Annotated in this window: 53 protein-coding genes (2 of these 53 running past the window's edge); 17 read left to right on the forward strand and 36 right to left on the reverse strand. The window is 65.1% G+C overall.

Features of this window, described 5'->3' with window-relative positions:
* Positions 1-138: the final stretch of a deoxyribodipyrimidine photo-lyase gene (locus CEY05_RS04100; RefSeq protein ID WP_088596079.1), read on the forward strand. It extends 1,407 nt beyond the left edge of the window; 138 of the gene's 1,545 nt are visible here — the last part of the coding sequence; its start codon lies beyond the left edge, outside the window; the stop codon is at positions 136-138.
* Between the two features lie 59 nt (positions 139-197).
* Here the strand turns inward: CEY05_RS04100 and CEY05_RS04105 are convergent, their stop codons facing one another.
* Positions 198-533, reverse strand: coding sequence for a tetratricopeptide repeat protein (locus CEY05_RS04105; protein ID WP_198952666.1), 336 nt, complete (start codon positions 531-533; stop codon positions 198-200).
* A 145-nt stretch (positions 534-678) separates the two neighbouring features.
* Here CEY05_RS04105 and CEY05_RS04110 point away from each other — a divergent pair, with 145 nt between their 5' ends.
* The 5 genes from CEY05_RS04110 (at position 679) to CEY05_RS04130 (ending at position 4,321) form a co-directional block, all read left to right on the forward strand.
* Complete coding sequence (locus CEY05_RS04110; RefSeq protein ID WP_088596080.1) at positions 679-1,164, forward strand: glutathione peroxidase; 486 nt, start codon at positions 679-681, stop codon at positions 1,162-1,164.
* 157 nt (positions 1,165-1,321) lie between these two features.
* Entirely contained in the window at positions 1,322-1,603 is a 282-nt protein-coding gene (locus CEY05_RS04115; protein ID WP_088596081.1) for a biotin--protein ligase, read from the forward strand.
* Positions 1,600-2,376, forward strand: a complete 777-nt coding sequence (locus CEY05_RS04120) for a biotin/lipoate A/B protein ligase family protein (RefSeq protein WP_088596082.1) — start codon at positions 1,600-1,602, stop codon at positions 2,374-2,376. Before CEY05_RS04115 ends, CEY05_RS04120 begins: the two co-directional genes overlap by 4 nt.
* 165 nt (positions 2,377-2,541) lie before the next feature.
* Positions 2,542-3,423: an RsiV family protein gene (locus CEY05_RS04125; RefSeq protein WP_088596083.1), complete on the forward strand. Its 882-nt coding sequence runs from the start codon at positions 2,542-2,544 to the stop codon at positions 3,421-3,423.
* 202 nt (positions 3,424-3,625) lie between these two features.
* Positions 3,626-4,321, forward strand: coding sequence for a DUF2239 family protein (locus CEY05_RS04130; protein WP_233161343.1), 696 nt, complete (start codon positions 3,626-3,628; stop codon positions 4,319-4,321).
* 72 nt (positions 4,322-4,393) lie between these two features.
* On the opposite strand, the gene CEY05_RS04135 is transcribed toward CEY05_RS04130, so the two are convergent.
* The 5 genes from CEY05_RS04135 to CEY05_RS04155 all read right to left on the reverse strand — a co-directional run bounded on the left by CEY05_RS04135 (position 4,394) and on the right by CEY05_RS04155 (position 8,082).
* A complete protein-coding gene (locus CEY05_RS04135; RefSeq protein WP_088596085.1) occupies positions 4,394-5,689 on the reverse strand; it encodes a hypothetical protein in 1,296 nt (431 codons plus the stop codon).
* Complete coding sequence (locus tag CEY05_RS04140) at positions 5,686-6,324, reverse strand: hypothetical protein (RefSeq protein ID WP_198952667.1); 639 nt, start codon at positions 6,322-6,324, stop codon at positions 5,686-5,688. Before CEY05_RS04140 ends, CEY05_RS04135 begins: the two co-directional genes overlap by 4 nt.
* Complete coding sequence (locus tag CEY05_RS04145) at positions 6,311-6,883, reverse strand: hypothetical protein (RefSeq protein WP_088596086.1); 573 nt, start codon at positions 6,881-6,883, stop codon at positions 6,311-6,313. The genes CEY05_RS04140 and CEY05_RS04145 overlap by 14 nt, the downstream gene beginning before the upstream one ends.
* Positions 6,880-7,473: a hypothetical protein gene (locus tag CEY05_RS04150; protein WP_198952668.1), complete on the reverse strand. Its 594-nt coding sequence runs from the start codon at positions 7,471-7,473 to the stop codon at positions 6,880-6,882. The genes CEY05_RS04145 and CEY05_RS04150 overlap by 4 nt, the downstream gene beginning before the upstream one ends.
* A 144-nt stretch (positions 7,474-7,617) precedes the next feature.
* Positions 7,618-8,082, reverse strand: a complete 465-nt coding sequence (locus tag CEY05_RS04155; protein ID WP_088596087.1) for a hypothetical protein — start codon at positions 8,080-8,082, stop codon at positions 7,618-7,620.
* Between the two features lie 190 nt (positions 8,083-8,272).
* On the opposite strand from CEY05_RS04155, the gene CEY05_RS04160 reads away from it, so the two are divergent.
* Positions 8,273-8,983 carry a hypothetical protein gene (locus CEY05_RS04160; protein WP_088596238.1) on the forward strand — a complete coding sequence of 237 codons (711 nt, stop codon included), beginning with the start codon at positions 8,273-8,275 and terminating at the stop codon, positions 8,981-8,983.
* Positions 8,984-9,220: 237 nt separating this feature from the next.
* Here CEY05_RS04160 and CEY05_RS04165 read toward each other — a convergent pair whose 3' ends face one another.
* The 4 genes from CEY05_RS04165 to CEY05_RS04185 all read right to left on the reverse strand — a co-directional run bounded on the left by CEY05_RS04165 (position 9,221) and on the right by CEY05_RS04185 (position 14,112).
* Positions 9,221-10,912: a caspase family protein gene (locus CEY05_RS04165; RefSeq protein WP_158219248.1), complete on the reverse strand. Its 1,692-nt coding sequence runs from the start codon at positions 10,910-10,912 to the stop codon at positions 9,221-9,223.
* 70 nt (positions 10,913-10,982) lie between these two features.
* Positions 10,983-11,570 carry a DUF1353 domain-containing protein gene (locus CEY05_RS04170; RefSeq protein ID WP_198952669.1) on the reverse strand — a complete coding sequence of 196 codons (588 nt, stop codon included), beginning with the start codon at positions 11,568-11,570 and terminating at the stop codon, positions 10,983-10,985.
* Between the two features lie 1,041 nt (positions 11,571-12,611).
* Positions 12,612-13,241, reverse strand: coding sequence for a class I SAM-dependent methyltransferase (locus tag CEY05_RS04180; protein ID WP_088596090.1), 630 nt, complete (start codon positions 13,239-13,241; stop codon positions 12,612-12,614).
* Positions 13,242-13,368: 127 nt separating this feature from the next.
* Positions 13,369-14,112, reverse strand: coding sequence for an SDR family oxidoreductase (locus CEY05_RS04185; RefSeq protein ID WP_088596240.1), 744 nt, complete (start codon positions 14,110-14,112; stop codon positions 13,369-13,371).
* A 100-nt stretch (positions 14,113-14,212) separates the two neighbouring features.
* Here CEY05_RS04185 and CEY05_RS04190 point away from each other — a divergent pair, with 100 nt between their 5' ends.
* Positions 14,213-14,614: a helix-turn-helix domain-containing protein gene (locus CEY05_RS04190; protein WP_088596091.1), complete on the forward strand. Its 402-nt coding sequence runs from the start codon at positions 14,213-14,215 to the stop codon at positions 14,612-14,614.
* A gap of 88 nt (positions 14,615-14,702) precedes the next feature.
* Here the strand turns inward: CEY05_RS04190 and CEY05_RS04195 are convergent, their stop codons facing one another.
* From CEY05_RS04195 to CEY05_RS04240, 10 genes are all read right to left on the reverse strand, one after another.
* Positions 14,703-15,197 (reverse strand): cupin domain-containing protein, encoded by a 495-nt coding sequence (locus CEY05_RS04195; RefSeq protein ID WP_088596092.1) that lies wholly within the window; start codon positions 15,195-15,197, stop codon positions 14,703-14,705.
* A gap of 38 nt (positions 15,198-15,235) precedes the next feature.
* On the reverse strand, positions 15,236-16,027 hold the full coding sequence (locus CEY05_RS04200) for an SDR family NAD(P)-dependent oxidoreductase (RefSeq protein ID WP_088596093.1): 792 nt from the start codon (positions 16,025-16,027) through the stop codon (positions 15,236-15,238).
* 214 nt (positions 16,028-16,241) lie between these two features.
* Positions 16,242-17,531: a Glu/Leu/Phe/Val dehydrogenase gene (locus CEY05_RS04205; protein WP_088596241.1), complete on the reverse strand. Its 1,290-nt coding sequence runs from the start codon at positions 17,529-17,531 to the stop codon at positions 16,242-16,244.
* A gap of 278 nt (positions 17,532-17,809) precedes the next feature.
* Positions 17,810-18,517: an ABC transporter ATP-binding protein gene (locus tag CEY05_RS04210; protein WP_088596094.1), complete on the reverse strand. Its 708-nt coding sequence runs from the start codon at positions 18,515-18,517 to the stop codon at positions 17,810-17,812.
* Positions 18,518-18,521: 4 nt separating this feature from the next.
* Positions 18,522-19,244, reverse strand: a complete 723-nt coding sequence (locus CEY05_RS04215) for an ABC transporter ATP-binding protein (RefSeq protein ID WP_088596095.1) — start codon at positions 19,242-19,244, stop codon at positions 18,522-18,524.
* Positions 19,231-20,229 (reverse strand): branched-chain amino acid ABC transporter permease, encoded by a 999-nt coding sequence (locus tag CEY05_RS04220; protein ID WP_088596096.1) that lies wholly within the window; start codon positions 20,227-20,229, stop codon positions 19,231-19,233. The genes CEY05_RS04215 and CEY05_RS04220 overlap by 14 nt, the downstream gene beginning before the upstream one ends.
* A 1-nt stretch (position 20,230) precedes the next feature.
* Positions 20,231-21,082, reverse strand: a complete 852-nt coding sequence (locus CEY05_RS04225; RefSeq protein ID WP_088596097.1) for a branched-chain amino acid ABC transporter permease — start codon at positions 21,080-21,082, stop codon at positions 20,231-20,233.
* A 107-nt stretch (positions 21,083-21,189) separates the two neighbouring features.
* Positions 21,190-22,440, reverse strand: a complete 1,251-nt coding sequence (locus tag CEY05_RS04230) for an ABC transporter substrate-binding protein (protein WP_088596098.1) — start codon at positions 22,438-22,440, stop codon at positions 21,190-21,192.
* Positions 22,441-22,776: 336 nt separating this feature from the next.
* Positions 22,777-23,586, reverse strand: a complete 810-nt coding sequence (locus tag CEY05_RS04235) for a putative hydro-lyase (protein WP_088596099.1) — start codon at positions 23,584-23,586, stop codon at positions 22,777-22,779.
* Positions 23,587-23,849: 263 nt separating this feature from the next.
* Positions 23,850-24,815: a LysR family transcriptional regulator gene (locus CEY05_RS04240; protein WP_088596100.1), complete on the reverse strand. Its 966-nt coding sequence runs from the start codon at positions 24,813-24,815 to the stop codon at positions 23,850-23,852.
* A 68-nt stretch (positions 24,816-24,883) separates the two neighbouring features.
* On the opposite strand from CEY05_RS04240, the gene CEY05_RS04245 reads away from it, so the two are divergent.
* Positions 24,884-25,846: a DMT family transporter gene (locus tag CEY05_RS04245; RefSeq protein WP_088596101.1), complete on the forward strand. Its 963-nt coding sequence runs from the start codon at positions 24,884-24,886 to the stop codon at positions 25,844-25,846.
* 10 nt (positions 25,847-25,856) lie between these two features.
* Here the strand turns inward: CEY05_RS04245 and CEY05_RS04250 are convergent, their stop codons facing one another.
* The gene (locus tag CEY05_RS04250; protein WP_233161344.1) at positions 25,857-26,534 is read right to left on the reverse strand and encodes an ABC transporter ATP-binding protein; all 678 of its coding nucleotides are present in this window, start codon (positions 26,532-26,534) and stop codon (positions 25,857-25,859) included.
* On the opposite strand from CEY05_RS04250, the gene CEY05_RS04255 reads away from it, so the two are divergent.
* On the forward strand, positions 26,533-27,225 hold the full coding sequence (locus CEY05_RS04255; protein ID WP_233161345.1) for an arylesterase: 693 nt from the start codon (positions 26,533-26,535) through the stop codon (positions 27,223-27,225). The genes CEY05_RS04250 and CEY05_RS04255 overlap by 2 nt on opposite strands.
* A gap of 117 nt (positions 27,226-27,342) precedes the next feature.
* Positions 27,343-28,239 (forward strand): LysR family transcriptional regulator, encoded by an 897-nt coding sequence (locus CEY05_RS04260; protein ID WP_088596102.1) that lies wholly within the window; start codon positions 27,343-27,345, stop codon positions 28,237-28,239.
* Positions 28,240-28,258: 19 nt separating this feature from the next.
* Here CEY05_RS04260 and CEY05_RS04265 read toward each other — a convergent pair whose 3' ends face one another.
* The 7 genes from CEY05_RS04265 to CEY05_RS04295 form a co-directional block, all read right to left on the reverse strand.
* Positions 28,259-29,812: a M81 family metallopeptidase gene (locus CEY05_RS04265; protein ID WP_088596103.1), complete on the reverse strand. Its 1,554-nt coding sequence runs from the start codon at positions 29,810-29,812 to the stop codon at positions 28,259-28,261.
* 15 nt (positions 29,813-29,827) lie between these two features.
* Positions 29,828-31,417, reverse strand: a complete 1,590-nt coding sequence (locus CEY05_RS04270) for an ABC transporter substrate-binding protein (protein ID WP_088596104.1) — start codon at positions 31,415-31,417, stop codon at positions 29,828-29,830.
* 28 nt (positions 31,418-31,445) lie between these two features.
* The gene (locus CEY05_RS04275) at positions 31,446-33,335 is read right to left on the reverse strand and encodes a dipeptide ABC transporter ATP-binding protein (RefSeq protein ID WP_233161400.1); all 1,890 of its coding nucleotides are present in this window, start codon (positions 33,333-33,335) and stop codon (positions 31,446-31,448) included.
* A gap of 113 nt (positions 33,336-33,448) precedes the next feature.
* Positions 33,449-34,282, reverse strand: coding sequence for an ABC transporter permease (locus CEY05_RS04280; RefSeq protein WP_088596105.1), 834 nt, complete (start codon positions 34,280-34,282; stop codon positions 33,449-33,451).
* Entirely contained in the window at positions 34,282-35,223 is a 942-nt protein-coding gene (locus tag CEY05_RS04285) for an ABC transporter permease (RefSeq protein WP_088596106.1), read from the reverse strand. The genes CEY05_RS04280 and CEY05_RS04285 overlap by 1 nt, the downstream gene beginning before the upstream one ends.
* Positions 35,224-35,478: 255 nt before the next feature.
* Entirely contained in the window at positions 35,479-37,035 is a 1,557-nt protein-coding gene (locus tag CEY05_RS04290) for an amidase (RefSeq protein ID WP_088596107.1), read from the reverse strand.
* Positions 37,036-37,210: 175 nt separating this feature from the next.
* Positions 37,211-39,178 carry a SurA N-terminal domain-containing protein gene (locus CEY05_RS04295; RefSeq protein ID WP_088596108.1) on the reverse strand — a complete coding sequence of 656 codons (1,968 nt, stop codon included), beginning with the start codon at positions 39,176-39,178 and terminating at the stop codon, positions 37,211-37,213.
* Positions 39,179-39,483: 305 nt separating this feature from the next.
* Here CEY05_RS04295 and ugpQ point away from each other — a divergent pair, with 305 nt between their 5' ends.
* Both ugpQ and CEY05_RS04305 read left to right on the forward strand, forming a co-directional pair.
* The gene (gene ugpQ, locus CEY05_RS04300) at positions 39,484-40,260 is read left to right on the forward strand and encodes a glycerophosphodiester phosphodiesterase (protein WP_088596109.1); all 777 of its coding nucleotides are present in this window, start codon (positions 39,484-39,486) and stop codon (positions 40,258-40,260) included.
* Positions 40,261-40,271: 11 nt separating this feature from the next.
* Complete coding sequence (locus tag CEY05_RS04305; protein ID WP_088596110.1) at positions 40,272-41,129, forward strand: 23S rRNA (adenine(2030)-N(6))-methyltransferase RlmJ; 858 nt, start codon at positions 40,272-40,274, stop codon at positions 41,127-41,129.
* Positions 41,130-41,321: 192 nt separating this feature from the next.
* Here the strand turns inward: CEY05_RS04305 and adeC are convergent, their stop codons facing one another.
* Genes adeC through CEY05_RS04320 form a run of 3 tightly spaced genes read right to left on the reverse strand, consistent with a single transcriptional unit; the run spans position 41,322 to position 47,298 of the window.
* Positions 41,322-42,854 (reverse strand): AdeC/AdeK/OprM family multidrug efflux complex outer membrane factor, encoded by a 1,533-nt coding sequence (gene adeC / locus CEY05_RS04310; protein ID WP_198952704.1) that lies wholly within the window; start codon positions 42,852-42,854, stop codon positions 41,322-41,324.
* A 26-nt stretch (positions 42,855-42,880) separates the two neighbouring features.
* Positions 42,881-46,081, reverse strand: a complete 3,201-nt coding sequence (locus CEY05_RS04315; protein ID WP_088596112.1) for an efflux RND transporter permease subunit — start codon at positions 46,079-46,081, stop codon at positions 42,881-42,883.
* Positions 46,082-46,092: 11 nt separating this feature from the next.
* Positions 46,093-47,298 (reverse strand): efflux RND transporter periplasmic adaptor subunit, encoded by a 1,206-nt coding sequence (locus tag CEY05_RS04320; RefSeq protein WP_088596113.1) that lies wholly within the window; start codon positions 47,296-47,298, stop codon positions 46,093-46,095.
* A gap of 253 nt (positions 47,299-47,551) precedes the next feature.
* Between CEY05_RS04320 and CEY05_RS04325 the strand changes: the two genes are divergently transcribed.
* The gene (locus tag CEY05_RS04325) at positions 47,552-48,445 is read left to right on the forward strand and encodes a LysR family transcriptional regulator (protein WP_088596114.1); all 894 of its coding nucleotides are present in this window, start codon (positions 47,552-47,554) and stop codon (positions 48,443-48,445) included.
* Between the two features lie 101 nt (positions 48,446-48,546).
* Here the strand turns inward: CEY05_RS04325 and CEY05_RS04330 are convergent, their stop codons facing one another.
* Positions 48,547-49,278, reverse strand: a complete 732-nt coding sequence (locus CEY05_RS04330) for a pseudouridine synthase (RefSeq protein ID WP_088596115.1) — start codon at positions 49,276-49,278, stop codon at positions 48,547-48,549.
* Positions 49,279-49,415: 137 nt separating this feature from the next.
* Here CEY05_RS04330 and CEY05_RS04335 point away from each other — a divergent pair, with 137 nt between their 5' ends.
* Complete coding sequence (locus CEY05_RS04335) at positions 49,416-50,072, forward strand: chorismate lyase (RefSeq protein ID WP_088596116.1); 657 nt, start codon at positions 49,416-49,418, stop codon at positions 50,070-50,072.
* Positions 50,073-50,088: 16 nt separating this feature from the next.
* Here the strand turns inward: CEY05_RS04335 and CEY05_RS04340 are convergent, their stop codons facing one another.
* Positions 50,089-50,628, reverse strand: a complete 540-nt coding sequence (locus tag CEY05_RS04340) for a YaeQ family protein (protein ID WP_088596117.1) — start codon at positions 50,626-50,628, stop codon at positions 50,089-50,091.
* A 137-nt stretch (positions 50,629-50,765) separates the two neighbouring features.
* Here CEY05_RS04340 and CEY05_RS30780 point away from each other — a divergent pair, with 137 nt between their 5' ends.
* Both CEY05_RS30780 and CEY05_RS04355 read left to right on the forward strand, forming a co-directional pair.
* The gene (locus CEY05_RS30780; protein ID WP_143220275.1) at positions 50,766-51,371 is read left to right on the forward strand and encodes a hypothetical protein; all 606 of its coding nucleotides are present in this window, start codon (positions 50,766-50,768) and stop codon (positions 51,369-51,371) included.
* Positions 51,372-51,631: 260 nt separating this feature from the next.
* Positions 51,632-52,696, forward strand: a complete 1,065-nt coding sequence (locus tag CEY05_RS04355; RefSeq protein WP_088596120.1) for a tripartite tricarboxylate transporter substrate binding protein — start codon at positions 51,632-51,634, stop codon at positions 52,694-52,696.
* Positions 52,697-52,860: 164 nt separating this feature from the next.
* Here CEY05_RS04355 and CEY05_RS04360 read toward each other — a convergent pair whose 3' ends face one another.
* The 3 genes in view from CEY05_RS04360 to CEY05_RS04370 are tightly spaced (at most 4 nt apart) and all read right to left on the reverse strand, a layout consistent with a single transcriptional unit that may run on beyond the window.
* Positions 52,861-54,807, reverse strand: a complete 1,947-nt coding sequence (locus CEY05_RS04360; protein ID WP_198952670.1) for a dipeptide ABC transporter ATP-binding protein — start codon at positions 54,805-54,807, stop codon at positions 52,861-52,863.
* A gap of 4 nt (positions 54,808-54,811) precedes the next feature.
* A complete protein-coding gene (locus tag CEY05_RS04365; protein ID WP_088596121.1) occupies positions 54,812-55,690 on the reverse strand; it encodes an ABC transporter permease in 879 nt (292 codons plus the stop codon).
* Positions 55,687-56,321, reverse strand: the 3' portion of a protein-coding gene (locus tag CEY05_RS04370; protein ID WP_088596122.1) for an ABC transporter permease. 310 nt of this gene lie beyond the right edge of the window; 635 of the gene's 945 nt are visible here — the last part of the coding sequence; the start codon falls outside the window, past its right edge — the gene reads right to left on this strand; the stop codon is at positions 55,687-55,689. Before CEY05_RS04370 ends, CEY05_RS04365 begins: the two co-directional genes overlap by 4 nt.

Here is a 56,321-nt window from a genome sequence, read left to right on the forward strand (position 1 = left end):
GCGCCCAGCAGCGCGCAACGGCGCGCCTGCGGTTATCCCGAACCGCTGTGCGACTTGAAGGAAACGCGGCTGCGCGCACTGGAGGCCTACGGCAACTTGCGCGGGCCTGCCCGTCCGCGGGAGGAATCAGTCCGCTGACCGGGCCCGATGGATCGGCCCCATGGATCGGCACGGCGACTGCGCCGGATCACTGCGCCTCATGAACCGGCCTCTTTATCCAGCCGCTTGATGAACACGCTCAACTCCTTGACTACTTGTGCATCGCCGCGTTCGCGCGCGGCGGCCAGCCCCTGGTCCCATGCCGCGCGCGCACCGGCGCGGTCATCGAGCCCCAACCTGGCCTTGCCCAACCATTTCCACGCTACGGAGTACTTGGGATCGAAGGCCAGCGCCGCGCGCAGATGCTCGGACGCCGCTTCGTAGTTTTCCTGCTCCGCGTAGGTCTTGCCCAAGGTATAGCGCAGCAGCATATTGTCCTTGCCCGTTGCCAGCATCGCCAGCAGCCGGTCCACCATTTGCGTCGCCTGCGTCATGTCGGTCTCCCTGTTCCGCCGGACTATACGCGCGCGCCTGGCCGCGCACCCCAGTACCTTGGTCGCGATGCAGGCTACTGGCGATGCAGGCTACTATGAACGGCGGCCGCCACCGGTGGCCGCGCCAGTAGACAGGAGCCCTGCCATGACCTCGATTTTTGATTTCTCCGCCCGCGACATCGACGGCGTCGAACGCCCCCTGCGCGATTACGCGGGCCAGGTGCTGCTGGTCGTCAACGTCGCTTCCAAGTGCGGGTTCACGCCGCAATACACCGGCTTGCAGGAACTCTACAAAACCCATCGCGAGGCGGGCTTCAGCGTCCTCGGCTTTCCCTGCGACCAGTTCGGCCACCAGGAACCGGGCGATGAAGCGGAAATCCGCAATTTCTGCACACTGAAGTACGACGTCGATTTCCCCCTGTTCGCCAAGATCGAGGTGAATGGCGACAAGGCCCACCCGCTGTATCAATGGCTCAAGCAGGAAAAGCCGGGCTTGCTGGGCACGCAAGGGATCAAATGGAATTTCACCAAGTTCCTCGTCGGCCGCGACGGCCAGGTGATCCGCCGCTATGCCCCTACCGACAAGCCGGAATCCCTGGCCGGTGCGGTGCAGGCAGCCTGCGCCGCGTAGATTCGCCACGGACAGGCAGGCCCGTTACTATTCGGCCTTATGCAGGCAGTCTTTCGAGCAACGTCTTTCAAACGCAGTCTTTCAAGCGCAGTCTCGCAGACGTGAGCGCAATCCTTCACATGCAATTTTTTACTATCCAGCCCGCACGGTGCAAGCAATGAACGGACACGGCGAATACAAGGTTCCGGGTGGCAAGCTGGTTGTCGCCGACATTGGCGTACAGGCCGGCCGCCTCGCGCAAGTGCAGATCAGCGGTGACTTCTTCCTGGAGCCGCCCGAAGCGCTGCGCAATATCGACAAGGCGCTGGTCGGCCAGCATGCCGATGCCAGCGAAACCGAACTGGCGCTGGCAGTGGCCGCGGCCCTGCCGCCCGAAGCGGAGATGTTCGGCTTCTCGCCCGAAGCGGTAGCCATCGCGGTGCGGAGGGCCTTGGGATGACACGCAGCACATGGCGCGACCACGATTGGCAGTTGATCCACGAAGGACCTCGCCTGCCCTTGCAGCATATGGCCCTGGACGCCGTCCTGTGCGACGAGGTCGGCGCCGGCCGCCGCCCGCCCACGCTGCGTTTCTGGGAATGGTCCGCGGGCGCGGTGGTGATCGGCCGCTTTCAGTCCGTGCGCAATGAAGTGGATCCCGAAGGCGCGCAACGCCATCACATCGAAGTGGTACGCCGCGTCAGCGGTGGCGGCGCGATGTTCGTCGAACCCGGCAATACCATTACGTATTCCATCTACGCGCCCCTGTCGCTGGTGGAGGGCATGAGCTTCCAGGAGTCCTACGCCTTCCTCGACCAATGGACGCTGGAGGCGCTGGAGTCGGTGGGGATCAAAGCCTGGTACCAGCCGCTCAACGACATCACGTCGGCGGCTGGCAAGATCGGCGGCGCTGCCCAGGCAAGGCGTGGACGCGCGGTGCTGCATCACGTGACCATGGCCTACGACATCGATGCCGACAAGATGGTGCAGGTGCTGCGTATCGGCCGCGAGAAACTTTCCGACAAGGGTACGACGAGCGCGAAGAAGCGGGTCGATCCCTTGTTGACGCAGACCGGGATGCCGCGCGACCAGATCATTGCCCGCATGATCGAGGTGTTCAAGGCGCGCCATGGCCTGACGGTGGGCGCGGTCAGCGCGGACGAGCTGGCGCAGGCCGACCAGCAGGCGCGCGAGCGCTTCGGGACCGAAGCGTGGCTGCAGCAGGTGCCCTGAAACGTAAGTCGTGAACCAGTGTTGCAAAACATTGGCATATAGAGATTATCGTCAAAGGCAGTGCCGGGACCGCGCCAGGTGCGCGCGGTGCAGCCGGCCGATTCCGATATCATCATGCGGCGCGGCGCCAAGCCGTCGTGTTCGCGCCAACCGCAGGAATGACCGATGTTGCCGCTTTTTTCTCTTCCCCTTCGTTCGCCTCCGCTTTCCCTTACTCCAGCGAGCTCGCGCTCGGCGACGCCGGCACGCCGCGGCAGGCGTGCGCTGCAGGCGGGCGGCGCCGCGCTATGCATCGCCCTGCTGGCCGCCTGCGGCAGCACCCCGCCGGAGACCATAAGCCTGCCGTCGCAGCAAGCGGGCCCCAGCGTAGTCAAGGGCGACGTCGAGGTGAAATCGATCGAGTGGAAACGCAGCAAGCCCGGCTGCAAGGGTGACGACTGCCCGCGCATCGAGGTCGACTCGGTGGCCTTCCCCGCCATCCCGCGGCTGACGCAATTGATCGACCACGTGCTGGCCTATATGACCGGCACCGACCAGCGCCTGCGTGGCCCCTACGAGACCCTGGACGAATATGCCGTCTGGTTCTGGAAAACGGCGCAGCCGCGCGACGCCACGTATTTCAAGGCCAACGTGAAGGACACGGTGGGCGACATCGTCGCGGTCGAACTGCATACCCAGCAGTACTTCGCCGGCGCGGCGCACGGTATTCCGGCCACCCAATACCTGAACTGGCAGCGTAGCTCCGGCCGCGTGCTGGCGCTGGACGAGGCCATCATTCCGGGCCGTCACGACCAGTTCACCGCCGCCCTGCGCAAGGTCTACGACAAGTGGCTGGCCGGCAACGACGACGCCAAGCGCGATCCCACCGCCTATGCCCGCACTTTCCCGTTCTCCGAAAGCGACAACTTCGCGTTGACGCGCGATGGCGTGGTGGTCAAGTACGACGCCTACAGCATCGCACCGTACTCGCATGGCGAACCGGAACTGACCATACCCTACGAGGCGCTGGTGGGCGTGTTCAAGCCGGAGTTCCTGCCGAAGAAGTAGTTCCTGCCGCCGAGGTGCCTGCCCGCGCGTATGCTCGGGCCGGTGCCGGTCACGCGCTGCGGCGTTACGCTGGCCGAACCCACATCGCCTGATGACAGGCCGACGGTCGAATGATCAAGCACGGTTTCCGAAAATAGGGACTGTACTTTTCATTTAAGAATGATTATCGTTTATGCCGTCGTCATTCTCGTCGAAGTGATCCGTGCCCCCGTCTGCCGCGCCCCCTTCCGCGCCTACCTTGCCGCAACCGCCCTCGTTCAGCAGCTTCGACGGCCATCGCCGCCTTGCCAGCGGCAGCATCGAGGCCGCGGCCACCGCGTTGAAGAACGCCCTCGACGATGGCGCGGCGGGTCCCCTGCTGCTGTTCGACGACAGTACGGGACGCACCGTGGATATCGACACGCGCGGCGACAGTACCGCGGTCATCGCGCGCCTTGCGCAGCATCCTGTGGTCGTCGCGCTGACGGCGGCGCAGGTGGCCGCGGCGGCGGCAGTCGCCCGCCACCAGGCCGACGCCGAGGCTGCCGCCCGGCCGCGCGGGCGTGGCCGGCCCAAGCTGGGCGTGGTCGCGCGTGAGATAACCTTGCTGCCCCGCCATTGGGAATGGCTGGCGACCCAGCCAGGCGGTGCGTCCATCGCGCTGCGCAAACTGGTGGAAGAAGCACGCCGGTCCGGCAAGGAAAAAGCCCGCATCCGGCAGGCGCGCGACGCGGCTTACCACTTCATGCAGGCGGTGGCCGGCGACCTGCCCGGGTTCGAGGAAGCAGCGCGTGCCCTCTTCGCCGACGACCGCGCCACGTTCACCGCCCAGATCGCCCGTTGGCCGGGCGACATCCGCGATCACGCCTTGCGCCTGGGCTTCGATGCCATCGCAGGCAGCGCGGCTGCAAAGGGCTGAAGCGCGCGGCGACGGTACTGGTGCTGAAGCGCGCCATCGAAGCACGCACCCCTACGCACTGGCGCGCCGTCATCATGCCAAGGCGCGCCAGGACCGCCCTGCGCGGAAGGACCGTTCCAGCGCCGCTGCCAGCAGGCAGATCTTCAAGGTCTGGGGCAGGATGCCATCGCCCGGAAAGCTGGGCGGGCCCAGCAGGATGGACACCTGATCGGCCAGCGCCGACCACACCACGAGGGGCCGCGGCCCGACCAGTTCGGTCACGCCCACCCACGCCCACGCGGACACCCAATCCAGCGCCCGGTACAGGACCACCAACAAGGCCAGCGGCGCGACACCGGTGGCCATCACCAGATACACGCTGTTGGCGGCCGCCCGATAGCGCGAAGCGGTCCCGGCCCAGAAGTGCCCGACGAAATTGCGCATCCACTTAGGCAGATTCTGCCAGCGGCCAAGTACGCTGTTGGCCCGGCGCGACCACACGCCAGACGCTTCCAGCTCTTTCGCGTGCACGTCGTAGCGATAGATCAAGGCGGCCAGCGCCAGCCAGACGATGGGCAGCAAGGCGGAAAAGAACAGCCGGCTCAGCGTATCGGTCAGGGCCGGTGGGGTATCCTCGACCGGGATGGGCAGCGCGGCGTGCGCGGTGCCTATCAGGTTGATCCCCTGGCTGATGGATCGCCACAGGTCACCGATGGAATGTCCGGCCAGCCAGCGGAAAATGCCGCCCCGCCATTCGGTGATGACGTACAGGCCGACGAACGTCCACCCCGCATCGCATAGCACGATCAGCACGTTGAAGATCGGATGCTGGCTGCGTTGCCTGAGCATCTTGGCGCTACGCCGGATCACCCACAACAGCAGCACCGCGGCAAACAGCCCCCAACCGCCGGACACGGTGAACAGTGAACCGCTGTACGTGTCGTCGAATGGGTTGAACTGGACCAGACCCTCGCGCGCATACTGGCGGATCGTGTCGCTGAGGAAGCCCCAGGCCGCGTAATACACGAAGAACGGCACGAGGGCCTGCGAGACAACGCCTGGAAGCTTTCTCCACTGGGGATCCGCCTGGACAGCGCTGTTCTCCCCCAGCGCCGCCTGCGACGCTTGCGTCATCGCCGGCAACGCCGGTTTCAGCGTTTCGAACATCAGCACGATGACGACCAGCTTGATTAGCACCACCAGCGTCAGCGACAGCAAGCCCGCCAGCCGGTTGTGATAACCGAGCCAGACGGCGCCCTGGACGAACAGCACGTTGAGCAAGGCGCCGGCCAAGGCGAGCGCCAGCAATTGGGGCAGGAACCTGAACCACAGGCCCAGACTGTCGGGAATGAGGCCCAGCGGCCCGGAGCGTAGGGATCGATCGCTCATTGTGCAGGACTCTTGGGAAACCGCAGATAGGCCGGCCGTCCATCCATGGTGCTCATGGTGACGTGCAGGTCATCGAGCACGCGGCGCGGCACCAGGTAATAGGCATCGATGACGACCTTGCTGCCTGGCTTGGCTTGCGTCACGGCCAGGCCTTTACAGCCCGTTCCTTCGGCTTCGCCAGGGCGCGCCAGGGTGCGTCGCACCAGGCGCGGTACCGGGTCGATGTCGGTCCAGGCACGGCCGGCGAAATCGACCACGCGGATGGTGCAATCCAGCCACTGGGTGTTCGGGTGCTGGGGCTCGACGACGAGGCGCGCCCGCAGGAACGTACGGTCCTCCGGCAAGCCCGGTTCGAATGGAATCGCCCGCAGCCCGACAAGCTCGATGCGCGCGTCGTTGTAGTTGGCACCGCCGTTGGCAGCCGCGTCGGCAGCCCCGTTGGCGGTCCCGTCGGCCGTGCCCGCGGCGGCCACGTCGATCGCCTGCAGCTCAAGCCCACGGCGCAATTCGCGCAGGTCACGCCAGCCCACCGCGGCCATCGTGCATGGCACCAGCACCAGCAAGGCGATGGCCGAGCGCCAGCGCATCCGCCGTTCCGGCAAGGCGGCACGCGGCAGGGTCTCAAGGCTTGGCATGTAGTTCGTCCAGATCCAGCACGGTTGCCGGCGTTTCCAGCGCCGTGGCCGGATATGGGATACGCGCTTGCGCGGTCAGGCGCGGGTATCTGTCCTCCGATAGCAGCAACGTGCCGCCAGGCGGCGCGCCGGCTGGCAGCTCGAACACCAGCAGGTCGCGCCGCTGCAAGCCGGGCTGCAGGGTCTTCACGGGCGACAGCACGGCGTCGGCGCTGGCAACACGGCTGCTGGCCGTATAACGGCGCCCATCGGCGGTCTCCCAAACGGCGCCCTGCACGCGCGCCGTCATGCGTTCGGCCTGCGAGCGCACCGGCACCACCAGCCACACCCCGCCGCTGTCACGCGTTTCGACTTTGCCGTTGGCCTTGAAGCGCAAGGTGCGCGCAAGGCGCGGGCTGCCGGTCTCGATCACGAGATTGCCGGCAGGCACCGCCTTGGCCGGGGCGCCGGCGGCAGCGATGGGTCCTGTGATGCGCACATAGCTCGGTGTGGTCGCGCGCAGTGCGGCGAGCGCGGCAAACATGAGAACGAGGACGGCGATTCCGGCGAGACGGCTCATGTATGACCCGCGCTCTCGGTCGACGGCACGGGCAGGTCGACCACACCGACCTCGCGCGGGTTGGACCACAGGGGTTGCGCGTACAGATTGTCGACGGCCTTGTAGCGCAAGGCTTCGATCTTGAAGCGTACCGTTGCCGGCACCTGGGCATCGGCGGGAAAGCTCCACACCAATGCCATGTCTTCCGGCAAGGCGGGTTGCAGATCGGCCAGGATGGCGTGGTCACGCATCAGATAAGCCGTGGGCCTGGCATCCGCGCCCGCGATGGGCGTGTCCAGCTTGACCGCCTGCATGAAGGAATTGCTGGTCTCGGCGGTACGGTTGCTGGCCTGCAGATACAGCACGATGACCTTGCGCCCCGCAAGCCAGGCGCGGGTAGTACCAGGCACGCGGTCGCTGACATCCACCCGGTCCAGGCGCAGTGTCCACTGGCCCGCCTCGACGGGCTGGCCAACGGCGAGCGTCGGTTGCACGGGCACGGTGCGGGTTTCGAACAAGCCGATGCCCCAGCTCACCACGATGGCAGCAAGGCCGCCGATGCCGGCCGTGATGCGCGATGCCCGTTCACTCAAGGAAAACCAGCCCGCCAATACGTCAGCTCCTGTTAGTGCGTTGAACGTGCGTTGATGGTGCGTGCCGTTGCCTTGCCGCCGCCAGGAACCGCGGCGGCGCACCCAATCATCACGTAGCAAACAGAAATAAATTCTCTGTCAAAACGCTACGCGGGGAATCGATCACCGCACTTTGACGCGCACCGCGGCGCCGGGGCGCGGCTCGAACGCGGGAACGGTGCGGTTCTTGAGTACCTGGCCCTTGGCGTCCCACACCAGCGTGTCATTGGGGAAGCTTTCGTCGCGCGTCATCTTGTCGATCTGCGCGGCCACGAGCTTGCCGGCGCCGTCCACTTCGGGGTTCCAGGTGTAGACGCCCCATTGGCCGTACCAGACCGCGGGCGCGTCGGCGTCCAGGCGACGGTCGGGGCACATCACCAAGCCCTTGTCCAACAGCACGCGCAGGCCGCCCACGGGCACCAGCTTGACGGTCGGCGTGGTGCGGTCCTTGCTGTGCCCGGGGCACACGTTGGCACTGCGCGCGACGGTGGTCTCGACGACTTGGACATCGGACTGGGCGTATGCGGTGGATGCAGCGCACAGAGCGAATACGGCGGCAGTGCTGGCGAGCGTGCTACGGCGGGTCATGCGAGGGCCTCCTGGTCCAGGATCGGACATTGGTGTTGAGGATCAGCGGGAAAACGCGAGATTTTTGAGTGCGCTGATCGTATCAGCGAGAAAGTTGCACCGACCGTTACAGGTGCGACAGGACGAATCGTTAAACTACGCCGCCGGGGTATCCACTAGCAGCGGCTCGAATACCGCTCGTCGCATGCACATGTATTACTGGAACAAGGACAATTTCGAGGGACTGCTTCAGATCGCGCAGCAGCTTGAGGCTGACGAGCATCTCAAGCCGCTTGCCGCGTATTGCCGCTTTCGCGAGCAGGGCTTGAGACGAGAGGCGTTCCGGGCGCTGGACCTTTACCTTGAAGCTTCACGTTCTTTCGATAGCGCGACGGCAAGGCTTGCGGCGACACAAATCCTTGAGGCCAATGCGCTGGCGCCGAGCGTGCATCATTTCCTGGCCCAACCGCTCATCAAGCGTTTCCTGTTGCCGACGCTGCAAGCGTGGATGCAGGAAGACGCCGGCACGAACGTGCCTGTCCGATGGCTGGGTATTCTCAATCGCGACCGTGAATTACTGGCGCGGGCACTGTCCCTGTGCCCGGACGACGTCCCCGTGCGCAAGCAATTGATCGACTTCGCGCTCGGCGATGTCGACTTCGCAACGCATCATCTCGACGAGTCGCATTTCATCGGCTCGGTCGAGGTGGCGGCGGCGGCGCTCGAGCTTGCCCGAACCCTCATCGCGAACGCCCCGGATCCAGAGATGTTTGCACGGTATTCTGCTGACGCGCGGCATCTGGATTGCCTGCTCGAAGATTGGCGAGCGTATTCGAAGAACCCGGTCGGCACCTTCCCTGAATGGTGTGCCGCCCGAGGCCACGACTACAACTACCCTGTCAAGGTCTACTACGCCCCCTAGCCACCGGCCGCTCCGAACGACCCTACCCCGTGGTAAATACCTCCGGCGCGGAAATCAGGAACCGCGCTGGCACGTTCCGAGGCAATTGCGCCGCCAACGTGTCGTCTCCTGCCTGACATCTAGCCACCAACTCAGACAGAGCATCCCCTATCGGACTGCATATGCGGTGGATGCAGCGCACACAGCGAATATGGTGGCGGCGTTTGCTAGCGAGTGCTGCCCCTTTTCCCGATATCACTACTCCTTGGCCTGCCTATCACCCGCCACCCGGCTTGGGGCAAGGTATGGCGTGGAGTACATATGCGATTTCGAATCACCCAAATCAAAGGTAAGTACTACCTGTACGCCAGCAAGTCTGGTCGCAGGAATGAGTTCAATCGAACATTGGAAGCTCTTGGCCTTGACCGGCTTGAAAATATCGGAACCTTTTGCAGAACCGTTATCGAAAGGAACCTCGCAAGCGCGCTTGTGCTTTTTTTGCCAAGGTCCGCCATCCGGGGGGCGATAGTAGACGCCAACGGTGATCTTCTTCACCTGCTCCACGTTTTTCCCGCCCACCCAACCGTCAGTGAAAGAAAGTTCGAGGGCATCACCGCGTCGCTGCGCAATGACAACCCATTGTCCGTTGACAGTGTGGAATGTGGTGGGGCCCACTATCAGTTTTCGTGTAAATGTGTCCGTATCTTCATAGGCTGCCGCGCCACGGGCCGATGCTTTCGCAAGCGCAGCCTCCTGCCCTAGTGTGCGATATGCCGCGATCTCGCACTTTACCAACGAGTAGTCATCACCAGTCCATTTGTCCGATAGGGATCGCAACAATTCGAGGTCAGTAGCATAAGCCTGGCAGCCTTTCAATGCGGCCATTCTGGCTGGGTAATACCAGTGGGGCAATCGGCTGGCAATATTGGAGAATCGTTGGCTTGCCTCCTTTGCATTAAAAGCCGCTTTGCTCAAATCCAGTTCATTCCGTAGCGTATCCAGGTCATTTATGAGCGCGCTTGTTGCGACTGCGTCGGTCGCCCGGGGCAGATTTCCTGCGGGCATGACGGGATTTGCAGGTACATCGCTGAAAGCCCGTGGAATTGCGACCTGAAAGACCATGTCCCCAAGGTTACTCCCGAGGACATCAGAGAGCGGAAGTTGGTTGCGGCTCTGATTGGTTACTTGCTCACTCACGAAAAGCCCGAGCTCCTTCCCGGTGACGTATCCATCGTGCCCGCGCGAGGCCGCGCCCGCCAACCCTTCGAGCAGGGCCCTCGCAAAAATGCTGGTTGCTGGCAACAACTCATCCGGCCCACCGGCTGAGATGAACTGGCGCACGGGTGTCTTGGCGTTTCGATCCAGGTACCTCCAACGGTCTATAGTCGTATTGCCACGCTCTGCCGGATAGTTTGCCGCCGGCGCGGACCGAAATATCATGCCGGAATAGCAGTTATCGAAAATAAAGAGGCCGTGCTTGGCATGCATTCGCATGACTTTGGATCGGAAGTCTTCCAATGCAAGGGCCGTAATGTAGAAGTTGGATCCCACCGTCGTGGGCGAACCTGCATCACGAGGTACGAAATATGCCGTGTTATTCGATCGTTCGACGTACCCATGGCCTGAGAAAACGATGACGATACGCGTATTCTCAAGACGGCCGTACACGCCAACAAACCGAGATATTTCCCGCTCCAATTCGTCGCCGGTAGGATCCTTTAAACGAGTGACCTGGAATCCATGCTTGCGCAACGCCAAAGAAAGGTCATCAATTTCCTTCGTCGTACTTGGTAGGTCCCGCCAGTTTTTCTTATCGTCGTAAGAGGCAACGCTAATCGTCAACGCAAAGCTAGCTTCGTACAGCGAAATGGACCGTTCCTGCGGCGACATAACCGAAGGCTGAGGTCCCAACGGGGTCAATACGGTCGTTGCGGAAATTGCTCTGTCCATGCTCACCATTGCTATAAGACAGGCAAGAAGCAACGGATATGCTCTCTCCATATACCGCACCGCAAATCAGCTACGTTGCAAAGACATCATTCCGCGCCTTCCATTGTTCCCAGGTTGTCCGTGCATCCGGTGGGAATTTCCGAAGAATCCGCCGCTCTCCACGAGATCTGGCCAGCGCGTTCTCACGCCATGCTGAGTGCCCGAGTCGGGCAACAGCGTAGTAGAGCGTCGCAACTGTCGTCTTGCTCAGTTGAAAGTCTTCCATGCTCATCTTGAATATGAGATCTGCCCGATCTTTGGGTATGACCTGCTGCCAGTAGAGGAAATCATGGATGATCGCCGCATAAGCGTAATCCGCATCGGGCCGCAACGCGACCCAGAAGACGCGCGGTATTGAGGCAAGGTCAGTGACGAAGCCGCGCGGCGCAACGACTGCTGAAAAATCCGTTTGATCTCTGTTTGGCGTCCAAGCGATGGCACTCGAAAGGACATAGACTGGATCCGCAAACCGTTGCAGCCGCAACGGTGAGTCTGACGCCCGCGTGGTCAGGGCTTCATCCATCCATCGGCCAGCCGCTACAGCGTCGGGCTTGTCGTCCTCAGCTGAAGCGGATACGGAACGGATACCTATCAACGGAATGCCGATGATTGCACGCAAAATAGACCTCCGGACGCGTCTACTCATCGCCAAGCCTCCGAAAACAAGCATTCAGCGGGGCCGCACACTTCCGCGACGGGTCCGCCGGTGGAATCGAGCAATGCCGATGTGAGTGTCGCGCTATAGCTGATGAGACACAAGCAATTGCGGGCGCTCTTTGCCGTGGCCTTTTGCATTAGTTCGGCACGTCTTAATGCATTCACGTCCAATCCCAGCGCGTTCAACCGATGTGGCGTCTGGGTGTTCGTATTCGCCTCTATGGATACCTACTTTTGACTGATAGCGAGCTGCACGAGATCGCAGCCTGCTTTCCCTTGATGTAAACCGAGTTCGTCCTGTCGGACGACCATCCACTCTGTGAGACTCGCCGAACTGAATAGTTTGACGTCGCTCCAACAGACGCAGATTCTCGGGGTGTATCAATGCAAGGAGCTTTTCGATCGTGTCGAGCTTTTCGCGGAGATGCCCCAACGCATCCGCCTCGGTTTGAACGCGGTAGCGCTTCCAGGCAGGTTCATGATGGAAGAGCCGGTTGCGGAATTCGCGGATGGTCATCACTTGCTCACGAGCTTGCTCCAGGACCAGACTCGCCCGAGATGTCGACCAAGATCCACGAAATGCCACCGACAAATGTTTCGGCTGCGCGCCCCGGAAAGCGCTTTGCGGGTTGCATTGACGAAGCACAGCTTCCCGTAGCCACCCGGCTTAACGCGTCAGGGAGCTCGTGGGCCACTGAAAAGGCAAAGTGGTTCCTCGCAGATTGAAGTCACCGCGTGTCGGCCCACTCATTGCCCAGCACGATGAAACGCGCGGCCCGATCAGTATCGAGACCGAGGAGACGGTCATCAATGCGCCACGGGCGCCAATCTCACAGTCGGGGGCGAAAATCGATTGGATCCTGCTCCCGCACAAGGCGCCGAGAGCCTCTAGTGATGCCTTGTCCAGATTCGCGCTGCGGAGTGGACCGAACACGCGCTGACCCGATGCATTGCGCGAGATGTTTGCTTCCACCCCGTCCGAAAAGATGGCGAAGCTTCCCGTCTAGCGCGCCGCGCGCCACACACTCGCCAGCCAGGATTGCTGCTCTCTCGGCAGCCCCGCCGGACGGTAGTAATGCATGATTTCCGTGAAGCCGGCGCGTTCGACATACGCTCGCCACGTATCCATGTCGTGATACGCGCCATAACGGCCACGATTCCAACCCTCCTCGTTGGCGCCACGCGGGTTGGAAGTGAAAAGGACCCCATCCGCTTTCAGGGCGGCACGCAGATCGGCGAGCACGCGCGGCAGTTCCTGGCTCGGTACATGGAACAGCGAGGCATTGGCGTAGATGCCATCGAACGAGGCAGGCGGAAGATCGAGCGCCAGGAAGTCCTGCTGCCAGACCTCGCAGCCGGACGCCTGGCGTGCCATCTCCACGAACCGGCTCGTTCCATCCAATCCAACAGCGTGATGGCCGAGCGCGGTGAAAGCACGCAGGTCCCGTCCCGGGCCGCAACCCAGATCGAGGATGCGATACGGTGCCTCGCCCTGGATATTGTCGAGCAGCGCAGCGATGTTCTGGCTGACGTCATGATCGAGGGTGCCGAGGCGAAACTCCTCGGCGCGATCTTCGTAATGGTGCAGCGTCTGCTGCGAGATCAGTTTCAGGTCTTCGGCGTCGAGCGGCATGCGGGACTCACGGATACAAGGGGCTTAGGCCGATTGTGGCACGGTACCGTGCAGACGCCATCCCGCCCTCGGCCCCGCGGCAGTGAAGAACGCGTGCAATCCGCGCCCCCACCACCTGCGCACCCCATCAGTGTGAGTTCACTGCCTTCAGCGCTTCAGCGTAGCGATTCTCCTGCTCGGCGAAACGCAGGAAGCCGACGCGCTTGACGAGCACTTCCGCAGGCGTGGGTTGCGTATTCAGCAAGGACACTACTTCGTCGGCGAACTCCGTCAGCGGCTGGTAGCCTTCGCGGCTCTCCTGGCCCGGGGTCAGGGTGGTCTGGACCGCGGGCGGGGCAAGTTCGATCACCTCGATCCTGCCCTTGAGGACTTCGCGCAGCGAAACCGTATACGAGTGGATGGCCGCCTTGGTCGCCGAATACGTCGGTGTATGGATCAGCGGCACGAATGCCAGACCCGACGAGTTATTGATGATGGTGGCGTCGGGCTGGCTGGCCAGATGGTCGACCAGTGCGTTGATCAGGCGGATGGGCCCCAGCAGATTGGTCGTGATGGTCGCCTCTGCATCCGACAGATCGCGGCGCTGGTCGAGTTTCTCCGCCCGCATGATGCCGGCGTTGTTGATCAGGACATTCAGCGTCGGATGGTCGGCAACGATGCGCCGGGCGAACGCCTCGATCTTCTCCGGACTGTCGATATCCAGCTCCACGGGCACGATGTTCTGGCGGCCTGCCGCGGCCTTCTTCAATGCGTCCAGGCGCCGGCCGGCGATCAAGACCTTGTTGCCTTGGTCGTGCAGGCGATGGGCAAGCGCTTCGCCGATACCAGAACCGCCGCCAGTAATCAGGATGGTGTTGCCTTTTGTCTTCATGATGCGCTCCATTCAGGGGTGTAGGCGTGATACTTTCACGATCACGATCTTTTGGGAAGAAGGCACCAAAAAGATCGGTACTTACCAAAAAGAGAGTGATATGAGCAAACCCACCGCCCATCGCGAAAAACCCTGGCCGCAATCCGATCCCGCCGTCGACATGCTCGTCATGGACATCATCGGGAAAGTCGCGGACAAGTGGACGATGCTGATCCTGGAAGTCCTCGCCGAGCATAGCGTGCTTCGGTTCACGGAGGTCAGCAAGCTGATCCCGGCGATAAGCCAGAAAATGCTGACACAGACGCTACGGCAAATGGAGCGCGACGGCCTGGTCGAGCGCACGGTGCATCCGGTCATCCCGCCCAAGGTGGAATACCGGTTGAGCGACCTGGGCCTGAGCCTGGGCGCCGCTTTCTGTGGCGTGTGGCTTTGGGCGGAGGGCAATTTCAGCCGCATCGAGGCGGCGCGCACGGCCTTCGACGCCCGCCAGGGAACCGGCTGAACCCGCGCCCGGCCAAGCAACACATTCAGCCCGTCAGAAACGCCAGCTCACATTCAGGCTGCCGGTCCGTTCCAGCCCGTTGGCATACTCATGCCAAGCGTTCAATCAGCGCTCTGTGCCGTGGCCAATCTCTCAGAAGAACGTCTGCCTGGGCGATCTCGAACTCTTCGAATTCGAAGCCAGGAGCCACGGTGCAGCCAACCAGGCTGTAGCCGTCTGCGACCGAGCACGCCGCGGCGAACCAGGCGCCTGCAGGAACTAACGCTTGAAAATCCGCTCCTTGGTGTTCCAAGGGATTGCCCAGGCACAAAACCTTCACCTCGTCCTCCGGCAGAAGGACATACACATTCAACGGCGCACCATCGTAGAAGTGCCACATCTCATCCGATTTGATTCGGTGCCATGTCGACCTCTCCTCTCCGCGAAGCAGGTAATAGATGGCAGTGGCGGCCGAACGTGTCGACTCACCATGCGACCGCTTGACCCGCTCCTGGCTACGATAGGTTTCCCTGAAGTGCCCTCCTTCCGGGTGCGGTTGCAGTGCCAGGCGCGAGATCAGTTCTTCCGAGCTTGATTTGAGCATCGTAGGTGGGATAGAAGAATGTCGGTGCGAGGGCTGGTTCACAAACTATCCACCACACCGCCGTCGACCCGCAGCGCCGCGCCGCTGGTGGCGCTGGCTTGTGGCGAGCAGGCGTAGACGATCAGGTTGGCGACCTCTTCCACCGTCGCCAGGCGCTGGATCAGCGAAGTTGGGCGATGGGCCATGACGAAGGCCTTGCCCACTTCTTCCAGGGACTTGCCGGTCTTGCTCACTTCGTCCTTGAGCATGTCGGCGACGCCCTCGGAAAGCGTCGGCCCTGGCAGTACCGAATTCACCGTGACGCCGGTGCCGGCCAGGCGTTTGGCCAAGCCGCGCGCGATGGCCGTGCAGGCAGTCTTGGTCATGCCGTAATGGATCATGTCCGCCGGAATGTTGAAGCCCGATTCGGACGACAGGAAAATCACCCGCCCCCAGCCCTTGGCCTGCATGCCAGGCGCATAGGCACGCGACAGCCGCACACCCGACATGACGTTGACTTCGAAGAACCGCGTCCATTCGCTGTCGGGAATCTCGAAGAAGTCTTGCGGCCCGAAGATGCCGACGTTGTTGACGAGCACGTCGCAGGCGGGATAGGCCGCGAGCAACGCATCGCACCCTTCCGCCGTGCCCAGGTCGCCCGCAAAACCAAGCACCTCGGCACCAGGCGCCGCCGCTTTCACTTCCGCGATCGCGGCATCGACATCCAGCTGGCCACGGCCATTGACAACCACGGTTGCGCCACTGTCCGCCAGGCCCTTCGCCGTCGCCAGGCCTATGCCCTTGGTCGATCCCGTAACGATGGCCGTCTTGCCGATCAGGTCGATTTTCATGGTATTCGCTCCTTGAGTGGTTCAGCCGCCAGCAGGGGCAAGCCGCAAAGGTGAGTGTTGGCCCGTTGATTGCGCCGTGATGCGTAGCTTGCCGTTCCAGTGGCCGCGACGCAACAACAAAAAACCCGCGCCATCGGGACGCGGGTTCCTTGCGAGCACCTGGCGTGCCAGCCGCTACGAATGCGCGGCTGGCGCGTCGACGTTCAGCTTGCCATCACGGATACAGGCCACGCACCTGGCGGGCTTGCAGGATGCGGGTGCAAGCCATGATGAACGCGGCGGTGCGCAGCGTGACCTTCTGGTCGCGCGCCATCTGCGATATCGACGCATACGCTTCACGCATGATGCGCTCCAGGCGCTGGTTGATTTCCTCTTCCGTCCAGAAGAAGCTGGAAAAGTCCTGCACCCACTCGAAGTAGCTGACCGTCACGCCGCCCGCATTGGCCAGCACGTCCGGCACCACCAGCGTGCCGTTTTCGAACAGGATATCGTCGGCCGCCGGCGTGGTCGGGCCGTTGGCGCCTTCCACCACGATCTTGGCGCGGATGTTCGGCGCGTTCTCGGCCGTGATCTGCGACTCCAGCGCGGCCGGGATCAGGAACTCGGTTTCCAGCGTCCAGAAATCCTTGGGATCCAGGGCTTCCGCCTTCTTGAAGCCGCCCACGCCACCATGCTGCGCCACATGCACCAGCAATTCCGGCACGTCCAGGCCCGCGGGATTGTGAATGGTGCCCGTGTGATCCTGCACCGCGATGATCTTGGCGCCAACGCCGCTGAACAAACGCGCCGCCGTGCCGCCCACGTTGCCGAAGCCCTGCACCACCACGCGCGCACCTTCCACCGCAACGCCGGCGTCACGCGCCGCTTCGCAAGCGACCACGAACACGCCGCGGCCAGTGGCTTCGACACGGCCCAGGCTGCCGCCCAGCGTGATCGGCTTGCCGGTCACCACGCCGGTGGCGGTGGCCCCCTCGTTCATCGAATACGTGTCCATCATCCACGCCATGATCTGGGCGTTGGTATTGACGTCCGGCGCGGGAATGTCCTTCGAGGGCCCGATGATGACGCCGATCTCGCTGGTGTAGCGGCGCGTGATCTTTTCCAACTCATTCTGCGACAGCGTGCGCGGATCCACCCGGATACCGCCCTTGGCACCGCCATAAGGCAGGTTCACCGCGGCATTCTTGATCGACATCCAGGCCGACAGCGCCATCACTTCCGACAGCGTCACATCCTGGTGAAAACGTACGCCGCCCTTGCCCGGGCCGCGCGACGTGTTGTGTTGGACGCGATAGCCCTCGAAGTGGGCGATGCGGCCGTTATCCAGTTCCACCGGCACGTCGACGATGAGCGCGCGCTTCGGGCGCTTCAGCGTTTCCACCCAGCGGCCCAGGGAGCCCAGGTACGGGGTGACACGGTCAACCTGTTGCAGGTAGACGCCCCAAGGGCCCAGATGCTCCGGGTCCAGATACGAGGGCAAGGCGTGGGTAGGCGTTTGCGACATGAACAATGGCTCCATAGGAAGGATGCCGCCATTTTGCCAGAGATTTTTGTCGCGTCCCTAATACTTTTTTGACAACGCTAATTAGGGACACAACACAGGACCTCTGCTTTGCGGCATTTGCGCGACGTTCGTGACGGGAAGCCCTGGGGGATTCCCTGTAGTCCATCCAAGTTACACAAACAGCACACAGCTAAAGAAAAACCGGCGAAGAGTTTCACAACTCAACCGCCGGTTTGTCAGCATAGCTTGAACGCAGGCTGAACGGGTCACATCCCGGGTCACATACCCAAGTAAGCCCGCCGCACCTCATCGGACGCCGCCAGCTCCGTGGCATTGCCCGACAGCGCGATGGCCCCGCTCTGCATCACATAAGCCTGCGCGGCCACTTCCAGCGCCGCCGCCATATTCTGCTCGACCAGCAGCACCGACAGCTTCTCCTCGCGATTCAGGGCAGCCAGCGCATCGAACACCTGCTCCACCAGCAGCGGCGACAGCCCCAGGCTGGGCTCGTCGATCAACAGCAGCCGCGGCCCGCTCATCAGCGCGCGACCGATGGCCAGCATCTGCCGTTCGCCCCCGGACATCGTGCCGGCAAGCTGCTCGCGCCGCTCGCGCAGCCGCGGGAACAGCGTATACACGTGTTCCAGGCGCCGCTTGAAGACCGCCTCGTCGCGCACCGTGTACGCGCCCAGACGCAGGTTCTGCTCCACCGGCTGGCGCGCGAACACCCGCGCGCCTTCCGGAATCAGGGCAATGCCGCGCGTGACCAGCTTCTCCGGCGGCGTACCGGTGATGTCCTGCCCTTCGAAGATGACGCGGCCCCCGGCCGGCTTGACCCGGCCGATGACGGCCGCCAGGGTGCTGGACTTGCCGGCGCCATTGGCGCCCAGCAAGGCGGTGATCTCGCCCGGCCGCACTTCCAGGGAAATATTGCGCACGGCCTGCACGCCGCCGTATGCGACGCTCAGATTCTCGACTTTCAACATCGCATCAGGCACGGTGCTTTCTCCCCAGATAGGCTTCGATGACGGTGGGATTACGCACAATGTCCTGCGGCGGACCTTCGGCGATCATCTGGCCGAAGTTCAGCACCATGACGCGCTGGGCCAGCCGCATCACCACCTCCAGCACGTGCTCGACGATCACCAGGGTGACGCCGGACTGGTGGATGCCGCGCAGGATCTCCGCCAGGGCGATGGCCTCGGTGGGATTCAAGCCGCCCGCCACTTCATCCAGCAACAGCATTTTCGGTTCGGTGGCCAGCGCGCGCGCCAGCTCCACGCGCTTCTGCCCCGCCACGTTCAGGCCGGCCGCCTTGACGTCGGCCCGGTCGGCCAGGCCCACCAGCTGCAGCACCTGGCGCGCCGCTTCGCGCGCATCGCCCAGGCGGGGATGGCGCAGCAAGGCGCCCACCATGGCGTTCTCGAGCACCGTCATCTGGCCGAAGTTGCGCGGGATCTGGTAGGTACGCACCAGCCCCATCGCGGCCACCTGCTCCGGCTTCAAGCCCAGCATGGACTTGCCATCGAAAGTGACGGTACCCGATGTCGGCTCGTGATAACCCACCAGGCCGTTGAACAGCGTGCTCTTGCCGGCGCCGTTGGGGCCGATGACGGCGATGATCTCGCCCGCGCCCACCGACAGGTTGATGTCCTTGTTGGCGACCAGGCCGCCGAAGCGCTTGGTCAGTTCCTTCACTTCAAGCAGAGCCACGGCGCCCCCTCAACGTCACCAGGCCGCCCGGCAGGAACATCGTCACCAGCAGGATAGCCAGACCGAACACCAGCAGGTCCAGGCCCAGGCCCGAACTGCCCCACATCACACGCGTACCCTCGGACAAGGGCAGCAGCAAGGCCGCGCCCAGCCACGGACCGATCAGGCTGCCCACGCCGCCCAGGATGGCCACCAGCACCATCTGCACGGACATGGTCAGGCTGAACATCGAATCCGGATCGATGAAGCCGATGTACATCGCGAAGAAGCCGCCCCAGGCACCGGTCAGCGCGGCCGACAGCACGAAAGCCAGCATCTTGTAGCGATCGGCCGGCACGCCCAGGCTGCGGGCGGCCGCCTCGTCGCCGTTGATGGCGCGCCAGTAGAAACCGATGCGCGAGTGCACCAGGAAATAGGTCACCAGGAAAGTCACCAGCCCCATTCCGACCGCGATCCAGTAGTACGGCACCTTGCCGCGGAACTGCAGCATCCAGGGCGCGTCGCCGATGGGCGATTCGAGCCCGACGGCACCGCCGGCCCAATCCCAGTTGATCATCAGCAGCAGGCCGATCTGCAGCAGCGCGATGGTGGCCATGGCGAAGTAATGGCCCGACAGGCGCAGCGTGGGACCGCCCACGACATAGGCCAGCAGCGCGGAAATCAGCGCGCCGGCCGGAATGCCGATCAAGGGCGTGAGCTTCAGGTGCTGCAACAGCAGGATGGTGGTGTAGGCGCCCACGCCGACGAATACACCGTGGCCGAAGGAGACGCGGCCGAGAAAGCCGCCCACCAGGTTCCAGGCGGCGCCCAGCGCACCGAACAGGATGATCTGCAGCAGCACCTGGATGGTGAACTGGTCCTTGATGAACAAGGGCGCCAGCGCGAACAGCGCGGCCAGGACCACCGCCACCGCGATCGGCGCGCGCGAATGGGTTGCCTTGGCTGGCGAGACCGCCACCGGATCGAGTTTGTTTTCTATCGTCATATCACCACCGCCCGAACAGGCCGCGCGGCCGGTACCAGAGAACCAGGATGAAAAGAATGAAGATGCTGACCGTCTTCAGCGCCGGGGCCACGAAGTAGCCCGTCATCGCTTCGATGATGCCGATCAGGATCCCCGCGATGAAGGCGCCCGGCAGCGAACCGAAGCCGCCCATGCACACCGCCACGAAAGCCAGCAGGCCGAACACCAGGCCCACCGACGGGAACACATAGAAGAACGTCGTCAGCAGCGCACCCGCCAGGCCCACGGCGGCGCTGCCCAGCATCCATACCTGGGCATTGACGCGGTCCGGCGAGATGCCCACCAGCGCGGCCACGTCGCGGTCCTCGGCGACGGCCTGCAGGGCGTGGCCCCAGCGCGTGCGGTAGACCAGCCAGAACAGCGCGATCACGATCACCAGCGCCACCAGTCCCGTCACCACCTGGGGACGGCCGATGGACATGCCCAGCAGGCTGACGCTGCCTGACACCATGGTGTCGGGCAGGCTGCGATAGTCCGGGGTGAAAGCGATGAAGGCGACCTGGCGCAGGACGATGCCCAGCCCGAAGGTGGCCAGGATGACCGCCATGGGCGGGCCTTTCTGCAGGCGCTTGATGACCAGCGCGTACGTCAGGAATCCCACGAAACCCAGCAGGATGGCGACCAGCGGCGCCGACATGGTGGGGTCGATGTGGCCCAGGGTGAAGAGCCAGTAGGCGGCGTACATCGCCAGCATCAGGAATTCGCCATGGGCGAAGTTGATGACGTCGGTAATGCCCCAGATCAGGGCCAGGCCGACGGCGACGGCCGCGTAGATCAAGCCGTTGAACAGACCGGCGGTTAGTGCTTCGAGCATGCGGTACTCCCACGGCGGATGCACGTGGATCCGCCGGCTGTTGCAATGTGGGGCGCGGCCACCGATCGCCAGGCTGCGTGGCGCGCGCCCCGGGGGTCACCCGGCGATTATTTCCAGGCGAACGGCAGGGTCGGCAACGACTGGTCGGTACGGTACGTGTCCGGCCACACGGGCACGTAGCCGGCACCCTTCAGTTCCAGGATCAGGCCGGCGCCCAGCTGGTTCTGGCCCTTTTCGTCGAACTTCACGCCCTGCCACGGCATGGCGATCTGCGTCGCGTTCAGGTCGGTGGCGGCGAGCGCCTTGCGGATGGCTTCCGGATCGGTCGAGCCGGCACGGTTGATGGCATCGGCCAGCACCAGCACGCCCTGCATCGAACGGGCGTTGTTGCCGTTCAGATCCTTGCCGGTCTTGGCCTTGTACATGTCGTTGATCTTCTTCAGGCCGGCCTTGGCGGCGGCGACGTCATTGCTCCAGACGTCGCGCGTCAGCACGCCCTGCACTTGCGGGCCCACTTCCTGCACGAAGCGCGAATCGATGAAGCCGGCGTCGTTGGCCAGCAGCACCGGCGGCGCGTACTTGCTTTCACGCATGGTGCGCACGAACAGCATGGCGTCCGAGGTGTAGCTGGCGAACAGCGCGACGTCGGGCTTGGCGGCGGCCAGCTTCTGCACTTCGGCGGTCACCGACGGCGAACCGGCGGCATAGGCGATGTTGGCGACGATCTCGCGGTTGTACTTCTTGGCGTAGCGCTCCACGGCCTTGTAGGTGTTGACGCCGAAGTCGGTGTTTTCGTACACGACGGCGATCTTCTTGGTCGGCACCTTCTTCACGCCGTCCAGGAACTGCATCATGTTTTCGACGAAAGTGTCATCGGTGGGCGACGTGCGGAAGAACCACTTGTAGCCGCGATCGGTCAGGTCGGGGCTGCTCGATTCGCCGTTCAGGTAGGGAATGCCGCTTTGCTCGGCCACGCGGCTGGCGGTCTTCGTCACGGCGGATTGGTAGGCGCCGGTCAGGGCCACCACTTTTTCCTGCTGGATCAGGCGCTGCGCATCGGCCAGGCCCACTTCGGGCTTGCCTTGCGAATCGCCGAACACCACTTCGATCTTGGCCCCGCCCAGCTTGGGCAGGCCCGCACCGGCGGCCAGAGGCAGGCCTTCCAGTTCCGGATGGGGATTGTTGATGATGTCGACAGCCAGTTCAATCGCGGCCTTGATTTCCGCGCCGGTGGACGCCAGGGCGCCGCTCAGCGGATAGATCGCGCCGATGCGAACGGTTTTTTCCTGCGCGGAGGCGGGCTGACCAAGGGTCAGTGCCAGGCATGCCGCGACTCCGGCAATCAGCTTCATCTTCATTACGTGCTCCTGGGAGAACTTCAAGTACTTGGAGGATTAACAGCAAAAGTTACGAGACATTGCACTTCGCGCACTAACTTACTCGCACCTGAGGCGTGATGGCGACGGTAGAAACCCTGATCACGCTGGTGTCATGCGGAAAGCGGTTCAACTACGGCACAGCCGCCTTGCGCGATGCGACAGACGCCGGTTGCGGTGGTCCGGGCGCCCCGGCACGAATGGGTGAATGCAGGAATGCATGAATGCACGCAGGCACCAAGCACCCAAGCACGCAGACACGTATCCGCCACCCCGCGCGAAGCGCATCGCCCGCGGCCGCGCCGGCGCCCTTCTGGTTTAGAACGCCGCGACGCGACTGTTGATCAGATCCGTGACCAACATATGGCCCGGCGCATGGGTGATGCAGAATTCCGGCTTGACCGTGGCAACCACCGATTGCGGCGTCACGCCGCAGGCCCAGAACACGGGCACCTCACCGGGACGGATCTCCACCGCATCGCCGTAGTCGGGGCGGTCGAGGTCCTGGATGCCGATCGCGGCGGGATCGCCGAAGTGCACGGGCGCACCGTGCACCGACGGGAAGCGCGAGGTGACCTGGATGGCGCGAATCGCGTCGGCGGGCTTGAGCGGACGCATCGACACCACCAGCGGTCCGTGGAAACGACCGGCCGATTGCGTCGGCACATTGGTGCGATACATCGGCACATTGCGGCCCTGTTCGATGTGGCGCACCGGCAGGCCGTTGTCCAGCATCGCTTCCTCGAAGGAAAAGGAGCAGCCGATCAGGAAGGAGACCAGGTCGTCGCGCCATACGCTGCGCACGTCCACCGGCTGATCGACCAGCACACCGTCTTTCCACACGCAATAACGCGGAATGTCGCTGCGGATGTCGATGTCCATGCCCAGTTCCGGCAGGCTGGGATCACCCGGCTCGGACACGGCCAGGATGGGGCACGGCTTGGGATTGCGCAGGCAGAAGCGCAGGAACTCGTCGGCCATGGCCTTGGGCAGGATGGCCAGGTTGGCTTGCACATAGCCCGGCGCGACATTCGCGGTGGGGCCGGTGGCCACGCCATTGCGGGCGTCCAGCCGCGCCTGGTACGACGCCGGATGGGTGGTGTTGCTGACCGGAGCTGGCGACAACATGGAATGCTCCCCTTGAGCTTGATGTGAGCCTGGGCTTGAACCTGTGCGGAATCTGAAGCCAGAACGATTCTTTTCGATGCGTCATTGCATCGCATCATGGAGAGGGGTGTCCAATCACATGTTGCGATGAAAGGTGATAAGAATTTCTTATCGCAGTGATAAAGAAAATATAGGGGTTATTACTGATGGGGTTAGTACCAATCTCCGCTCGCCCCCGCCGCGCGGGCGGCCTGGCCGCCCGCTTCATCCTGATGCGTCGAGCCCTATTCCTCCGCGGCCGACGCCGTTTCGGCGGCGGGCGGCATGTCCGCGGGGACCGGGGATCCTGGAATCCCCGCGCCCGCCTGGTCCCGGGCGATGTACTGCGCGGCCTGGGCGATGGTGCGGGCCACGTGGCTGTCCGGACCCTGCATCCAGCTGGCGGTAAAACTCAAGGGCGGCAGCGCGGGCGCGCGGACATTGAGCACGCGCAGTTCGCCGCGGGTCAGTTCGCGATCGAGGAACACGGGAGCGATGGCGGCCGTACCGATGCCGTCCATCGCCATGCGCACGATCACGCTCAGGGCCGAGCTGCCATACATGCGGGGATTTTCCACGCCGGCCTCGACCAGCATGCGGCGCACGGTGCGATGCGGTTCGGTGTTGGACGAGTAAGTCAGCACCGGCCACTGGCCCAGGCGCTTCAGGGGTATTGGCTCGCGGCCCACCTTCAGGCGCGGGCTGGCCAGCCAGGCCAGCGGATAGCGGCACAAATGGATGTTCTCCACGCGCGGTTCGTCCACCGGCCCCAGCAGGAAAGCCAGGTCGATCTGGTGCGAGGTCAGCAGGCCCTTGAGCGCGGGCGTGGTATCGACCTGGATCTCCACCGTCAGCGCGGGATAGGCCTCGTGCATGTACTCCATCAGACGCGACAGCCAGGTGTGCACGATGGTCTCGGCCACGCCCAGGCGCAGGGTACCGCTCATGACGTTCTGCGCGCGGGCGGCCTGCTGCATGTCGGTACGCATCTGCAGCATGCGTTCGGCGTGGGACAGCAGTTCCTGGCCCTTGGCGGTCAGCTTGATGCCGCGCGCATCGCGTTCGAACAGCCGCACGCCCAGGCCGGATTCCAGCGAGGCGATGCGTTGCGAGATCGCCGGCTGGGTGGCGTTGAGCTTTTCCGCGGCGGCGCGAAAGCCGCCCAGGCGGGCAACCCAGAAGAAGGTCTCGATATTGCGCAGATCGATCATGCGGGGGAGCGTATCATGACGCCCGAAAAGAACTACGGCCAACAGCAATGACTACGAGGAGACACACCATGACGCGGGCCCAGGCCATCGCGCGGACCGCTGAAGCCGCGCCGCCTCGTGCCAAGCCTGCGACAGCCACGCCCAGCCCCTTCGCGGGCATCGTGCTGCTGTTGCTGTCCATGTGCTTCCTGTCCACGTTGGACGCGACGGGCAAATGGGTGATGGCAGGCGGGGTGTCGCTGCTGATCCTTTGCTGGGTGCGCTATGCGGCGCATCTGCTGCTGGCCCTGGTGCTGATAGTGCCCCTGCGTGGCTGGGGCATCCTGCGCAGCCGGCGTCCGCGCGAGCAGGTCTTGCGCGGCACGGCCATGCTGTGCGCCACGCTGATGTTCTTCACCACGCTGCATTTCCTGCCCCAGGCCGAAGCCACCGCCATCAACTTCATGGCCCCGCTGATCGTGCTGGCATCGGCACCGTGGGTGCTTGGCGAAGCGCCGCGCCTGTCGCGCTGGATCGCCGCGGCCATCGCCTTCGGCGGCGTGGTGGTCATCATCCGTCCAGGCGGCGGCCTGGACACCACGGGCGTGGTCTGCGGCCTGCTGGGCGCCTGCTGTTTCGCCGCGCAATACATTGCCACGCGGCGCGTGGCCGGCGACGATCCCTTGACCTCCGTGATCTGGAGCGGCGGCATGGGCGCCATCGCCTTGACCGTCGCCCTGCCCTTCGCTTTGCCGGCCGCGCTGCCGGTACTGCATGCCCTGGACCTGAAGCACTGGCTGGTCCTGGTCTCCACCGGTTTCACCGGCTGCATGGGCCATCTGCTGCAGATCGGTGCCTACCGCAACGCGTCCGCGTCCACCCTGGCACCCTTCGCCTACCTGCAGATCGTCACTTCCACCACCACCGGATGGCTGATCTGGGGCCACTTCCCGGACGCCATCACCTGGCTGGGCATCGCCATCATCTGCAGCAGCGGCATCGGCATCGCCTTGCTGGAATGGCACGGCGCCCGCTCCGCCGCCTCTGCCTGAGCCACGGTAGTCAGTTCGAACTGACTACGCGGCCGGCGGCCAGCACCAGCTGGCGCTCACAGCGTGACGCCAGAGCTGCATCGTGTGTCACCAGCACCAGCGTGGCGCCCTGCTCGCGTTGCAGGGCGAACATCAGGTCGATGACGCGGTCCCCGGTGGCAGCGTCCAGGCTGCCGGTGGGTTCATCGGCGAACAACAGCGCCGGCTTGACGACGAAAGCGCGGGCCAGCGACACCCGCTGCTGCTCGCCGCCCGACAAGGTGCGTGGATAGTGATGCAGGCGCTGCCCCAGGCCGACACGCTCCAGGATGGCCTCGGCCGCCGCGCGCGCCGGCAGGCCGGCCAGCTCCAGCGGCAACATGACGTTTTCGAGTGCAGTCAGATTGGGCAGCAGCTGGAAGGACTGGAACACGAAGCCCACATGGTTGGCCCGCAGACGGGCGCGGCCGTCCTCGTCCAGGGCGAACAGATCGTGCCCCGCCAGATGCACACTGCCGGATGAGGGAACATCCAGGCCCGCCAGCAGTCCCAACAAGGTCGACTTGCCCGAGCCCGAGCTGCCCGTGATGGCCAGGGCCGCGCCAGCGCGCACCGTAAAAGCGATATCCTCCAGGATGGCCAACCGGCCTCCCGCGTCGGCAACGTGCTTGCCCAGATCCTTGACCTCTATCGAGTTGCCTGTGTCCATGCGCCTGTTTTTCCGTTCCTTGTATCGCCGTTTCGGGTTCGCGGCCATCGCCGCCGCAGCCACCGCCATCCTGGCGACGGCCCCTGCCTTCGCCCAGGCGCCAGCCAGTCAGACCGCGCCCGCCGCGCCAGGTTCCGCCGCAACGCGCATCATACTGGTCCTGGGTGACAGCCTTTCCGCAGAATACGGCGTGGAGCGCGGCAGCGGCTGGGTGCCGCTGCTGCAAAAACGCCTGGATGAAAAGAAACCCGGCTACAAGGTCATCAACGCCAGCATCAGCGGCGACACCACCAGCGGCGGCGTCACGCGCCTGCCCCCCTTGCTGGCCCAGCACCATCCCGCCATCGTCATCATCGAACTGGGTTCGAACGATGCCCTGCGTGGCCTGCAACTGAACATGACCGAACAGAACCTGCGCACCCTGGCGCAGAAAGCGCGAGCGGCCGGCGCCCAGGTGATCATGGTCGGCATGCAGATCCCGCCCAATTACGGGCGCGACTACACCACCCGCTTCGCCGCCCTCTTCCCCAAGATCGCCCAGGAAAACCAGGCCAGCCTGGTGCCCTTCCTGCTCGACGGCATCGCCACCAACCGCGAACTGTTCCAGGCCGACGGCATGCATCCCAACGAAGCCGGCCAGCCGCATCTGCTGGACAATGTCTGGCCGGTGCTGGAACCGCTGCTGAAGTAGCGGGGCTGGTGCGCGCGCCATGGGCACGCGCTGGACGGGCCTGGGGTAGCGCCTGATGGCGGCGCCGGCGCTTTTGCGCGATAGTGGCCACGCTGCCGCGCAAAACCCACCCCCTCCATGCTCAATACCGCCCTGAAATACTTCCTGGAAGTCGTCAACCACGGCTCGCTGACGACGGCCGCGCAGACGCTGCACGTGGCGCCTTCCGCCGTCAGCCGCATGATCCGCAAGCTGGAAGACGAGTACGCCACGGTGCTGTTCGACCGCAGCGCGCGCGGCATGGTGCTGACGGAATCCGGCCAGCTGATGGCGGCCTACGCCCGCCGCGCCCACCTGGACGCCGAGCGGGCCCGGTCGGATGTGCGCGACCTGGGCCACGTGGGCCAGCGCCTGGTGAAGATATCGGCCAACCAGGCCTTCGGCGGTGAATTGCTGCCACGCCTGATCGGCGACTTCCGCAAGAAGGAACCCAGTGTCCGCTTCCAGCTGGAGATCCGGCAGTCGGAGGACATCAACCGCCGCGTGCGCGAAGGCAAGGACGATATCGGCGTGGGCTACAGCCTGTCCGCGCCCGAGGGCGTGCAGATCCAGCATGTGGGTGTGCTGCCGGTGTACGCGGTGATGCGGCCGGACCATCCGCTGGCGGACCGCAAGCGGATCTCGATGCAGGAAGTCGCCGCCTATCCGGTGGCGCTCATGGGCCAGGGCAGCACCATCCGCTTCATCGTGGACCTGTGCTGCATGCACGAAAGCATCGCGCTGAACGTGGTGATGACCAGCAACAACATCGGGACGCTGCAAACCCTCAGCAGCCAGTACGGCCCCATCATCTTCGCCGGCAAGCTGACGGTGCTGGCCGCCGTCCTGCGCGGCGAACTGGTCGCCCTGCCCCTGACCAACGAAGACATGCACAAACGGCACTTCCACATCCAGACCATGCTGGGCCGGGAATTGCCGCCCAGTGTCATGCGCATCGTGCAGGAGATGATACGCAGGGTCACCGAAGCGGCCTGACGGAAAGCGTCCCCAGGCCTCAGGCGGGGTCCGCGTCGATCTCCGCCGCCCAGTCCGGCTCGCGCCAGGCCACGTCCGTATCGATGGGCCAGACCGGCCGCGGCAGGTGCTGGAAGCCGACACGCCCCAGGTTCGGCGTGGTCAGGCCTGGACTGTCCACGTCGTGGATGCGGTCGGGCGTGAAGTACTCGTCGAAGCCGGCGCGGTAATGCCCGCGGCTCTTGACGATCAGGTTCCTGACGCTGGCGATGTCGATGCCGTGCATCTCCACGATGCGCGGCTCGGCCAGTTGCCGCCGCAGGCTGCCCACGATGACGCGCACGCCCGATTCCTCCAGTTCCAGGAGCGCGGTTGGCCCCAGGGAGAACTTGCGGTCGCGCACGACGCCGCGGCGGCCCACCCCTTCGCCGTCCGTCAGGCACACGATCCTGGCACGCGCCTCGAAGCGTTTCGAGAAAGCCGACTCCTCGCGGTTGAACACGGCGTCGAAGACGGCGCCCTCGCCCAGCGCATGGGCCTCGGCGGCCAGTGCCGGATCGACGAATACCCCCAGCACCGTGCCCGGCACGCGCGCCAGGTGGAACGCCGCCAGCAGCCACGACGTATTGCCCCGCCCGCCGCCACCCGGATTGTCGGCGACGTCGGCGAACAGCAGCGGTACGGTCGATGCGCTGGCGATCGCCACGGCGCGCTCGACCTCGATCATGTCCGGCACGTAGCGGTGGCGGTCGTCCCAGGCCGCGCGCGCCAGCGCCAGCGCCGTGCGCCGCGCCGCGCGCAGGTCGCCGCGCGCCGTCACGGTGATGGTCAGCCCGCATTTGGGCAGGTCGGCGAAGACGAAGCCGCCCAGCGCGGAAACATTGGCGATCGGCCCCTGCCCCGCCGGCGACATATGCGTGACGCCCAGCGCGATGAGATCGGCATAGGGTCCCGCGGCGGTCAGCAGCGTGACCGAGGGCGGCGTCAGCGGCAGGCGGATGTAGGCCGTGGCGGTCTTCATGCCCCCCAGCATCTCGTGCAACAGGTCGGCGGCCTCGGCCGCGCGCTCGCGCTGGTCGACGTGGGGATTGGTCCGATAGCCGATCAACGCATCCAGGGCGTCGACCGTGCGTTCGGACACATTGGCATGCAGGTCGTGGGTCATGATGATGGGCACGTCCGGGCCCACCATCGCGCGCAGCATTCCAGCCAGCACCGCCTCGGTATCGTCCTCGCCTTGCGCTGCCGAGGCGCCGTGGTTGGCGATGTAGATGGCATCGACGGGCAACACCGCCTGCAGGCGCTCGCGCGCCTGTTTCACGAACTCCGTCCACACCGCCGTGCTGGCCGGGCCGCCCGGCGGCGCGCCGATGACGATCAGCGGCAAGGGCTGCCAGGGCCCTAGCGCGTCCATGCGCTCGTAGAAGCCAGGCAGCTCGCTGGGCAGATGGCTCATCTGCCGCGCCAGGGTGGTGATGCGGTCGCCCTCCTCCCAGCATTGCGCGCGGAAGTCCGCCTCGACCGACAGCGGCGCGAAGGCGTTGGACTCCAGGTGAAAACCGAGGACGGCGACGCGTGGTCCGCTTGCATTCATGGCGACCTCCTGCTGTCAGGCTTTGTGGGCCGTGTAGAACAAGGGCAGTTGCGGCTGGAAATCCTTCCACTCCGAGCCATAGGCGCTGACCTGGTAGCTGGCGCCCAGCGGGATGTAGGGCACGTCCTCGATGACCTGTAACTGGATCTGCTCGCAGATCTTCTTCTGCGCGGCCAGGTCGGGAGCCTTGAACCAATCCTGCCGCAGTTGCTCCAGCTTGGCGCTCTCCGGCCAGCCCCACCAGGCCGCCTTGCCGTTGCCGCGCAAGGCCAGGTGCCCGGCCGGGTCCAGGTTGTTGGGCCCCGTCAGGCCGGTGAACGCTACGTTCCAGCCGCCTTTGGAAGGCAGATCCTGGTTGTTGCGCCGCTGCACCGCCGTGCCCCAGTCCATGGTCTGCACGTCCACCTTCAGGCCGATGCGCTTGAAGAGATCCGCGGTGACCAGCGCGGCGGCATGGTAGTCGGGGAAGTCGGCGGGATCGAGCAGGACGATGGTCTCGCCCTTGTAGCCGGAAGCCTTGACGTCCGCGCGTACCTTGTCCAGGTCGCGCTTGCCCGTCAGCTTGTCCATGCCGGCTTCGCTGGCCATCGGCGTGCCCACCACGAAGACGCCCATGCGGTCGGTCCAGTACTCCTTGAAGTCGGAACCGTTGATGGCGGTCATGTAGTCGGTCTGGTTGACCGCGCCCAGCACGGCCCGGCGCAGCAGCACATTGTCGAATGGCGGCTGCAGATGGTTGAAGCGCATGATCGCGACAGTGGGCAGGCTGCGCTTGAGCAAGGTGATGGAGGGATCGGCCTTGAGTACACCGATGAAATCCTTGTCGACGGCCTCCACGCCGTCCACCTCGTGGGCCTGCAGCGCCGCGATGGCCGTGGCCCGATCGGGCACCACGTTCCAGCGCACCTCGTCCATATGCGCAACCTTGGGTCCTGCGCTGAACTGCGGCGGGAAGCTGTCCTTGCGCGGCACATAGCCGGGGAACTTCTCGTACACCACGCGCGAACCCGATACCCATTGTTCGCGGACGAAGCGCCAGGGACCGCTGCCCACCATTTCCGTGACGGGCTTGTCCGACGGGCCGGTGGCCAACCGCTCCGGCATGATGGCCGCCATGCTGCCGGTCTGCCGCGCCAGCGCCGACAGCAGCATCGGAAACGGCTGCTTCAGCTTGAATTGCAGCTGCTTGTCGTTGAGTGCCGTCAATTCCGCGGTGGCGTCCATCAGCGACTTGCCCATCAGGTCGCGCTGGGCCCAGCGGCGCAGGCTGGCCACGGCATCCTGCGCCCGCACGGGAGAACCGTCGTGGAAGACCAGCTGGTCGCGCAGCGTGATCACCCAGCGCAGGCCGTCGGCATCGGTTTCATGGCCGGCCGCCATCTGCGGGTGCGGCTGGTAGTCGTTGTCCATGCCGTACAGCGTGTCGAACACCAGCTGTGCGTGGTTCTGCGTGATCGTCGCGGTGGTGAAAGTGGGATCCAGCAAGGTAAGGTCGGTCTGCGGGATCCAGCGGAACTCCACGCGCGGCGCGGCCCTCACGTAGCCCGGCAGGGCCAGCGTCGCCATGCCGGCGGAAGTGGTCATCAGGAATTGCCTACGGTCCATGTTCTCGTCCTTGGTGAAGGAAAATCGCTCAATACAATCCGCCTACCTGGTGGCGGGCCACGAAATGGCCGGGCCCCACCGGTTCCAGGGGCGGCACGTCCGCCACATAGTCCAGCGGGCGCACAGGGCTGGGCAGGTCCGCGCTGTCGACGCGGACCTCGCGCCGGCGTCCCGGATCCGGCACCGGTACCGCCTCCATCAACTTGCGCGTGTAAGGGTGTTGCGGATTTTCGAAGATGGCCTGGCGCGGGCCGATCTCAACGATCTGGCCCAGGTACATCACCGCCACGCGATGGCTGATGCGCTCGACCACCGCCATGTCATGCGAGATGAAGAGATAGGACACGCCCATCTCGCGCTGGAGATCGATCAGCAGATTGACCACCTGTGCCTGGATCGACACGTCCAGCGCCGACACCGACTCGTCGGCGATCAGCACCCGCGGATTGACCGAAAGCGCCCGCGCGATGCAGATGCGCTGGCGCTGGCCGCCGGAGAACTGGTGCGGCCAGCGGCTCGCCGTCGCGGGATCCAGCCCCACGCGTTCCATCAGCGAGGCCACGCGCCGGTCCGCTTCGGCGCCCGACGCGGTACCGTGGATCAGCATGGGCTCCTTGATCGAATCGCCGACGCGCATGCGCGGATTCAGCGAGGCGAACGGATCCTGGAACACGAACTGCATGCCGCGGCGCAGCGTGCGCAGCGACAGCGGATCGTCCGCGCGCACCTGCCGACCGTCGAATTCGACGCTTCCCGATGTCAGCGGCGTCAGTTGCAGGATGGACCGGCCGGTGGTGGTCTTGCCGCAGCCGGACTCGCCTACCAGGGACAGCGTTTCACCGGCCTGCAGGTCGAAGCTGACCTTCTCCACCGCGTGCACGCGGCGCTTGACGCGCGCCAGGATGCCGCCACGCACGTCGAAGCGGGTCACCAGATCGCGCACCCGCAGGATGGGATGCCTTGTGGGGACCTCGCCGGGCGGCGCCGGCGTGGGCGCCTGGGCGGACGGTGCCTGCGCCAGCGTTGCGGTTGCCGCCATTGCCGCTGCGGCTGCGGTTGCGGTTGCAGGTGCCGTTGCCAAGCTCCGCGGCGGCGGGTTCTCGCCTTCCAGCAGGTCGAAGCAGGCTGGCACCGACGTCCCGCGCATGGCGCCCAGCTTGGGCGCCGCCGCCATGAGGGCACGCGTGTAGGGTTCGCGCGGATGGGCGAAGAGCGCGGCCGCGCCATTGGTTTCGATGGCGCGGCCGCGCCGCATGACCATGACGCGGTCGGCCACCTCGGCGACCACGCCCATGTCGTGCGTGATGAAGATCACACCCATGTCCAGGTCGCGCTGCAGTTCACGGATCAATTGCAGGATCTGCGCCTGTATGGTCACGTCCAGCGCGGTGGTCGGCTCGTCGGCGATCAGCAGTGCCGGCTTGCAGGACAAGGCCATGGCGATCATCACGCGCTGCCGCATGCCGCCCGACAACTCGTGCGGAAACCGCCGCATGGCCGCGGCCGCGCCGGGGATGCGCACACGGTCCAGGATGCGGCGGGCTTCGGCATCGGCGGCGCTCCCACCTATGGGTTGATGCAGGCGGATGGCCTCGACGATCTGCGCGCCCACGGTCATCACGGGATTCAGCGAGGTCATCGGCTCCTGGAACACCATGCCCAGGTCGGCGCCGCGCATGGCGCGCATCTGCTCGTGGCCGGCCGCGGCCAGGTCCACGCGCGTGCCGTCGCGGCGATGGAAGGTCATCGCCCCCTTGGAAATGTGGCCGCCGCCGAATTCCACCAGCCGCATGATGGACAGCGAGGTCACGGACTTGCCCGAGCCGGACTCGCCGACGATGGCCAGGGTTTCACCGCGGTCCACGTGCAGGCTGAGATCCTCGACCGCCCGCATGGCCTGCGGGCCCTTGCCGAACATGACGGACAGGCCGGTCACGTCCAGGACGCGCAGGCCCGTGCCTGAGCCGGGATGGAGTCCAATGACGCCACGGCCTTGATCGGGATCACCCGTATTCGACATCGATGTCATGCTCAGCCCCTCTTCGCCATGCGCGGGTCGATGGCATCGCGCAGGCCGTCGCCCAGCATGTTGACGGCCAATATGGTGATCGACAGGAAGATCGCCGGAAAGGCTATCAGGTAAGGCCGGATCTGCCACAACGCGCGGCCCTCGGCCATGATGTTGCCCCAGGACGGGATGGCCGGCGGCACGCCCGCGCCGATGAAGGACAGGCCGGCCTCGGCCAGGATGGCGACGCCGCAGATGTAGGTGGCCTGCACCGTCAACGGCGCGATCGTATTGGGCAGGATGTGGCGCAACACCACGCGCAGCCGGCCGGCCCCCGCGGCCACCGCCGATTCCACGAAGGGCTGTTCGCGCAGCGACAGCACCACGCCGCGCACCAGCCGCACCACGCGCGGAATCTCCGCGATGGTGATGGCAACGATGACGTTGTGCAGCGAGGCCCGGCTGAGCGAGATCAGCGCGATCGCCAACAGGATGGTGGGGATGGACATCAGTCCGTCCATGATGCGCATCACCACGGCGTCCACCCAGCGCACGAAACCCGCCGCCAGGCCGATGGCCACGCCGACAAGCGTCGACAGCACGGCCACCGTGAAGCCGACGATCAGCGAGACCCGCGCGCCGTAGATCACCCGCGAATACACGTCGCGTCCCAGCAGGTCGGTGCCGAACCAGAACTTGTCGCTGGGCGGCCGCGTGCGGTTCACGGGCGACAGCGCCGTCGGATCGACGGTATGCAGCCATGGCGCCAGCAAGGCCATCAGCGCCAGCAGCAGAAGTAGCAGCCCACCCACGGCAATGGTGGGATGCGCTCGCAGCGTCTTGAGGAATGCGCGCATCAGTATTTGATCCTCGGATCGAAGACGCGATAGAGCAGGTCCACCGCCAGGTTGACCAGCACGTACATGAAGCTGAAAAGCAGGATGACGCCCTGGATCACTGGATAATCGCGGCGCAGGATGGCGTCCACCGTCAGGCGGCCCAGCCCCGGGATGGAGAAGACGGTTTCCGTGATCACCGTGCCGCTGATCAACAGCGCCACGCCGCTGCCTATCACCGTCAATATCGGCACGGCGGCGTTTTGCAAGGCATGGCGGAACAATAGCGTGCGGTCATGCACGCCCTTGGCGCGCGCCGTGCGCACATAATCCTGCGACAGCGTCTCCAGCATCGTCGCCCGCGTGATGCGCGTGATCAGCGCGATGTACACGCTACCCAGCGCCAGCGCAGGCAGCACCAGGCTGTACAGCGACGCCCCCAGGCCGCGCGACAGCGGCACGTAGCCCTGCACGGGAAACCAGCGCAATTGCAGTCCCAGGTACCAGGCCAGCAGGTAGCCGATCACGAAGGAAGGCACGGAGAAACCCAGCACGGCACCCAACATGATGCCGCGATCCTGCCAGGCGTTGTGGCGCCAGGCAGCCAGCGCGCCCAGCGGCACGGACACGGCCACCGACAGGACCAGCGTCATGATCATGAGCGTGAAGGTCGGCGCCAGGCGCTGCCCTATCATGTAGGAGACGGGCTGGCTGGTGAACAGCGACGTGCCCAGGTCGCCGTGCAGCACTGCCCATATCCAGTGGCCGAAGCGCAGCGCGAAAGGCTGGTCCAGTCCCAGTGTCGCGCGGATGCGGGCAATGTCCTGGGCGGTGGCATCCTCGCCGGCCAGCAGCGCCGCGGGATCGCCCGGCGCCAGATCGAGCATTGCGAAAACGAATAGCGCGACGAACAGCATCACGGGCAGCGTGGCAAGCAGACGCCTCAGGATGTAGGAAAACATCGGACCTCATCGGAGATCGGGAAGCGTCGCGGCAATGCCGCTTTCCCGGCCGTTACTCGGAGTTTTGCGCGGTGCAAAAAATTCTATGGGCGGCCGGGGTGTGCATCAATTTCAAATTTCGCCAGCAACCGTTGCTGAAATTAGAACGGCCCGGAAAGCCAGTGCTGGCGCGGGTTTCCGGGCTATACGTAATCGCCCTGACGGGGATTTCCCCAGGAACGGGGGCGCCCGGGCCAGGGCTGATCCCAGGGCAGCCTAGACGGCCACGTCGAACGAACCGCCGGCGCGCGCGGCGGCGGCCGACCCGTGCACCAGGGCCGCATCCGGCGGCGCGGTGACGATACCGGTACGGAAATCCGGCGCCGCTTGCGCGCGCAGGCGGTCCAGGTCGGGCAGCGGACGCGCCAGGTCCGGATGGCGGGCCCAGGCCCATTCCAGCGACTTGCAGATTTCCAGCAGGCCCAGGTCCTGGCGGAAGCCGCCGACCACCTGCATGCCGAAAGGCATACCCGCATGGTCGCGCCCGCAGGGCATGGACAGCGAGGGGTTGGTCATGAGGGTCGTCACGTAGGTCAGCGCCAGCCAGCGGTAGTAGTTCTCCTGGGGACGGCCATTGATGCGGTCCAGCGCCAGCTGCGTCCAGGGGAAAGGCGTCACCGGCGTGGTCGGTGCCAGGATCACGTCATAGTCCTGGTACAGGGCCTGGAAGGCCTTGAACATGCGGGTCTGGTCCAGGTGCGCCCCCGTGTAGTCCGCCAGGGTCATGGAGGCGCCCATCTCGTAGTTGGCGCGGGGGTTGGGCCCCAGGTTGGCGGGGTCGGCCTCGTAGGCGTCACGATAGCGGGCCACGTAGTTGGCGGCGCGGATCACGTCGAAGCAGCGATGCGCCTGCGCCAGGTCGGGCCGTACCTCGTCGCAAGACTTGAACAGATGGTGCATGGCCTGGATCTTGGCAAGGAAGACGCGCCGGATGTCGTCGTCCACGTCGCAGACGCCCAAATCCACCGTGTAGCCCACCCGCAGGCTGCCCAGGTCGCGCGGACGCAGGCTGGCGAAGGCGGCGGCGTCGACGTCGTAGGACAAGGGATCGCAGTCGGCGCGGCCGGCGATGGCCGACAGGTGCAGGCCGACGTCATCCATCGAGCGGCCCATGGGCCCGACCACGGAGATCGGCGTCCAGCCCAGCGCGCGGCGTTCCACCGGCACCAATCCCGGCGAGGGCCGGAAACCGATCACGCCGCATTTGGCCGCGGGGATGCGCAGCGAGCCGCCCGTGTCGGACCCCGTGCACAGCGGCAGCATGTCCGTGGCCAGCGCCACGGCCGAACCGCCGGAGGAACCGCCGCAGTTCAGGCGCGGGTCGAAAGGATTGCCGGTGGCGCCCCAGACCGGATTGCGGGTGTTGGCGCCCGCGCCCAGTTCCGGCACATTGGTCTTGCCGACCACGATGGCACCGGCGGCACGCATGCGCCCCACCATCAGGTTGTCGGCGGCGGGCACGTGGCCGCGGTACATGGGGGAACCGAAGGTGGTGAGCAGGCCTTCGGTTTCCTCCAGGTCCTTCACGCCCAGGGGCAGGCCGTGCAGCGGGCCCAGGGGCAGTCCGCGCAGCACGGCTTCCTCGGCCGCCTTGGCTTCCTGCCTGGCCCGATCGTAGCAAGTTGCCGTGATCGCGTTCAGGTGGGGATTCAGGGACTCGATGCGCGCCAGGCAGGCTTGCAGCAGCTCGACGGGTGAAATCGTCTTGTCGCCGATGGCGCGGCGCAGATCGACGGTGGACCAGGAAACGAGGGAATCGACGGATGCGGGCATGGAGAGGTTCCGGAAGGAAGGTTGGCGGGTCGATTCTGGACACCGCCCGCCCCGCCTGTCCATTACAGATTTTCGCAATGGACATTCTCCAAATTCGAACCGTGCGCGGAGATCCACAAAAGCGAAGGCCCGGCATCAGCCGGGCCTTGCGCCTGCAGATTGCAACGCTTACGCGTCAGCTCGCATCCGTCTGGATATCGTCGCCCTTCAGGACCTTCGCCGCTTCCGGCGCGATCTGCACCTTGTACTGCTCGCGCAGCACCTTCAGCACGGCGGCGTCTTCGGCCTGGCCCCAGGCAGAGGACAACTGCTGGCTCAAGGCGGTGGTGACGGCGGGATCGTTCTTGCCGGCTTCGATCTTCTCGATACGGGCAATCACATAGTCGCTCGCTTCACGCGCGCCGACAAACGCCGGCAGCGGCTTGGCGGGCACCCGCATGACGGCGTCCAGCACCGGACGCGACAGGTTCTGCGGATTGTCGCGCGAAATATCGACGGCGGCGGCGAAGCCATCCAGCGGCGCGGCCGGATCCTTGCGCAGCGCTTCCAGCGCCTGCTCGCCCGCCTTGGCGGCCGCATCGGCGGCGCGCTCGTCGACCAGCTTGGCGCGGATCTTGTCCTTCAACTGGTCCAGCGGCGGCACATGGGCCGGCGTCATGCTGGCCACGCGCACCGCCAGCATGGTGTCGGGCGACAGTTCGATCACGCCGGAATTCTGCTTGTCGCGCAGCACTTCAGGCGAGAACAGCACCTGGCGCACTTTCGGGCTGTCCAGCAGGGCCGAATCCGGGCTGCCGGCGGCTGAGCCCGCACCCGCCTGCTCCGGCGCCAGCAATTCCGTGCGGCCGATACCACCGGCTTCGCGCAGCTTCAGGCCCAGCGCATCCGCGGCGGGCTGCAGGCTGTCGCGCTGGTCATACACCAGCGACGTCAGCTTGGTGGCCATGTCGGAGAAGCGCGAGGCGGCGATCTGCTTACGGATCTCGTCGACGATCTGCGCCTTGACGTCGGCCAGGGGTTTGAACTGCGCGGGCTGCAGGTCGGTCAGCTTGATGATGTGCAGGCCGTACGGGCTTTGCACCACGCCAGACACCTGATCCTTCTTCAGTCCGTCGATGGCCTTTTCCAGCGTGGGCGCGATCACGCCCGGCACCAGCCAGCCCAGGTCGCCGCCCTTGTTGGCCGAGCCGGCATCCTGCGAATTCTTCTTGGCCAGTTCGGCGAAGTTCGCCGGATCGGCAGCCGCCTGCTTGGCCAGGTCGTCCGCCTTGGCTTGCGCTTCCTTGCGCTGCGCGTCGGTGGCATTGGCCGGCAGCTCGATCATGATGTGGCTGGCGCGGCGGCGTTCGGGCTGGCCGAAACGGCTCTTGTTCTGGTCGTAATAACGCTGGACGTCTTCGTCCTTGACGTTGATGTCCTTGCTGGCAGCGGCTTCGTCCAGCACCAGGTACTGCGCCTTGACCTGCTCGGGGATCAGGAACTGCTGCTTGTTGGCGTCATACCAGGTCTGCAGATCGGCGTCGCTGACCTGCACCTGCGAACGGAAATCGGCCGCGGCAAAACGGCGCGTGCGCACGCCGCGCGTTTCCGTCAGGGCATGTTCGACACTGCCGGCCACTTCACCGGGCACGCGCGCGGTCTGGCCGACGGGCTGCAGCACGCGATCGATGGCCAGTTGGCCGCGCAAATTGGCTTCGAAGGCAGCCGGGCTCAAGCCCTGGGCGGCCAAGGCGGCGCGATAGCGTTCGGCGGAGAAACGGCCGTCGTCCTGCACGGCAGGATTGGAGGCAATGGTATTGCGCAGGGTCTCGTCCGACACCGAGAAACGGTTGTCGGCGGCGGCGGCGGCCAGCACGCGCTGGTCGATCAACTGGTCCAGCAGGCGCTGGCGCATGGCCGGATTGTCCAGGGCGGCCGCATCGAAACGCGCGCCCATCATCTGGCGATACTGATCCAGCTGGTTGCGGCGCGCCTGATCGTATTCCCGCTGGGTGATGGGGTGACCCGCCACCGTGGCCATCTTGGGTTCTTCCGACATGAAGCTGCTATAGCTCTGCACGCCGAAGAAGGCGAAGGAAGGCACGATCAGGATCAGCAGGATGAGCTGCATCCAGCGCTGATGATTGCGAATAAATTCGAACATGGAGTACCTGAGACCCATGCGGCGGCCGCTAGGAAAAACCTGGCGGCCTGCCACACAAAACGCATAAAAAAAGGCGAAACAGATTCGCCTTGCTCTCATACTACGCAGCCGACACTGCATACTATCGGATCAGCGGGCAAGCAGTTTACCACCACTGGCAAGGGCACCGATTGCCGCCGTGCCCGCCTGCGGTATCCTTGGCGGATCAGGCTGCTACCGCTCCGCCACGCCCGACTCCTGCGCGACCGTAGCGCCAGCCTTCATGGGGTCCATCGCCCCAGTAACGCTCCATCATTGCCCGCCCTATGACTGCTTCCTCTTTTTCCTGGCCCTATCCGTCCCTCATCGCGCACCGCTGCGGCGGCAAACTGGCGCCGGAGAACACCCCAGCCGCCATGCGGGTGGGCGCCGCGCACGGCTTCGCCATGTTCGAGTACGACGTCAAGCTGAGCAAGGACGATGTGCTGTTCCTGCTGCACGACGACGACCTGGACCGCACCTCCAATGGCCAGGGGCCGGCCAAGGACAGGACCTGGGCCGAGCTTTCCGCCCTGGACGCCGGCTCCTGGCTGTCCCCTACCTATGCCGGCGAGCGCATGGCCACCCTGGATGAGGTGGCGGCATTTACCCTTCAGCAGGCCATCGCCAGCAATGTGGAAATCAAGCCCTGCCCTGGCCGCGAGGCGGAAACCGGCACCGCCGTGGCCCTGGCCGTCCAGCGCCTGTGGCAAGGCGCCGCGGTGCCGCCCCTGCTGTCCTCGTTCTCCGAAGACGCCCTGGCCGCGGCCCACGTTGCCGCCCCGCTGCTGCCGCGCGCCCTGCTGGTCGAGAAAATCCCCTCGGACTGGCGCGACCGCATGGTGCAGCACGACTGCGTCGCCTTGAACGTCAACCAGCGCGACGTCACCCCCGAACTGGTGCGCGACGTGCACGCGGCCGGTTACCGCCTGTGCGCCTGGACCGTCAATGACGCCCAGCGTGCCCGCGACCTGCTGGCCTGGGGCGTGGACGGCCTGTTCACCGATATGCTCGATACCATCCGCCCGCCCTTCCCGGCGCCGGCGCAATCCGCCCAAGCCTGAGGGGACCCGTTTTGTTCAGTTATCGCCACGCCTTTCATGCCGGCAATCACGCGGACGTGCTCAAGCACGCCGTCCTGGCCCACGTCCTCGACTACCTGAATCGCAAGGACACGCCCTACTGGGTGATCGACACTCACGCGGGCGCGGGGCTGTACCGCCTGGACAGCGATTGGGCCAACAAGAATGCCGAGTATGCCGACGGCGTTGCCCGCCTGTGGGACCGGACTGACCTGCCGCCGCTGTTTGCCCGCTATATGGAGCTGGTGCGCGGCCATAACATCGACGGCCACCTGCGCAACTATCCGGGTTCGCCCTGGCTGACGCTCGAAGCCCTGCGCGAAAGCGACCGCCTGCGCCTGTTCGAAATGCATCCCAGCGAAGCGGAGGTGCTGGTGCGCAACCTGGAGCACCAGGGCCGCGTGGCGCTGCGCCAGACCACGATCTATGACACCGACGGCTTCGAGGGCGTGAAAGCCCTGCTGCCGCCGCCCCCGCGCCGCGGCCTGGTGCTGATCGACCCGTCCTACGAGGACAAGCAGGATTATCGCCGCGCCCTGACCACGGTGAAGGAAGGCGTGAAGCGCTTCGCCACCGGCACCTATGCGGTCTGGTACCCGCAGGTGCAGCGCCGCGAATCCAACGAACTGCCGCGCCAGCTGGAGCGTCTGGAGGTCAAGAGCTGGCTGCACGTGGCCCTGTCGGTTCGGAAGCCCGGCGCCGACGGCTTCGGCCTGCACGGCAGCGGCATGTTCCTGGTCAACCCGCCCTGGACGCTGCATGCTGCCCTGAAGGAGGCCATGCCCTGGCTGACCCAACTGCTGGCGCAGGACGACCGCGCCAGCTACACGCTGGAACACCGCGAGGGGTAAGCGCCTCCCTTGCATGCCGGAGCCGCCAAGCCGGCCCCGCCGGCCCCGCCGGCACTGGCCACTGGCCACTGGCCACTGGCGCTGGCACTGGCACCTGCGCCGACACGCAGCATGGGCGCTGCAAAAAACAGAAGGCCTGGAATCGTTCACCGATTCCAGGCCTTTTTACTTCCACAAGGTCCTTGCCGAAGCCTATTGCGTGACTTGCGTCGCGGCCTGCCCGGCCGGCGCGGCCGACGCCTGCACGGTCTTGTCCGTCCAGCCGCCCCCCAGCGCCTTGTACAAGGTCACCAGATTGGTCAGGCGCGACAGGCGCGTCGTCACCAGCGTCTGCTGCGCCGTGTACAGCGAGCGCTGCGAGTCCAGCACGGTCAGGTAGTTGTCCACCCCCTCGCGGAAGCGCTGCTGCGACAGGTCGTAGGCGCGCTGATCGGCCGCGACCAGCAGTTGCTGCGCCTGGATCTGCTGATCCAGCGTGCCGCGGCCCGCCAGGGCATCGGCCACTTCGCGGAAAGCGGTCTGGATGGCCTGCTCGTACGTGGCCACCTGGATCTGCTTCTGCAGCTTGGCGACATCCAACCCTGCCAGCAGCGAACCACCGGCAAAGATGGGCGTCGTAATCTGCGGCGCGAAGCTCCACGCGCCCGAGCCGCCCTTGAACAAACCGCCCAGGGTGGCGCTGGCCGTGCCCGCGCTGCCCGTCAGCGAGATGGTCGGGAAGAACGCCGCGCGCGCCGCGCCGATATTGGCATTGGCCGCCAACAGGCTGTGCTCGGCCGAACGGATGTCCGGACGGCGCACCAGCAGGTCGGACGGCAGGCCGGCCGGCAGGTTGGTCGGGATCAGCGCATCGTCCAGGCGCCCCGAGGCTTCCAGGCTGGCCCGCAATTCGGCCGGCACGGGATTGCCCAACAGCAGCACCAACGCATTCATGTCCTGCGCCACCTGGCGCAGGTACTGGGCATGGTTGCTTTCGGCGGTACGCACCGACACCTCGGCCTGGCTCAGGTCCAGGGCCGTGGCGACGTCACCGTCGTAGCTCTGCTTGGTCAGGTCGTAGGAATCGCGCTGGCTCTTCAGCGTGTCCTCGGTCAGCTTCAGCAGTTCCTGGTCCGCGCGCAAGGTCAGGTAAGCGTTGGCCACTTCCGCCACCAGGCTCAGCTGGGTGGCGTTGCGCGTCTCGTCCTGCGCCAGGTAGGTCTGCAGGGCCTGTTCCGACAGGCTGCGGATGCGGCCGAACAGGTCCAGTTCCCACGACAGCGACGCGCCCACCTGGTAGGTGTGCGAGGTCACCGCCTGGCCGCTTTGCGTCAGGTCACCCGGCGTGCGCTGCGCGCTCTCCGTCGCCCCCAATCCCACCGTCGGCAGGATGTCGGAGCGCTGGATGCGGTACTGCGCCTGCGCCGCCTGCACATTGAGCGCGGCGATGCGCAGATCGCGGTTGTTCGACAGCGACAGGTCGACCAGCTGTTGCAGCAGCGGATCGGGGAACATCTCGCGCCAGCCGATATCGGCGGTGGGTACACCCGCCTGGCTGGCGGGCTTGGACGCCGCGTTGGCCGGCATGGTGTACGCCGCACCGGCGGGATACGCCGCGTCCACCGGCGCGTCGGGGCGCTGGTAGTCGGGAATCAGCGTGCACCCGGCCAGGGCGGTGGCCAGGGCCACCGCCAGTGCCAGGCGGGCGGGACGCAGGACGCGCAGTGGAGACGGCAAGGACGACATCTTGTTCTTATGCATGACTAGGGCGTTCATTCAGCATGCCCTCCCGACGGCTCGGAAGCAGGCTGCTGCCGGGGTTGATGCCGGACATCGTTGGGATCGTGCGGATCGCCGGTCTCGCTCGCGCGCTTCACGCGGAACAGCTTGAGCATGACCACGAAGAACATCGGCACGAAGAAAATGGCCAGGAACGTCGCGGACAACATACCGCCGATCACGCCGGTACCGATGGCGTTCTGGCTGCCCGAACCGGCGCCGGAGGAAATCGCCAGGGGCACCACGCCCAGGATGAAGGCCAGCGACGTCATCAGGATGGGCCGCAGGCGTTGGCGCGCGGCATGCACGGCCGCCTCGGTCAGACTGGCCCCGGCCTCGTAGTGTTCCTTGGCGAATTCCACGATAAGAATCGCGTTCTTCGCCGCCAGCCCCACGGTGGTAAGCAGCCCCACCTGGAAGTAGACGTCGTTGGACAGCCCGCGCAACAGCGTCGCCGCCAGTGTCCCGATGATGCCCAGGGGCACCACCAGCATCACCGCTGTCGGAATCGACCAGCTTTCATACAAGGCGGCCAGGCACAGGAACACCACGATCAGCGAGATCGCGTACAGCGCCGGCGCCTGCGAACCCGACATGCGTTCCTCGTAGGACAAGCCGGTCCATTCGAAGCCGATACCTTGCGGCAGCTTCGCCGCCATGCGCTCCATCTCCGCCATGGCCTGGCCGGTACTCTGGCCGGGCGCCGGCTGGCCCAGGATTTCATACGCGGGCACGCCGTTGTAGCGGTTCAGCTTCTGCGCGCCGAAGGTCCACTCCGCCGTCGCGAATTGCGAGAACGGGACCATGCCGCCGCTGCTATTGCGCACGTACCACTTGTTGAGATCGTCCGGCAGCATGCGCGACGTGGGGATGCCCTGCACATACACCTTCTTCACGCGGCCGCGGTCGATGAAGTCGTTGACGTAGGAGGAACCCCAGGCCGTGCTGAGCGTGCTGTCGATATCGGAGATCGACAGGCCGAGCACCTGGGCTTTCTCGCGATCGATGTTCAAGGTGTACTGCGGCGCATCTTCCACGCCGTTGGGACGCACGCCCGTCAGCAGCTTGTTCTGCATGGCCTGGCCGAGCAGCTGGTTGCGCGCGGCAAGCAGCTTGTCGTGGCCCACGCCGGCACGGTCCATCAGCATGAAGTCGAAACCGGTGGCATTACCCAGTTCCAGCACCGCGGGCGGCGCGAAGGCGAACACCTGCGCCGTGCTGATGTTCTTGCCGAACCACGCCTGCGTGCGCGCGGCCAGCGCACCGACTTTCTGCTTGGCCGAACCGCGATCGGCCCAGTCATGCAGCTTGATGAACATCATGCCGGCGTTCTGGCCGCGGCCGCCGAAGTTGAAGCCGTTGATGGCGAACACCGATTCGACCGTGTCCTTCTCGTCGTCCAGCATGTGCTTGGTGGCCTTGTCCAGGACCGCCTGCGTCTGCTCGGCCGTCGAACCGTTGGGACCCAGCACCTGGGCAAACATGATGCCCTGGTCCTCTTCCGGCAGGAAGGAGGTCGGCACGCGCATGAACATGAACACCATGCCGGCGACCAGCAGCAGGTAGATGAACATCAGGCGCTTGGTGCGATTCAGGCCGCGCGACACCGTGTTCGCGTAGCCGTGGCTGCCGCGGTCGAAGTTGCGGTTGAACCAGCCGAAGAAGCCCGTCTTGGCGCCGTGATGGCCCTTCGGGATAGGCTTGAGCAAGGTGGCGCACAGCGCCGGCGTGAACACCAGGGCCACGATCACCGACAGTGCCATGGAGGCCACGATGGTGATGGAGAACTGGCGATAGATCACGCCCGTGGAGCCGCCAAAGAACGCCATCGGCACGAACACGGCCGCCAGCACCATGGCGATACCCACCAGCGCACCGGTGATCTGCTGCATGGACTTCCTGGTCGCCTGGCGGGGTGTGAGCCCCTCCTCCGCCATCAGGCGTTCGACGTTTTCCACCACCACGATGGCGTCATCCACCAGCAGGCCGATGGCCAGCACCATGCCGAACATGGTCAGGGTGTTGATGGTGAAACCGGCCAGCGCCAGCACGGCGAAGGCGCCCAGCAGCACCACCGGCACCGCCAGCGTCGGGATCAGCGTGGCCCGGAAGTTCTGCAGGAACAGATACATCACCAGGAACACCAGCACGATGGCTTCGCCCAGGGTCTTGAACACTTCCTCGATCGACAGGCTGACGAAGGGCGTGGTGTCGTAGGGATACACCACGTCCATGCCGGCCGGGAAGAAGGGTTTCAGGCCGTCGATGGTGGCGCGGATGGCCTTGGCCGTATCCAGTGCGTTGGCACCCGGCGCCAGCTTGATCGCCAGGCCGGCGGCCGCCTGGTTGTTGTACTTGCTGTCGATGGTGTAGGACGAGGCGTTCAGCTCGGTGGTACCGACGTCGCGGATACGCACTTGCGAACCGTCCGGGTTCACCTTCAGCAGGATGTTGCCGAACTGCTCGGGCGTCTGCAGGCGCGACGGACCGATGATGGTCGCCGTCAGCTGCTGCCCGCGCACGGCGGGCAAGCCGCCCAGCTGGCCGCTGGAGATCTGCACGTTCTGCGCGCTGATGGCGGCGGTTACATCCACCGTCGTCAGGCCGTAGTTCAGCAGCTTGGCCGGATCCAGCCAGATGCGCATGGCGTAGGACGAACCGAACAGCTGGAAGTCACCCACGCCGTTGGTACGGCTGATGGGATCCTGCACATAGGACGCCACGTAGTCGGCCAGGTCGGCGCGCGACATATTGCCGTCGCGCGAGATGAAGCCCGCCACCATCAGGAAGTTCTTGGTGGCCTTCGTCACGCGTATGCCCTGCTGCTGTACTTCCTGCGGCAGCAGCGGCGTGGCCAGCGACAGCTTGTTCTGCACCTGCACCTGCGCCGTATCGGCGTTGGTGCCCTGGCGGAACGTGATGGTCATGGTGACGCTACCGTCGGCCGAGCTTTCGGAATACATGTATTCCAGGCCGTCGATACCGTTCATCTGCTGTTCGATCACCTGCACCACGGTGTCCTGCACCGTCTGCGCCGAGGCGCCCGGGTAGGTCACCTGGATGGCGATGGAAGGTGGCGCGATATTCGGGTACTGCGAAACGGGCAGGCCGAAGATCGACAGGGCGCCCGCCAGCATCATGACGATGGCGATCACCCAGGCGAATACCGGCCTTTCAATAAAAAACTGTGCCATGCTGCGGGCTCCTAGCGGGCTTGCGCCGCCGCGGCCGGAGCCGCCTGATTCTGGTCGGCCGGCGCCGGAGTGGCGGCGACTTCATTGGCCGTGACTTCCGCCCCGGGACGGATGGTCTGCAGACCTTCGAGCACGACGCGATCGCCGGCTTTCACACCGTCGGTCACCAGCCAGTTGCTGCCGATGGCGCGGTCGGTCTTGATTTCGCGCAGTTCGATCTTGTTCTGCGCATTGACCACCATCACGGTGGGTGTGCCGTTCTGGCTGCGCGTGACACCCCTCTGCGGTATCAGCAGACCTTGGTCCCTGACACCGTCGCTCAAGCGGGCCCGTACGAACATGCCGGGCAACAGACGGTGCTCGGGGTTGGGGAACAGGGCCCGCAGCGTCACCGCGCCGGTGCTCTGGTCGACCGTGACTTCGGAAAACTGCAGCTTGCCCTGGTGGTTGAACTTGCTGCCGTCTTCCAGCGTCAGGTCGACCTGGGCCGCCTGGTCGCCTTCGGCACGCTTGATCAAGCCCTGGGCCAACTGGTCCTGCAAACGCAACAATTGGGCGCTCGACTGCACGACGTCCACGTAGATGGGGTCGATCTGCTGCACCGAGGCCAGCGCGGTGGTCTGGTTGGCGGTCACGAGCGCACCCTCGGTCACCGAGGAACGGCTGATGATGCCTTCGATGGGCGACAGCACGCGCGTATAGACCAGGTTGATGCGCGCCGTGTCGACGGCGGCCTTGGCCGACAGCACATCGGCAGCGGCCTGGTCGCGCGTGGCGACGGCGTCGTCATAGGTCTGGCGGCTGACGGCGCGGGTCTCGACCAGGGGTTTGTAGCGCTGCGCCAGCAGGGCCGCCGTCTTGACGGATGCCTCGGCACGCGCCTGGGCGGCGCGGTTGCTGTCCAGGGTGGCCTGATACAGCGCGGGGTCGATCTGGTACAGCTGCTGGCCGGCCTTGACGTTGCCGCCTTCGGTGAAGGTGCGCTTGAGGACGATGCCGTTGACCTGCGGCCGCACCTCAGCAATGCGGAAAGCCGCGGTACGCCCCGGCAGTTCGGTGGTCAACGTAACCGGCTGGGTCTTCAGGGTCAACACGCCTACCGTGGGTTTGCCACCGGCTTGCGGGGCATCGTCTTTTTTACCGCACGCCGCCAGGGCGAGGGTCAAAGCAGCGAGCGCCACTACCGCGCCCGTGCGCGCAGCGGTCTTTTTTTTCATTTGTTGCATTTCCTGGTTCCAACGAAAGCGGGGGCTGGGACGCCTGCAGGCCGCAAGCCGAAGTGTGTTAGGCGCTTATTAAGCTTTTATTGGGGCTGAATAAGACGAGGCCTAATTTATACCATTCGTTCAAATTGCTGCGGTGCAAAAGGGAGCATTGTGCACTATTCCACTGGGGTAACAAAGAAACCTTCCACGAAAACATAGTTCCACTCATGGGATAATATCCATCATGAGCAAACAGTTACAAACGATGGAGTTGTTCGTCGAGGTGGCCAAGGCGAAAAGCTTCAGCCGCGCCGCCCTGGTACTCGGCGTACCGAAATCCACCCTCTCCAGACAGGTGGCAGAGCTAGAACGTTCCCTTGGCCTGCGTCTGCTTAGCCGGACCACGCGAAAAGTGGAGCTGACCGACGCTGGAGAGCGTTATTTTGCCCGTTGCCAGCATATCGTGGCAGAGGCCCAGGTGGCTCATGAAGAAATCATGGATCTTGCCAGTACGCCCTTCGGGCCGCTACGTGTGAACATGCCGGCGGACTTCGGCACGGACTTCCTGGCCGAGATCTTCATGGAATTCTCCTGCCGCTTTCCGGACGTGACGTTTCGCCTGGACCTGGCGGCGCCGGAGCATGCCGGCCAGGTGTTCCAGACCTGCGACGTCGCCATCGAGATTGGCGAGCAGCCTGCGCAGACCCGTATCGCGCGCCAGTTGGGCGTGATGTCGGCCCATCTTTACGCGGCGCCCCGTTACCTGGCCGAGCATGGCGAGCCTGCCCATCCGGCCGACCTGGCGGAGCATGAGTGCATCGAATTCCGCGCTACCCAGGGGTCGCGCGTGACGCGCTGGCCCTTGCATAGCCGAGGAGAACACATCGAGTTCCATCCCGGCAAGCGGTTCTCCCTGAACAGCACGGGGATGATCCGGCGCCTGGCGGTGCTGGGCGCGGGCATCGCCATCCTGGCCGAGGACAGCGCCCGGCCGGAACTGGCGGCGGGCACCTTGCGGCGTGTCTTGCCGGATTGGGAAGCCGGGCCATTCCCCGTATACGCGGTCACCGAAACGCGGCTGCTACCCGCCAAGACCCGGATCTTCGTCGATTTCCTGACGGAACGGCTACGTAAAGGCTTGAACCGCGGGGCCTCCTGACGGGCCAAGTTCCCCATCCTTCCAAGGGATATGCTCTCCCCGTCAGGGGAGAGCATATTTATCTCTGTACCCCCGAAGGGGTCATTGCCGCAGGCGCGGATCTAGAACTTTTCGTTGTCGCGCAGATAGCGCCATTGCCCCATGGGCAGATCGGCCAGCGCCACGCGGCCGATGCGCACGCGCTTCAGGCCCACGACTTTCAGGCCGACCAGTTCGCACATGCGTCGAATCTGCCGCTTCTTGCCTTCCCTGAGGATGAAGCGCAGCTGGTCATCGTTCTGCCACTCCACATACGCCGGTCGCAGCGCCTTGCCGTCCAGCGACAGGCCGTGGTTGAGCAAGGCCAGGCCATTCGGCCCCAGGCGCCCTTGCACGCGCACCAGGTATTCCTTTTCGACGTCGGAGTCTTCGCCGATCAGATGCTTGGCGATACGGCCATCCTGGGTCAGCACCAGCAGGCCCGTGGAGTCGATGTCCAGGCGGCCCGCCACGGCCAGTCCCTGCAGATGGGCGCGTTCGAAGCGCAACGGGGCGCGGTCGTTGGCGGCGCGGCTGCGCGGAGTGACCAGCACCACCGCGGGTTGGTAGCCTCCTTCCGCCTGGCCGGACACGTAGCCGATAGGCTTGTTGATCAGTATGGTGACCCGCGAGGTCTGGCGCGCCTGCGCGGCGCGTTCCAGCGTGATGACCTGGTCGGGAAAGGCGCGCGCGCCCAGTTCGGCGACGACCTCGCCGTCGACCCGGACCCAGCCGCGCTCGATATAGCTGTCGGCCTCGCGGCGTGAACACAGCCCGCGTTCGGACATGAGCTTGGAGATGCGTACTTTTTCCATTGGGACTGAGGCGGGTAAAACCGGCATTTTACGTTGCGGATGGATTACAGGAACCGAAGCGCCGGCTTTATGCCGATCATCGCGGTCGTCGCAGGCCCATTTTGCGGCGTGGCGCGAGCACGGGATAATACGGCGCCATGAAGACTCCACATCTGCCCGCCGGGGGCTGGTCGTACACCGCACCGCCCTCCCTTACCGCCGTCCAGAAATATTGGTTGTTCCGTCCCGGCGCCCTCACGGCTGGCCTGCGCCAGCTGGGCGCGATGCGCCTGCGCGTGCTGGCCGAATACGCCGAGGGCGCGCGGCCGGACGAAGCGCTGGCCTTGCACCTGGCCCCGGGCGCGGCGGTGTGGGTGCGGGAAGTCCTGATGTCGGTGGATGACGTCGACAGCGTGGTCGCCCGCAGCATCACGCCATTGGCGGCATCGCGTGCCATGTGGCAAGGCATGCGGCGCCTGCGCACACGGCCGCTGGCCGACATGCTGTACCACGACAGCAGTGTGCGCCGCTCCCGCTTCGTCTGCCGCCGCCTGGCGGCGCCGGTGCCATTCCATCGCACCGCGGCGGGCGTGGCAGGCGGGTCGGGCGCAGGATCGGATGCGAGGTCAGGCGTGATGAGCGCAGGCTCAGGCGCAGCGGCCGCGAGCCACGCCATCACACCACTTGTCCTGGCGCGCCGATCGGTATTCTGGCGCATGGGTCAACCGCTGCTGGTGGCCGAAGGCTTCCTGCCCGAATTCTGGCAGCACGCCCGCATCCTGCACGACTCCCGTCTGCCCCTGCGCGGGAAATGATGCGTCCAGCCGCGTGTCACCGCCAGAGCTGCGGTGACACGGTCACTTCGCCGCCCGGGGCGGTTACGTACAACTCGCCGTCCTGCACGTTCACGTGCAGATCCATGGTGCGCTGGGCCAGGCGGCCGAGTTCCTGGGTCGCCGTCGACGGCAAATAGACCAGGCTCAGGTTGCGCGTCCGCTCCAACTTGTTGCGGATGCCGTTCCACCAGATATCGCTGGCGTGGCCGTAGCAGTACACGATTACCTGGTCGGCGCGGCCGCAAGCCTTGAGCAGGCGGCGTTCATCGGGCTGGCCGATTTCTATCCAGGTCTGGATGGACCCCGTCAGGTCCTTGCGCCAGAGATCGGGCTCATCGGCCTCGCTCAAGCCCTTGGTGAATGCCAGGGTCTCTTCGGCGTCCGCGTTGATCGCGTAGGCCAGCAGACGCACCATGAGCCGTTCGTCCGTCTCCGATGGATGACGCGCCACGACACAGGAATGGCTGCCGTAGTAATGCCGGTCGCCGTCCGAGATATGCAGATCGGCCTTGTAGATGGTGGCACGCAACGCCATGCAGAAAGATCCAGAGAACACGCCAATACCGGCGCAAGGCCGTAATCATAGCCGGTGCTGGCCGAAGCCGAAGATCGGTGGAACCGAATCGCAGGCGCGGGTCCGAAATCTACTCCACCTCAATGGGAGTAAACGTCATGTACAGCGCCTCTATCTCCTCCAATGGCAGCGTTTCGCGGCTTTCGGGCGACAGCGATCATACCGATGCCGCCCCTGCGCGAACACCGCCGGGCAGCACCGCCGGCACCATCGCCGACAACAGCGCCGGCACCACCAGTGGCCCGGCCAGAATCGATGACGGCAATCCACGCGCGGGCTTATGGATGCCGGCCGCCGCAAGGAATGCGCAGCGCCCCGAAATATCGGGAACCCTGCCGGCGCAGCCAAGGACGAACGCAGCGCCCCACGCCAGCGGCGGCACGCCCGCGAATGGCGCGGCCGGGACGGCACCGTCCTCGCCCGTGGCCCGTTTGAAGCGGGACTGCGAGCAGGGAATGCGGATGATAAATACCGGTAGCGCATACATCGACGCTGCCGTCATCCACGCCCAGGTGGCCGGCATGGGCCTGGTGGATTCCGGCAACGTCGAGGCTGTAGAAGAGATCAAGGCGGCGTTGATGAACGTCTACGCCCAAGGGTATGGCAACGGGGCTATCCACGCCGTGTTGAGCCTGGAGGCAGCAATGAGCGAAAGAGAGGCGGCGCGGTCACTCGCCCAGACGTCGACGCATCAGGCTGAATGAAGCCGACGGGGTAAGGTCGACGGGCCAGGTCGACCGAGGTGAAGCGGAGGCGGAAAGGCGCAAAGCGTGCGCGTGGACGGTGCACGCATGCACTCAGCCGGTGCCGTATAGGTGCGAAAAAAGGGGTGCGAAAAAGGGCGGCGTACGTGACCTGCGAGCCCGCACTCGGCCGCGCCGACCCATCTCGAACTGGCATGGATGTTGCATTCGCTTTCAGGTCCGGGACCACGTCGGTGCCAACCTCGATCACAAGGAAATCCATGCCTTTCCGTTCCTCCGCGCCCTCGCGTTCCACTGCAACGGCTCGCCGCCTTGAACGATTGCCACACCAGCAGCGTGGCACACAGCGCCGTACGTTCGCAGCGGCGGTATGCGCCACGCTGCTGGCCGCGACTGCCCTGGCATTGGCCAAGCCGGCGCACGCGGCTTATCCGGAACGCCCCATCCAGGTCGTGATCTCCTTCCCGCCCGCCGGCGCCACCGATATCCTGGCGCGCGCCATCGGCCAGAAGCTGTCCGTGGCCCTCAAGCAGAGTGTCGTGGTCGAAAACCGCCCGGGCGCCGGCGGCGCCATCGGGCTCGCCGCCGCCGCCAAGGCCGCACCGGACGGCTACACGCTCTATCTGGCCGCCATCACCAACCTGGCCATCGCGGCAGCCATCTACAAGGACCAGCCCGCCAGCCTGCAGCGCGATTTCGTGCCTGTCGCCAGCGTGGGCACCGCACCGCACGCCCTGGTCGTGCCGACCTCGCTGGGGATCAGCGACGTCAAGAGCCTGGTGGCGTACCTGCGCGCCGCGCCCGGCCGCTACAACTTCGCCTCGCAAGGCACGGGAACCTTGTCGCACCTGGAATCGGAACTGTTCGAGCAGAAGACCGACACCAAGCTGACCCACATCCCGTACAAGGGCAGCAGCCAGGCGCTGCCTGAGCTGGCCACCGGTTCGTCGGTGATGATGTTCGACAGCCTGTCCGGGTCCATACCGCTGGTGAAGGCCGGCAAATTGCGCTTCCTAGCCGTCGTGTCACCGCAGCGCGCCGCGCTGCTGCCGGACGTGCCCACCATGGCGGAGGCGGGCTTCCCAGATATGCAGGCGGACAATGTGTTCGGCTTTTCCGCACCCAAGGGCACGCCGCAAGCCGTGGTCGATACGCTGGCCAACGCGCTGAAGGAAGTGCTGGCCATGCCTGACCTGAAAGCGGCCCTGGCGGCCCAGGGCGCCGATCTCAGCTACGCGTCCGGCGCGGACATGGCGCGCGTGACGGAGCAGCAGTACAAGACCTGGTCCGATGTCGTGAAGGCGGCGAACGTGAAGCTGGAATAAAGCGGCGCGGTTGACCTGGAAGTCCGGGCCTGCAACTGCGGGCCCAAAAACGCATGAAGCCTGGCCATACGGCCAGGCTTCGTTGCTTCGGGCGGTGGCTGACGCAGTGAAACCGCGCCGCCCTGCCCGGCCACGCTCAGTGCATCAAGCTTAGTGCATCGATATCAATACACCCCGACACTGTGCCGTGCCACGTAGTGGCCTGGCCCCACTTCCACCAGCGGCGCGACCACCGGCTCGTCGCCGACCTTGCGCACCGGGCTGGGGATCTCGTCGACCAGCAGCGAACGCTGGCGATGGCGGCGTTGCGGATCGGCGATCGGCACGGCAGCCATCAGCTTCTTCGTATAGTCGTGCTGGGGATTCTCGAAGATGGCGCGGCGCGGGCCGATTTCCACGATCTGCCCCAGATACATCACGGCCACACGGTGGCTGACGCGTTCCACCACCGCCATGTCGTGCGAAATGAACAGGAAGGACACGCCCAGTTCGCGCTGCAGGTCCAGCAGCAGATTGACGATCTGCGCCTGGATCGACACATCCAATGCCGAGACCGATTCGTCGGCAATCACCACCTTGGGATTCAAGGCCAGGGCACGGGCGATACACACGCGCTGGCGTTGGCCACCGGAAAATTCATGCGGATACCGGCTGATCATCTCCGGCAGCAAGCCGCACTTGTCCATCAGCCAGCGCACCCGATCGCGCGCCGCCTGGCCCTTGGCCGCGCCGTGGATCAGCAGCGGTTCCATGATGGAATCGCCCACGGTCATGCGCGGGTCCAGCGAGCCGAAGGGATCCTGGAAGATGAACTGGATATGGCGGCGCAAGGTCTGCATGGCGGCGCCACGCAGCGCGCCGATGTCGCGGCCGTCGAACTGGATGGAACCGCCCTGGCTCTTGACCAATTGCAGCAATGACCGGCCCGTCGTGGTCTTGCCGCAGCCGGACTCGCCGACCAGCGACAGGGTCTCGCCGGGATACAGGTCGAAGCTGACCTTCTCCACCGCGTGTACGCGACGCTGCACGCGGCCCAGGACGCCGCCGGCAATATCGAAGCGCGTGACCAGGTCACGCACCTTCAGCACCGGACCGTTCTCACGCCGTACCGTGCTGGGCGTGGCGCCGGCGTCTACCGCCGTGGGCGCGTCGAAAGACCTGAGTTCGGCAGCCAGGGCAGGCAGGAGCGATGCGGCGGAGGCAGGCATGGTGCCTGTAGCATCGGACGCTTGCGGCACATTGGCCACATTCAGCAGCGGAAACGGCGCCGGCTCGTCCGTGCCGTGCATCGCGCCCAGGCGCGGCACCGCGGACAACAAGGCACGCGTGTAGGCGTGGCGCGGCTGGGCGAATACCTCGTCCGACCCGCCCTCTTCCACCTTGTCACCCCGATACATCACCAGCACGCGATCCGCCACTTCGGCCACCACGCCCATGTCATGGGTGATGAAGATCACGCCCATATCCATCTCTTCCTGCAATTGACGGATCAATTGCAGGATCTGCGCCTGGATGGTCACATCCAGCGCCGTGGTCGGCTCGTCGGCGATCAACAGCTGCGGCTTGCACGACAGGGCCATGGCGATCATCACGCGTTGGCGCATGCCGCCCGACAACTGGTGCGGATAGCGGTCCAGCACCGACTTGGCCTCGGGAATGCGCACGCGTTCCAGCATGCGCAGGGCTTCGGCACGCGCTGCGCCGGCATCCAGGTTCTGGTGCAGCTGCAGCGCCTCGGCGATCTGCCGGCCCGATGTGAAGCTGGGATTCAGCGACGTCATCGGCTCCTGGAAGATCATGGCCACGTCGGCGCCGCGCACGCTTTGCAGCGTCTGCTCCGACGCGGCGGTCATGTCCAGGACTTCATTATTGCGGCGGCGCAAGTGGATGCTGCCGTTGGCGATGGTGCCGCCGCCGTACTCGACCAGGCGCATCAGCGCCAGCGACGTCACCGACTTGCCGGAACCGGACTCGCCCACGATGGCCAGGGTCTCGCCCCGATCCACATGGAAGGAAACATTGCGCACCGCTTCCACGGTGCGGTCGTGGGTCTTGAAGCGCACGGTCAGGTCTTCGACCTGTACCACGCGCTGGGTATCGATCATGGCCATGTTTTTATTTGTCCTGACGCGGATCCAGGGCGTCGCGCAAGCCGTCGCCCAACAGGTTGAATCCCAGCACCGCCAGGAAAATCGCCGAGCCCGGGAAAATCGACATCCAGGGCGCCTGCGTCATGAAGTTTTTCGCCGTGTTCAACATCGAGCCCCAGGACGGATTGGGCGGTTGCAAGCCCAGGCCCAGGAAAGACAGGCTGGCCTCGGCGATGATGGCCGTGGCGATGGTGATGGTGGCCTGCACGATCAGCGGCGCCATGATGTTCGGCAGCACGTGCCGCACAAGGATGCGCGTATCGGACGCACCCAGGGCCCGCGCGCTCTGCACGTAGTCCTCGCTGCGCACCGCCAGCGCCTGCCCGCGCGCCAGGCGCACGAACTTGGGCGCGGCCGACACCCCGATGGCGATCATGGCATTGACCAGGCTGGGCCCGAGAAACGCCGCCAGCGCGATTGCCAGGATCAGGAAGGGAATCGCCAGCAGCGCCTCGGTCACGCGCGAGATCACGCTGTCGGTCCAGCCGCCGAAGTAGCCGGCCGCCAGCCCGAAAGGCACACCCACCACCATGGCGATGACCACGGACGCCAGGCCCGCCATCAGCGACGCACGGGCGCCGAAGACCATGCGGCTGAAGATGTCACGGCCCAGCTCGTCGGTGCCCAGCCAGAAGGTGGCCGACGGCGCCTTGCGGATGGTCGAGAAGCTGGTCTGGAAAGGATCGTGGTTGGCGATCAGCGGCGCCAGGATGGCGACCACCACGAAGAACAGGACAATCGCCGCGCCCACCATGGCGATGCGATTGCGTTTGAATTTACCCCAGGCCCGGTTGCCGCTACGTGGCGGCACGGTGGGCGCGGGTGCGGCGGAAGTTGCGCTCATGAGTGCCTCAGACGGGGATTGACGACGATGTAGAGAATATCGGCCAGCAGGTTCATGGCGATGAAGCCCACGGCCACGCACAGCACCACGCCCTGCACCACCGCGTAGTCGCGGTTGAACACGGCGTCGACCACCAGCTTGCCGAAACCGGGAATGGTGAACACCTGCTCCGTCAGCACGGCGCCGGCCAGCAGTTCACCGAACAGCAGCGTGACCAGGGTGATGATGGGCATCAGCGCATTGCGCAAGGCATGGCGCATCACCACGTTGCGCGGCGACACGCCCTTGGCGCGGGCGGTGCGCACATAGTCGGCGCCCAGCGCTTCCAGCATGGACGAGCGCGTATGGCGCATCAGGTAGGCCGCCAGCGACGTCGACAGCACAATGGCCGGCATCAGCATGGTCTTCATCGACAACCAGAAATCCTCGAAGGGCGACACATAGCCCGACGCGGGCAGCCAGCGCAGCTGCACGGACACCACCATGATCAGGATGATGCCCAGCCAGAAATTGGGTATGGACATGCCGGATAGCGCCGCCACGTTGGCGCCGTACTCCGTGAGCTTGCCCTTGCGCACCGCCGCCAGGATGCCTGTTGGTATTCCCACGATCAGCGCCAGCACCATGGCCA

It is taken from the genome of Achromobacter sp. HZ34, assembly GCF_002209485.1.
GTDB lineage: Bacteria > Pseudomonadota > Gammaproteobacteria > Burkholderiales > Burkholderiaceae_B > Bordetella_C.

Excerpts from the sequence above, each read along its gene's own strand:
- CEY05_RS04255 (WP_233161345.1), top strand. The coding sequence starts at position 26,533 with ATGCGCCTGTTTTTCCGTTCCTTGTATCGCCGTTTCGGGTTCGCGGCC.
- CEY05_RS04110 (WP_088596080.1), top strand. The coding sequence starts at position 679 with ATGACCTCGATTTTTGATTTCTCCGCCCGCGACATCGACGGCGTCGAA.
- CEY05_RS04210 (WP_088596094.1), bottom strand. The coding sequence starts at position 18,517 with ATGTTGAAAGTCGAGAATCTGAGCGTCGCATACGGCGGCGTGCAGGCC.
- CEY05_RS04185 (WP_088596240.1), bottom strand. The coding sequence starts at position 14,112 with ATGAAGACAAAAGGCAACACCATCCTGATTACTGGCGGCGGTTCTGGT.
- CEY05_RS04205 (WP_088596241.1), bottom strand. The coding sequence starts at position 17,531 with ATGTCGCAAACGCCTACCCACGCCTTGCCCTCGTATCTGGACCCGGAG.
- CEY05_RS04165 (WP_158219248.1), bottom strand. The coding sequence starts at position 10,912 with ATGGACAGAGCAATTTCCGCAACGACCGTATTGACCCCGTTGGGACCT.
- CEY05_RS04260 (WP_088596102.1), top strand. The coding sequence starts at position 27,343 with ATGCTCAATACCGCCCTGAAATACTTCCTGGAAGTCGTCAACCACGGC.
- CEY05_RS04155 (WP_088596087.1), bottom strand. The coding sequence starts at position 8,082 with ATGACCCGCCGTAGCACGCTCGCCAGCACTGCCGCCGTATTCGCTCTG.
- CEY05_RS04250 (WP_233161344.1), bottom strand. The coding sequence starts at position 26,534 with ATGGACACAGGCAACTCGATAGAGGTCAAGGATCTGGGCAAGCACGTT.
- CEY05_RS04365 (WP_088596121.1), bottom strand. The coding sequence starts at position 55,690 with ATGAGCGCAACTTCCGCCGCACCCGCGCCCACCGTGCCGCCACGTAGC.
- CEY05_RS04160 (WP_088596238.1), top strand. The coding sequence starts at position 8,273 with ATGTATTACTGGAACAAGGACAATTTCGAGGGACTGCTTCAGATCGCG.
- CEY05_RS04355 (WP_088596120.1), top strand. The coding sequence starts at position 51,632 with ATGCCTTTCCGTTCCTCCGCGCCCTCGCGTTCCACTGCAACGGCTCGC.
- CEY05_RS04235 (WP_088596099.1), bottom strand. The coding sequence starts at position 23,586 with ATGTTGTCGCCAGCTCCGGTCAGCAACACCACCCATCCGGCGTCGTAC.
- CEY05_RS30780 (WP_143220275.1), top strand. The coding sequence starts at position 50,766 with ATGTACAGCGCCTCTATCTCCTCCAATGGCAGCGTTTCGCGGCTTTCG.
- CEY05_RS04180 (WP_088596090.1), bottom strand. The coding sequence starts at position 13,241 with ATGCCGCTCGACGCCGAAGACCTGAAACTGATCTCGCAGCAGACGCTG.
- CEY05_RS04320 (WP_088596113.1), bottom strand. The coding sequence starts at position 47,298 with ATGAAAAAAAAGACCGCTGCGCGCACGGGCGCGGTAGTGGCGCTCGCT.
- CEY05_RS04265 (WP_088596103.1), bottom strand. The coding sequence starts at position 29,812 with ATGAATGCAAGCGGACCACGCGTCGCCGTCCTCGGTTTTCACCTGGAG.
- CEY05_RS04245 (WP_088596101.1), top strand. The coding sequence starts at position 24,884 with ATGACGCGGGCCCAGGCCATCGCGCGGACCGCTGAAGCCGCGCCGCCT.
- CEY05_RS04145 (WP_088596086.1), bottom strand. The coding sequence starts at position 6,883 with ATGAGCCGTCTCGCCGGAATCGCCGTCCTCGTTCTCATGTTTGCCGCG.
- CEY05_RS04220 (WP_088596096.1), bottom strand. The coding sequence starts at position 20,229 with ATGACGATAGAAAACAAACTCGATCCGGTGGCGGTCTCGCCAGCCAAG.
- CEY05_RS04115 (WP_088596081.1), top strand. The coding sequence starts at position 1,322 with ATGAACGGACACGGCGAATACAAGGTTCCGGGTGGCAAGCTGGTTGTC.
- CEY05_RS04240 (WP_088596100.1), bottom strand. The coding sequence starts at position 24,815 with ATGATCGATCTGCGCAATATCGAGACCTTCTTCTGGGTTGCCCGCCTG.
- CEY05_RS04135 (WP_088596085.1), bottom strand. The coding sequence starts at position 5,689 with ATGAGCGATCGATCCCTACGCTCCGGGCCGCTGGGCCTCATTCCCGAC.
- CEY05_RS04340 (WP_088596117.1), bottom strand. The coding sequence starts at position 50,628 with ATGGCGTTGCGTGCCACCATCTACAAGGCCGATCTGCATATCTCGGAC.
- CEY05_RS04140 (WP_198952667.1), bottom strand. The coding sequence starts at position 6,324 with ATGCCAAGCCTTGAGACCCTGCCGCGTGCCGCCTTGCCGGAACGGCGG.
- CEY05_RS04335 (WP_088596116.1), top strand. The coding sequence starts at position 49,416 with ATGAAGACTCCACATCTGCCCGCCGGGGGCTGGTCGTACACCGCACCG.
- CEY05_RS04190 (WP_088596091.1), top strand. The coding sequence starts at position 14,213 with ATGAGCAAACCCACCGCCCATCGCGAAAAACCCTGGCCGCAATCCGAT.
- CEY05_RS04195 (WP_088596092.1), bottom strand. The coding sequence starts at position 15,197 with ATGCTCAAATCAAGCTCGGAAGAACTGATCTCGCGCCTGGCACTGCAA.
- CEY05_RS04330 (WP_088596115.1), bottom strand. The coding sequence starts at position 49,278 with ATGGAAAAAGTACGCATCTCCAAGCTCATGTCCGAACGCGGGCTGTGT.
- CEY05_RS04285 (WP_088596106.1), bottom strand. The coding sequence starts at position 35,223 with ATGTTTTCCTACATCCTGAGGCGTCTGCTTGCCACGCTGCCCGTGATG.
- CEY05_RS04325 (WP_088596114.1), top strand. The coding sequence starts at position 47,552 with ATGGAGTTGTTCGTCGAGGTGGCCAAGGCGAAAAGCTTCAGCCGCGCC.
- CEY05_RS04120 (WP_088596082.1), top strand. The coding sequence starts at position 1,600 with ATGACACGCAGCACATGGCGCGACCACGATTGGCAGTTGATCCACGAA.
- CEY05_RS04280 (WP_088596105.1), bottom strand. The coding sequence starts at position 34,282 with ATGCGCGCATTCCTCAAGACGCTGCGAGCGCATCCCACCATTGCCGTG.
- CEY05_RS04225 (WP_088596097.1), bottom strand. The coding sequence starts at position 21,082 with ATGCTCGAAGCACTAACCGCCGGTCTGTTCAACGGCTTGATCTACGCG.
- CEY05_RS04270 (WP_088596104.1), bottom strand. The coding sequence starts at position 31,417 with ATGGACCGTAGGCAATTCCTGATGACCACTTCCGCCGGCATGGCGACG.
- CEY05_RS04360 (WP_198952670.1), bottom strand. The coding sequence starts at position 54,807 with ATGGCCATGATCGATACCCAGCGCGTGGTACAGGTCGAAGACCTGACC.
- CEY05_RS04200 (WP_088596093.1), bottom strand. The coding sequence starts at position 16,027 with ATGAAAATCGACCTGATCGGCAAGACGGCCATCGTTACGGGATCGACC.
- CEY05_RS04230 (WP_088596098.1), bottom strand. The coding sequence starts at position 22,440 with ATGAAGATGAAGCTGATTGCCGGAGTCGCGGCATGCCTGGCACTGACC.
- adeC (WP_198952704.1), bottom strand. The coding sequence starts at position 42,854 with ATGTCGTCCTTGCCGTCTCCACTGCGCGTCCTGCGTCCCGCCCGCCTG.
- CEY05_RS04290 (WP_088596107.1), bottom strand. The coding sequence starts at position 37,035 with ATGCCCGCATCCGTCGATTCCCTCGTTTCCTGGTCCACCGTCGATCTG.
- ugpQ (WP_088596109.1), top strand. The coding sequence starts at position 39,484 with ATGACTGCTTCCTCTTTTTCCTGGCCCTATCCGTCCCTCATCGCGCAC.
- CEY05_RS04125 (WP_088596083.1), top strand. The coding sequence starts at position 2,542 with ATGTTGCCGCTTTTTTCTCTTCCCCTTCGTTCGCCTCCGCTTTCCCTT.
- CEY05_RS04315 (WP_088596112.1), bottom strand. The coding sequence starts at position 46,081 with ATGGCACAGTTTTTTATTGAAAGGCCGGTATTCGCCTGGGTGATCGCC.
- CEY05_RS04105 (WP_198952666.1), bottom strand. The coding sequence starts at position 533 with ATGACGCAGGCGACGCAAATGGTGGACCGGCTGCTGGCGATGCTGGCA.
- CEY05_RS04275 (WP_233161400.1), bottom strand. The coding sequence starts at position 33,335 with ATGTTCGGCAAGGGCCCGCAGGCCATGCGGGCGGTCGAGGATCTCAGC.
- CEY05_RS04295 (WP_088596108.1), bottom strand. The coding sequence starts at position 39,178 with ATGTTCGAATTTATTCGCAATCATCAGCGCTGGATGCAGCTCATCCTG.